The organism is Streptomyces sp. SID12488, assembly GCF_010548275.1.
Taxonomy (GTDB): domain Bacteria; phylum Actinomycetota; class Actinomycetes; order Streptomycetales; family Streptomycetaceae; genus Streptomyces.
Genome location: NZ_JAAGLT010000005.1, coordinates 1 through 57,274 on the forward strand (window position 1 = coordinate 1; position 57,274 = coordinate 57,274).

47 protein-coding genes (1 of these 47 cut by a window edge) are annotated in these 57,274 nt (G+C 71.2%); 24 read left to right on the forward strand and 23 right to left on the reverse strand.

Going from position 1 to position 57,274, the window contains the following annotated elements; translation table 11 throughout:
- The first annotated feature begins 488 nt into the window (after positions 1-488).
- A complete protein-coding gene (locus G3I56_RS09910; RefSeq protein WP_164408543.1) occupies positions 489-938 on the forward strand; it encodes a PTS glucose transporter subunit IIA in 450 nt (149 codons plus the stop codon).
- Positions 939-1,019: 81 nt separating this feature from the next.
- The gene (ptsP, locus tag G3I56_RS09915; RefSeq protein WP_164408544.1) at positions 1,020-2,690 is read left to right on the forward strand and encodes a phosphoenolpyruvate--protein phosphotransferase; all 1,671 of its coding nucleotides are present in this window, start codon (positions 1,020-1,022) and stop codon (positions 2,688-2,690) included.
- Between the two features lie 71 nt (positions 2,691-2,761).
- Here ptsP and G3I56_RS09920 read toward each other — a convergent pair whose 3' ends face one another.
- From G3I56_RS09920 to G3I56_RS09930, 3 genes are all read right to left on the reverse strand, one after another.
- A complete protein-coding gene (locus G3I56_RS09920) occupies positions 2,762-3,655 on the reverse strand; it encodes a hypothetical protein (RefSeq protein ID WP_164408545.1) in 894 nt (297 codons plus the stop codon).
- 33 nt (positions 3,656-3,688) lie between these two features.
- Positions 3,689-4,054, reverse strand: coding sequence for a hypothetical protein (locus tag G3I56_RS09925; protein ID WP_164408546.1), 366 nt, complete (start codon positions 4,052-4,054; stop codon positions 3,689-3,691).
- Between the two features lie 193 nt (positions 4,055-4,247).
- Positions 4,248-6,224 carry an acetoacetate--CoA ligase gene (locus G3I56_RS09930; protein WP_164408547.1) on the reverse strand — a complete coding sequence of 659 codons (1,977 nt, stop codon included), beginning with the start codon at positions 6,222-6,224 and terminating at the stop codon, positions 4,248-4,250.
- A gap of 181 nt (positions 6,225-6,405) precedes the next feature.
- Between G3I56_RS09930 and G3I56_RS09935 the strand changes: the two genes are divergently transcribed.
- Positions 6,406-8,772 (forward strand): TIM-barrel domain-containing protein, encoded by a 2,367-nt coding sequence (locus G3I56_RS09935; protein WP_164408548.1) that lies wholly within the window; start codon positions 6,406-6,408, stop codon positions 8,770-8,772.
- A gap of 6 nt (positions 8,773-8,778) precedes the next feature.
- Here the strand turns inward: G3I56_RS09935 and G3I56_RS09940 are convergent, their stop codons facing one another.
- Positions 8,779-9,312, reverse strand: coding sequence for an NUDIX domain-containing protein (locus tag G3I56_RS09940; protein WP_164408549.1), 534 nt, complete (start codon positions 9,310-9,312; stop codon positions 8,779-8,781).
- Positions 9,313-9,554: 242 nt separating this feature from the next.
- On the opposite strand from G3I56_RS09940, the gene G3I56_RS09945 reads away from it, so the two are divergent.
- The 4 genes from G3I56_RS09945 (at position 9,555) to glpK (ending at position 14,264) form a co-directional block, all read left to right on the forward strand.
- Positions 9,555-9,980, forward strand: coding sequence for a zinc ribbon domain-containing protein (locus tag G3I56_RS09945; RefSeq protein ID WP_164408837.1), 426 nt, complete (start codon positions 9,555-9,557; stop codon positions 9,978-9,980).
- Complete coding sequence (locus G3I56_RS09950) at positions 9,977-11,167, forward strand: lipid-transfer protein (protein ID WP_164408550.1); 1,191 nt, start codon at positions 9,977-9,979, stop codon at positions 11,165-11,167. Before G3I56_RS09945 ends, G3I56_RS09950 begins: the two co-directional genes overlap by 4 nt.
- 803 nt (positions 11,168-11,970) lie before the next feature.
- Entirely contained in the window at positions 11,971-12,696 is a 726-nt protein-coding gene (locus G3I56_RS09955) for an MIP/aquaporin family protein (RefSeq protein ID WP_164408551.1), read from the forward strand.
- A gap of 56 nt (positions 12,697-12,752) precedes the next feature.
- Positions 12,753-14,264, forward strand: a complete 1,512-nt coding sequence (glpK, locus tag G3I56_RS09960; protein ID WP_164408552.1) for a glycerol kinase GlpK — start codon at positions 12,753-12,755, stop codon at positions 14,262-14,264.
- Positions 14,265-14,372: 108 nt separating this feature from the next.
- Here the strand turns inward: glpK and G3I56_RS09965 are convergent, their stop codons facing one another.
- The 4 genes from G3I56_RS09965 to G3I56_RS09980 all read right to left on the reverse strand — a co-directional run bounded on the left by G3I56_RS09965 (position 14,373) and on the right by G3I56_RS09980 (position 19,167).
- Entirely contained in the window at positions 14,373-14,978 is a 606-nt protein-coding gene (locus tag G3I56_RS09965) for an ATP/GTP-binding protein (RefSeq protein WP_164408553.1), read from the reverse strand.
- Positions 14,979-15,274: 296 nt separating this feature from the next.
- On the reverse strand, positions 15,275-15,670 hold the full coding sequence (locus G3I56_RS09970) for a DUF742 domain-containing protein (RefSeq protein ID WP_164408554.1): 396 nt from the start codon (positions 15,668-15,670) through the stop codon (positions 15,275-15,277).
- Positions 15,671-15,679: 9 nt separating this feature from the next.
- Complete coding sequence (locus G3I56_RS09975; protein WP_164408555.1) at positions 15,680-16,120, reverse strand: roadblock/LC7 domain-containing protein; 441 nt, start codon at positions 16,118-16,120, stop codon at positions 15,680-15,682.
- Entirely contained in the window at positions 16,117-19,167 is a 3,051-nt protein-coding gene (locus G3I56_RS09980) for a nitrate- and nitrite sensing domain-containing protein (RefSeq protein ID WP_164408556.1), read from the reverse strand. Before G3I56_RS09980 ends, G3I56_RS09975 begins: the two co-directional genes overlap by 4 nt.
- 420 nt (positions 19,168-19,587) lie before the next feature.
- Here G3I56_RS09980 and G3I56_RS09985 point away from each other — a divergent pair, with 420 nt between their 5' ends.
- From G3I56_RS09985 to G3I56_RS10000, 4 genes are all read left to right on the forward strand, one after another.
- Positions 19,588-20,181 (forward strand): hypothetical protein, encoded by a 594-nt coding sequence (locus tag G3I56_RS09985; protein ID WP_164408838.1) that lies wholly within the window; start codon positions 19,588-19,590, stop codon positions 20,179-20,181.
- Positions 20,182-20,625: 444 nt separating this feature from the next.
- The gene (locus G3I56_RS09990; protein ID WP_164408557.1) at positions 20,626-22,086 is read left to right on the forward strand and encodes an aldehyde dehydrogenase family protein; all 1,461 of its coding nucleotides are present in this window, start codon (positions 20,626-20,628) and stop codon (positions 22,084-22,086) included.
- Between the two features lie 133 nt (positions 22,087-22,219).
- Positions 22,220-23,791, forward strand: a complete 1,572-nt coding sequence (locus G3I56_RS09995) for an amino acid permease (protein WP_164408558.1) — start codon at positions 22,220-22,222, stop codon at positions 23,789-23,791.
- 76 nt (positions 23,792-23,867) lie between these two features.
- Positions 23,868-25,418, forward strand: coding sequence for a GMC family oxidoreductase N-terminal domain-containing protein (locus G3I56_RS10000; RefSeq protein WP_164408839.1), 1,551 nt, complete (start codon positions 23,868-23,870; stop codon positions 25,416-25,418).
- 87 nt (positions 25,419-25,505) lie between these two features.
- On the opposite strand, the gene G3I56_RS10005 is transcribed toward G3I56_RS10000, so the two are convergent.
- From G3I56_RS10005 to G3I56_RS10020, 4 genes are all read right to left on the reverse strand, one after another.
- The gene (locus G3I56_RS10005) at positions 25,506-30,218 is read right to left on the reverse strand and encodes a hypothetical protein (protein ID WP_164408559.1); all 4,713 of its coding nucleotides are present in this window, start codon (positions 30,216-30,218) and stop codon (positions 25,506-25,508) included.
- Between the two features lie 76 nt (positions 30,219-30,294).
- Positions 30,295-31,179, reverse strand: a complete 885-nt coding sequence (locus G3I56_RS10010) for a hypothetical protein (RefSeq protein ID WP_164408560.1) — start codon at positions 31,177-31,179, stop codon at positions 30,295-30,297.
- 136 nt (positions 31,180-31,315) lie between these two features.
- The gene (locus G3I56_RS10015; RefSeq protein WP_164408561.1) at positions 31,316-32,842 is read right to left on the reverse strand and encodes a hypothetical protein; all 1,527 of its coding nucleotides are present in this window, start codon (positions 32,840-32,842) and stop codon (positions 31,316-31,318) included.
- Between the two features lie 80 nt (positions 32,843-32,922).
- Positions 32,923-33,663: a GntR family transcriptional regulator gene (locus tag G3I56_RS10020; RefSeq protein WP_164408562.1), complete on the reverse strand. Its 741-nt coding sequence runs from the start codon at positions 33,661-33,663 to the stop codon at positions 32,923-32,925.
- Between the two features lie 165 nt (positions 33,664-33,828).
- Here G3I56_RS10020 and G3I56_RS10025 point away from each other — a divergent pair, with 165 nt between their 5' ends.
- The 5 genes from G3I56_RS10025 to G3I56_RS10045 are packed head-to-tail and all read left to right on the forward strand — an operon-like array spanning position 33,829 to position 38,254.
- Complete coding sequence (locus G3I56_RS10025; protein WP_164408563.1) at positions 33,829-35,148, forward strand: MFS transporter; 1,320 nt, start codon at positions 33,829-33,831, stop codon at positions 35,146-35,148.
- Positions 35,145-35,966 (forward strand): putative hydro-lyase, encoded by an 822-nt coding sequence (locus tag G3I56_RS10030; protein ID WP_164408564.1) that lies wholly within the window; start codon positions 35,145-35,147, stop codon positions 35,964-35,966. The genes G3I56_RS10025 and G3I56_RS10030 overlap by 4 nt, the downstream gene beginning before the upstream one ends.
- A gap of 25 nt (positions 35,967-35,991) precedes the next feature.
- Positions 35,992-36,744 (forward strand): 5-oxoprolinase subunit PxpA, encoded by a 753-nt coding sequence (locus G3I56_RS10035; RefSeq protein WP_164408565.1) that lies wholly within the window; start codon positions 35,992-35,994, stop codon positions 36,742-36,744.
- Between the two features lie 26 nt (positions 36,745-36,770).
- Positions 36,771-37,388 carry a 5-oxoprolinase subunit PxpB gene (gene pxpB / locus G3I56_RS10040; protein ID WP_164408840.1) on the forward strand — a complete coding sequence of 206 codons (618 nt, stop codon included), beginning with the start codon at positions 36,771-36,773 and terminating at the stop codon, positions 37,386-37,388.
- The gene (locus tag G3I56_RS10045; protein ID WP_164408566.1) at positions 37,385-38,254 is read left to right on the forward strand and encodes a biotin-dependent carboxyltransferase family protein; all 870 of its coding nucleotides are present in this window, start codon (positions 37,385-37,387) and stop codon (positions 38,252-38,254) included. Before pxpB ends, G3I56_RS10045 begins: the two co-directional genes overlap by 4 nt.
- A 244-nt stretch (positions 38,255-38,498) precedes the next feature.
- Here the strand turns inward: G3I56_RS10045 and G3I56_RS10050 are convergent, their stop codons facing one another.
- The 5 genes from G3I56_RS10050 to G3I56_RS10070 all read right to left on the reverse strand — a co-directional run bounded on the left by G3I56_RS10050 (position 38,499) and on the right by G3I56_RS10070 (position 43,929).
- On the reverse strand, positions 38,499-39,356 hold the full coding sequence (locus G3I56_RS10050; RefSeq protein ID WP_164408567.1) for an SGNH/GDSL hydrolase family protein: 858 nt from the start codon (positions 39,354-39,356) through the stop codon (positions 38,499-38,501).
- Entirely contained in the window at positions 39,353-40,555 is a 1,203-nt protein-coding gene (locus G3I56_RS10055) for a glycosyltransferase (protein ID WP_164408568.1), read from the reverse strand. Before G3I56_RS10055 ends, G3I56_RS10050 begins: the two co-directional genes overlap by 4 nt.
- The gene (locus G3I56_RS10060; protein WP_164408569.1) at positions 40,552-41,676 is read right to left on the reverse strand and encodes a glycosyltransferase family 1 protein; all 1,125 of its coding nucleotides are present in this window, start codon (positions 41,674-41,676) and stop codon (positions 40,552-40,554) included. The genes G3I56_RS10055 and G3I56_RS10060 overlap by 4 nt, the downstream gene beginning before the upstream one ends.
- 128 nt (positions 41,677-41,804) lie before the next feature.
- On the reverse strand, positions 41,805-43,235 hold the full coding sequence (locus G3I56_RS10065) for a HEAT repeat domain-containing protein (protein WP_164408570.1): 1,431 nt from the start codon (positions 43,233-43,235) through the stop codon (positions 41,805-41,807).
- A 301-nt stretch (positions 43,236-43,536) separates the two neighbouring features.
- Positions 43,537-43,929: an ankyrin repeat domain-containing protein gene (locus G3I56_RS10070; protein WP_164408571.1), complete on the reverse strand. Its 393-nt coding sequence runs from the start codon at positions 43,927-43,929 to the stop codon at positions 43,537-43,539.
- Between the two features lie 236 nt (positions 43,930-44,165).
- On the opposite strand from G3I56_RS10070, the gene G3I56_RS10075 reads away from it, so the two are divergent.
- Positions 44,166-44,360, forward strand: coding sequence for a hypothetical protein (locus G3I56_RS10075; protein WP_006377407.1), 195 nt, complete (start codon positions 44,166-44,168; stop codon positions 44,358-44,360).
- A 35-nt stretch (positions 44,361-44,395) separates the two neighbouring features.
- A complete protein-coding gene (locus G3I56_RS10080) occupies positions 44,396-45,955 on the forward strand; it encodes a hypothetical protein (RefSeq protein WP_164408572.1) in 1,560 nt (519 codons plus the stop codon).
- 32 nt (positions 45,956-45,987) lie between these two features.
- Here the strand turns inward: G3I56_RS10080 and G3I56_RS10085 are convergent, their stop codons facing one another.
- Positions 45,988-47,487, reverse strand: a complete 1,500-nt coding sequence (locus G3I56_RS10085) for a PLP-dependent aminotransferase family protein (RefSeq protein WP_164408573.1) — start codon at positions 47,485-47,487, stop codon at positions 45,988-45,990.
- A gap of 108 nt (positions 47,488-47,595) precedes the next feature.
- Here G3I56_RS10085 and G3I56_RS10090 point away from each other — a divergent pair, with 108 nt between their 5' ends.
- The 4 genes from G3I56_RS10090 to G3I56_RS10105 all read left to right on the forward strand — a co-directional run bounded on the left by G3I56_RS10090 (position 47,596) and on the right by G3I56_RS10105 (position 51,061).
- On the forward strand, positions 47,596-48,249 hold the full coding sequence (locus G3I56_RS10090; protein ID WP_164408841.1) for a hypothetical protein: 654 nt from the start codon (positions 47,596-47,598) through the stop codon (positions 48,247-48,249).
- Positions 48,246-49,013 carry a glycerophosphodiester phosphodiesterase gene (locus G3I56_RS10095; RefSeq protein WP_164408574.1) on the forward strand — a complete coding sequence of 256 codons (768 nt, stop codon included), beginning with the start codon at positions 48,246-48,248 and terminating at the stop codon, positions 49,011-49,013. Before G3I56_RS10090 ends, G3I56_RS10095 begins: the two co-directional genes overlap by 4 nt.
- Before the next feature lie 43 nt (positions 49,014-49,056).
- On the forward strand, positions 49,057-50,418 hold the full coding sequence (locus G3I56_RS10100) for an MFS transporter (RefSeq protein WP_164408575.1): 1,362 nt from the start codon (positions 49,057-49,059) through the stop codon (positions 50,416-50,418).
- 268 nt (positions 50,419-50,686) lie between these two features.
- The gene (locus G3I56_RS10105) at positions 50,687-51,061 is read left to right on the forward strand and encodes an RNA polymerase-binding protein RbpA (protein ID WP_164314920.1); all 375 of its coding nucleotides are present in this window, start codon (positions 50,687-50,689) and stop codon (positions 51,059-51,061) included.
- Between the two features lie 184 nt (positions 51,062-51,245).
- On the opposite strand, the gene fxsA is transcribed toward G3I56_RS10105, so the two are convergent.
- The 4 genes from fxsA to G3I56_RS10125 all read right to left on the reverse strand — a co-directional run bounded on the left by fxsA (position 51,246) and on the right by G3I56_RS10125 (position 55,391).
- On the reverse strand, positions 51,246-51,830 hold the full coding sequence (gene fxsA / locus G3I56_RS10110; protein WP_164408576.1) for an FxsA family membrane protein: 585 nt from the start codon (positions 51,828-51,830) through the stop codon (positions 51,246-51,248).
- A gap of 90 nt (positions 51,831-51,920) precedes the next feature.
- Positions 51,921-52,715 (reverse strand): polyprenol monophosphomannose synthase, encoded by a 795-nt coding sequence (locus tag G3I56_RS10115; RefSeq protein ID WP_164408577.1) that lies wholly within the window; start codon positions 52,713-52,715, stop codon positions 51,921-51,923.
- Between the two features lie 538 nt (positions 52,716-53,253).
- Positions 53,254-54,870, reverse strand: a complete 1,617-nt coding sequence (locus tag G3I56_RS10120; protein WP_164408578.1) for an amidohydrolase — start codon at positions 54,868-54,870, stop codon at positions 53,254-53,256.
- Between the two features lie 80 nt (positions 54,871-54,950).
- On the reverse strand, positions 54,951-55,391 hold the full coding sequence (locus G3I56_RS10125) for an Lrp/AsnC family transcriptional regulator (protein ID WP_164408579.1): 441 nt from the start codon (positions 55,389-55,391) through the stop codon (positions 54,951-54,953).
- A gap of 267 nt (positions 55,392-55,658) precedes the next feature.
- Here G3I56_RS10125 and G3I56_RS10130 point away from each other — a divergent pair, with 267 nt between their 5' ends.
- Positions 55,659-56,096 carry a hypothetical protein gene (locus tag G3I56_RS10130; RefSeq protein ID WP_164408580.1) on the forward strand — a complete coding sequence of 146 codons (438 nt, stop codon included), beginning with the start codon at positions 55,659-55,661 and terminating at the stop codon, positions 56,094-56,096.
- Between the two features lie 158 nt (positions 56,097-56,254).
- Positions 56,255-56,542: a hypothetical protein gene (locus G3I56_RS10135; RefSeq protein ID WP_239134814.1), complete on the forward strand. Its 288-nt coding sequence runs from the start codon at positions 56,255-56,257 to the stop codon at positions 56,540-56,542.
- Here the strand turns inward: G3I56_RS10135 and G3I56_RS10140 are convergent.
- Positions 56,505-57,274 carry the 3' portion of an acyl-CoA dehydrogenase family protein gene (locus G3I56_RS10140; protein ID WP_164408581.1) on the reverse strand. Its footprint extends 403 nt past the window's final position, so the window shows 770 of its 1,173 coding nt (coding positions 404-1,173); its start codon lies beyond the right edge, outside the window — the gene reads right to left on this strand; its stop codon occupies positions 56,505-56,507. The genes G3I56_RS10135 and G3I56_RS10140 overlap by 38 nt on opposite strands.

Consider the following 57,274-nt stretch of genomic DNA (forward strand, 5'->3'; position numbering starts at 1 on the left):
GTTTACTACTTCAAAGGAACCTCAACCCACAGACAAAGCCTGTGAGCCGGGGTATCAACAAACTTGGCGTTGATTTTTGGCACGCTGTTGAGTTCTCAAGGAACGGACGCTTCCTTCGTACTCACCCAAGAAAATCTCTCAGGCTTTCCTTCGGGCGCTTCCCTTCGGTGTTTCAAACTCTATCAGTGATTCTCCGCCCCCCTGACCACCGTTCCGCAAGCATGCGAAAGGAGACCCCGGGATAGGATCTGACAAGTTGAATGCTGCCAGGCAAGGACGCTTGATCACGTCACTCAGCCCCAGGCAGGAGAACGACTGTACACGGGGCTTCAGAGCGGGCGCAAATCGATTGCGCGGTGCTCCAGGGACGCCAACCGGCGTCTCTCGCACGGAACCGGCACTTCATATGACATACGCTGCTCAACAGTGTGCCGTCCGGGAGCAGGCAGTGACGGCCCGTATGAATCTCCATCCCCGGGAGGCTTCCCTTGACCATCGTGACGTCCCCTCTTGCAGGACGCGCCATCGGACTGGCCGCCGTGCCGGATCCGGTCTTCTCCGGGGCCATGGTCGGCCCCGGCACCGCGATCGACCCCGTGCGTGAGCCCTCCGAGGCCGTCGCCCCCGTAACCGGAGTCATCGTCTCGCTGCACCCGCACGCCTTCGTCGTCGTTGACGACGAAGGTCACGGTGTACTCACTCACCTCGGTATCGACACCGTGCAGCTCAACGGCGAGGGCTTCGAGCTGCTCGTCAACAAGGGCGACACCGTGACGCGTGGGCAGAGCGTCGTGCGCTGGAACCCGGCCGCCGTGGAAGCCGCCGGCAAGTCCCCGGTGTGCCCGATCGTGGCGCTGGAGGCCACGGCCGATTCCCTCTCCGGTCTCATTGAAGACGGCACCGTGAAGGCCGGCGACAGCCTCTTCGGGTGGCAGTGACGTCAGCGCCGTTCCGCGACCGACGGTAAGCAGAAAACCCACCGCGGCGGCGGGACCCGCCGCATTAACGGAGACGGTGAGATGGAGACAACACTGCGAGGCGTCGGCGTGAGCCACGGTGTGGCGATCGGCGAAGTTCGGCACATGGGGACGGCGGTACTCGAACCACCTGCCAAGCAGATCCCGTCGGAGGATGCGGAGCGCGAGCAGGGTCGCGCCCACCAGGCCGTGGACGCTGTGGCGGCGGACCTGAACGCACGCGGCAACCTGGCGGGCGGCGAGGCCCAGGCAGTGCTCGAAGCTCAGGCCATGATGGCCCAGGACCCCGACCTGATAGCGGACGTGGACCGGCGTATCGCAGTCGGGAGTACGGCCGAGCGCGCTGTGTACGACGCGTTCGCCGCGTATCGCGCTCTGCTGGCGGGTGCAGGCGAGTACCTCGCTGGTCGCGTGGCCGACCTCGACGACGTGCGGAATCGTATCGTCGCCCGGCTTCTCGGGGTGCCCATGCCCGGAGTCCCCGACAGCGACGAGCCGTACGTGCTTATTGCCCGGGATCTCGCTCCCGCCGACACCGCGCTGCTGGACCCGACTCTGGTGCTCGGCTTCGTCACGGAAGAAGGTGGGCCGACGAGTCACAGCGCGATCCTGGCGAGGGCTCTCGGTGTCCCCGCTGTGGTGGCGTTGCCGGGGGCGGGTGAGCTCGCCGAGGGCACAGTGATCGCGGTGGACGGCAGCACGGGAGAGATCTTCGTCGAACCCAGTGCGGAGAAGAAGGCGCAGTTGCAGGCAGCAGCTGCCCAGCGCAAGGCGGCGCTGGCCGGCTCGACCGGGCCGGGTGCTACCTCCGACGGTCACAAGGTGCCGTTGCTGGCGAACATCGGCGGGCCCGCGGACGTACCGGCTGCTGTTGAGGCTGGGGCCGAGGGTGTCGGTCTCTTCCGTACCGAGTTCCTTTTTCTTGACGACAGTAAGAACGCGCCGACCGAGGCGAAGCAGGTCGAGGCGTACCGGAAGGTTCTCGAGGCCTTTCCCGAGGGGCGTGTCGTCGTTCGGGTGCTCGACGCGGGCGCGGACAAGCCACTGGACTTCCTGACGCCGGCCGACGAGCCGAACCCGGCTCTCGGTGTGCGCGGACTTCGGAGCCTGCTCGACCACCCCGATGTGCTGCGTACACAGCTGACGGCGCTCGCGAAGGCCGTGGAGGGGCTGCCTGTCCACCTTGAGGTCATGGCTCCGATGGTGGCGGACCGTGCCGATGCCAAGGCGTTCGCGGACGCATGCCGTGCGGCCGGCCTGCGGGCGAAGTTCGGTGCCATGGTGGAGATCCCGTCGGCCGCTCTGCGGGCGCGCTCGATCCTGCAGGAGGTCGAGTTCCTGTCCTTGGGAACCAACGACCTCGCGCAGTACACCTTCGCCGCCGACCGCCAGGTGGGCGCGGTTTCTCGCCTGCAGGATCCGTGGCAGCCCGCTCTGCTCGACCTGGTCGCGCTGTCCGCCGAGGCGGCGAAGGCCGAGGGCAAGAGCTGTGGTGTCTGTGGTGAGGCGGCGTCGGACCCGTTGCTCGCGTGTGTGCTGATCGGTCTGGGCGTCACCTCCCTTTCCATGGGCGCGGCTTCGATTCCTTATGTGCGGGCGTCGCTGGCCAAGTACACGCTGGCGCAGTGTGAGCGGGCCGCCGAGGCGGCCCGGGCTGTGGACAGCGCCGACGAGGCTCGCGACGCTGCTCAGGCAGTGCTGTCGGGCGAGTAGGCAGCCGGTCGGTTTCCGTTCGTCGGGCGAGGGGCGTTCCACTTCGTGTGGGGCGCCCCTCGCCCGCTCGTTCAGTGAGCGTGGCCCGTCGTGGGTTCCTCTCCTCCGAGGTCGGGGGGTGTGCAGTAGTCGACGTCCGGTTCCGGGGAGATGAGGTCGCCCGATTCGGCGTCGGTGCAGTAGGCGTCGAAGACCTCGCCTGCGGTCAGCGGCTCGACACCGTTGCCGCGCAGGTGCCAGCCGTAGATACGGTCGGTGGTGCCGGGGGCGGTGGTGCGCATGACCAGGCCTCCGGGGCTCTGGGTGGCGAGGCCGAGAGCCAGGACCGTGGTGAATTCGAGAGCTTCGGCCTCGTCGAGTTCTGTCGCGCCCTCGCTGTCGTCGTCTGCGTGGAGGACGGCGACGAGTGTTTCGGCTGGTGTTGTGACGCTGCAGACGAGGTGCCTGTTTCCTTGTGGAGCGGTGTCGAGGATGCGGACGAGGAGGTTCGAGGCACGGGCGAAGGCTGCGCGTCCGATGTCCTCACCGCAGGATGCGCAGGCACCGATTCGGGCCAACAGTGTGGCGGCGTACTCCCAGGTCGCCTGTCGGACGGCCTCGTCGACCAGGTGTGGAAGCAGTTCGGCCAGGGGTTGGCCGTCGTACGGAACTGTCGGGCCCGTGGTGGCGAGTTCCGCTGTGAAGCGGGTACGGCTGGCCGGGGCGTCCGGGTCGAGGCCGGTGGAGACGCAGAATTCGGCGTACTCCTCGGGGTCGAAGAGCGCCACGGTGGTGTGGTTGCCCTGGGCGGCGAGGCTCTTCAGGAGAGCTTCCACCTCTCGGAGGTAGGCCGTGTGGTTTTGGAAGGTGAAGGTGCGGTAGCGCCGCATCGCCCGGAAATCGTGCTCGTCGGTGAGCAGGCCGATGGTGCCCGCGATTTCACGGCGCAGAACGCGCCGCATGGTCGAGTGGCCGGTGTTTGCCATGATTCCCCCTACGTGCAGTCGATCAATGCTCACTCACAGTAACTGGAGCCACTGACAGTGGCTTTCGGTCAGGTGGTCACGGTCGAGCCGGCACTGGATCATGCAGGTCACAGCGATGCCGGTGCCGAAGCCGATCCGGCCGATCCAGCCAATGGTGATGGCCGCTGTGACGGTCAGTAGTCCCTTACCGCGCTGGACTGCATGCGCAAGGCCGTGGAGCCCGTGGGACGCGCTCTGGACGGTGTCGGAAGGGAGGGTGACGGAGAGTTCTCCGGAGACGGTGGCATGGCGCCTCTCGGTCAGAGTGAAGGCGGCGGCCGAGAGGGTGTGGAACAGCGTCGCGGAGGCAGCCGTACGGGTTGCCGACAGCGCCCTCGTGATGCCGCCCGGGGCGAACACCGCGGAGAGCGGAAGCAGGAGTGGGCGAGCGGTCTTGATGGTGACGCCGAAGTGGGCCAGGGGACCTGGAAGTCGGCCACCATCACAGTCGCTGCCGGTGTGGGTGATCCAGCGGGGCAGGCCGACCTTGAAGACCGCGTCGTCGTGAGTCCGAGGCCACCTTCGGTGGTTGACCGCTGTTCCGGGGCGCCTGTCAGGCGCGTTTGCGGGCCAGTTCCTCGTAGAAGTGCAGCAGGTCCAGGTTGTCGATGGAGCCCGGGTTGACGGCCTTCTCCATTGGGCTGCCCTGGAGGAGGCGTTTCACCGGGACCTCGATGCGTTTGCCGGTGAGGGTGTGCGGAACTCCGGGGACCTCGATGACCTCGTCGGGCACGTGGCGCGGGGAGAGCTGTTCGCGGATGGTCTGTTTGATGCGGTGCAGGAGGGCCTCGTCGAGAACGGCTCCGGGTGCGAGGTGGACGAAAAGCGGCATCCAGTAACCGCCGTCGGGTTGTTCGACGCCGATGACGAGGGATTCCTTGATCTCGGGGAGTCGTTCGACGGCTTCGTAGATGTCGGCCGACCCCATGCGTACGCCCTGGCGGTTGAGCGTGGAGTCGGAGCGGCCGTGGATGATCACGGAGCCGCGCGAGGTGACGGTGATCCAGTCGCCGTGGCGCCACACTCCGGGATAGGTGTCGAAGTAACTGTCGTGGTACCGGCTGCCGTCGGGGTCGTTCCAGAAGTGGATGGGCATGGACGGCATCGGGTTGGTGACGACGAGTTCGCCGACCTCGTCCACAAGGGGTGCTCCGCTCGGGTCCCAGGACTGGAGGTCGGTGCCCAGTCCTGGCGCTTGGAGCTCGCCGATGTGCACCGGGAGGGTCGGTACGGCTCCTGCGAAGCAGGAGCACACGTCCGTTCCGCCGCTGACCGAGGCGATCCACAGGGCGGCCCCGCTCGCCGCGAATTCGTCGTGCAGCCAGCGGAATCCGTCGGGGGGCAGCGGCGAGCCGGTCGTGGCGACGCACTGCACCTTGGACAGGTCGAAATCCCGGGCCGGGTGCACTCCGGCCTTGTGGCAGGCCATGACGTAGGCCGCCGAGGTGCCGAAAAGGGTCGCCCCCGTGCGTTCGGCGATCCGCCACTGGGCACCCGTGTCCGGGTAGCCGGGGCTGCCGTCGTAGAGGACGATCGTCGTGCCCGTCAGGAGGCCGGAGACGAGGAAGTTCCACATCATCCAGCCGGTCGACGTGTACCAGAAGAAGCGGTCCTCCGGCCCCAGGTCGCAGTGCAGGCCGAGTTGTTTGAGGTGCTCGACGAGGATGCCGCCCTGGGACTGGACGATCGCCTTGGGGAGGCCGGTCGTGCCCGAGGAGTAGAGCACCCACAGGGGGTGGTCGAAGGCGACCTGTTCGTAGGCGGGTGTCACATCGGCGGACGTGAGGGCGGACCATTCCAGGGCGCCCTCGGGGGGCTCGGTGCCCAGCAGTGGGATGTGGACGACCGCGCGCAGGGTGGGCAGTTCGCGGCGGAGTTCGGCGACCGTGTCACGGCGGTCGTGCTCCTTGCCGCCGTAGCGGTAGCCGTCGACGGTGAACAGCACGACCGGTTCGACCTGCTGGAAGCGGTCGAGGACGCTGCGGGCGCCGAAGTCGGGGGCGCAGGACGTCCACACGCCGCCCACGGCGGCCGTGGCGAGCAGAGCGACCACAGCTTGCGGAATGTTCGGGAGATAGCCGCTCACGCGGTCTCCCGGGCGCACTCCGAGCGTACGCAGCTCGGCGGCGAGGGAGCCGACCTGGCGGCGCAGCTCGGACCAGGTCACCGGGCGGGGTTCGTGGGTCTCGTCGACGTGCAGGAGGGCCGGTTCGTCCGCGCGGGTGTCCGCGGCGCGCAGGGCGTGCTCGGCGTAGTTGAGCTTCGCTCCGGGGAACCACTGCGCGCCGGGCATGGAGCGGTCGCCGAGTACGCGCTCGTAGGGCGTGGAGAAGCGCACGTCGAACCACTCGGTGAGGGCTTGCCAGAACGTGTCGAGCTGGTCCACGGACCAGCCGTGCAGTGCGGCGTAACCGCCGTCGGCGGGGGCTCCGTGTTTCTCGGCCGCCCACGCCTGGAACGTGGTGATCCGGGCCCGGGCAATGCGTTCTCGGTCGGGCTGCCAGAGAGGCGTGGGATTCGGGGTGGACATGGGGCGGCTCCCGGACGGTGCTCGTGACACGGCTGACACGGACGATGCCATTTGATCGACTCCGGCACCAGGGTGCGCCGCGCGGGGGTCGTGTCGTGGAGATGAAGATGTGGTCCCTACCAGGGTGAACGGCTGCTGAACTGTGCGCCTGTCGGGTGAAGTCAGTGGCAGGCTGAGCAGCATGGAAGGTCGTGACCTGGTGCGCTCGGTGAAGGCGGTCGGTTCGGCGGGGGTGGCTCAGGGGTTGCGTACCGTACGGGCCGCCTGGCGCCGGAGGCGTGCCGACGCCGCCGGGCTGCCGCGGCGGGGTGCCGAGCGCGCGCGGGTGCCCGGGCCCGTGCGGGACGTCGAGCCGGGGCCCGGTGGTGGTGTCGTCCGGTTCGCGAGGTCCGAGCTGCGGATCCTTGTCGCCGTCAACGGGGCGCTCTTCTGGGGCTGGGACGGGGCCGGTCCCGAGCCGTCGTACGCACTCGCCGGCCGCTGTCCGGAGCCGGATCCCCGTGCCTCGCTGGAGCCGGACACGGAGGGCGGCTGGCGGGTCGTGGCCGAACGGGTGACGGTCGTGGTCTCGCGGCAGGGTGCGGTGGAAGTGCTCACCCCCGGCGGGGTGAGCCTGCGACGGGAGCTGCCGCCTCGCTGGTGGGAGCCCGTGGGCGGTGGCACGAGCCGCTGGACGCAGCGATCAGAGGTGGCCGCGGACGCGCGGTTCTTCGGGCTCGGCGGGCGCGCCTCGGGACCGCGGTTGCGCGATGGAACGTACCGCCTGTGGAACACCGATCCCGGTCGCGCCTTCGGTCCCGGCGACGATCCGTCGCCCATCACCATGCCGGTGCAGTTGGTGGTGGCCGACGCGGCGACCCATCTGGTGTTCCAGGACACCTCGTGGGACGGCACGGTGACACTGCGGGAGGGTGCGGAGGGCGCGGGTTCGGGGCACGACCGGGCCGGAACGTCCGAGCTGCGGATGGACGGCGGGCCGCTGCGCTGCTGGATGATGGTGGGCACCCCCGCGCGCGTGCTGCACACCTGGGCCACGCTCACGGGTGCGCCCGCGCTGCCGCCTTCGTGGGCGCTGGGCCACCACCACGCGCGCGGGGGCCTCGGTGGCGAGCAGGAGGTGCGGCGGATCGTCGCGGGCTACCAGGAGCACGACCTGCCGCTGGACGCGGTCCATCTCGGCATCGGCCACTTCGACGGGCACCAGGTGTTCACCGTCGACGAGGAACGGTTCCCGAAGCTGCCGGCCCTCGCCGAGGATCTGCGGCGCGACGGCATACGTCTGGTGTCGATCGTCGGTCCCGCGGTCAGGGCCGAGCCGGGCGACACCGTGTACGACAACGGGAGCGCCGAGGACGCGTTCGTACGGGATGCTTCGGGGCAACTCGTACGGGGAGTCGCGTGGCCCGGGGACTCGGTCTTTCCCGACTTCACGCACGCGCGTGTGCGTGCCTGGTGGGGCCGGCTGTACGAGGAGCGGCTCGGGCAGGGGTTCGCCGGTTTCTGGCACGACATGGACGAGCCCACGTCATTCACCGCTTTCGGGGAGTCGACCCTGCCGCGTTCCGCCCGCCACGGACTGGAGGGTCGCGGCGGTGATCATCGCGAGGCGCACAACGTGTACGCCCTGTCCATGGCCCAGGCCGCCTACGAGGGACTGCGTGAACTGGCGCCGGAGGAGCGGCCTTTCATATTCTCCCGCTCCGGCTGGGCCGGCATGCAGCGCTACGGAGGGGCGTGGTCCGGGGACGTGGCGACAGGCTGGCCGGGGCTGCGGGCGTCACTGTCGCTGGTCATGGGCCTCGGGCTGTGCGGGGTGCCCTACTCGGGCACTGATGTGGGCGGCTTCGACGGGAGTCCGTCGCCGGAGCTGTACCTGCGGCGGTTCCAACTGGCTGCCTGTCTGCCGCTGTTCCGCACGCACGCGAGTCCGCGGGCGGGGCGCCGGGAGCCCTGGGAGTTCGGAGCGGACGTCCTGGCACACGCGCGCGTGGCACTCGTCGAACGTCGGCGCCTGCGGCCGTATTTCGTGACGCTGGCGCATCTGGCGCGCCTCACGGGGGCGCCCTGTGTGCGGCCGTTGTGGTGGGGGGCGCCCGAGGAGCGCGCTCTGCGTGACTGCGAGGACGCCTTTCTGCTGGGTGACTGTCTTCTGGTGGCGCCGGTGCTCGACCCGGGTCAGGACCGGCGGGCGGTGCGGCTGCCGCGCGGGCGCTGGTACGACACGGTGACGGAGCAGGCGTACGAGGGGCCCTGTCAGGTGCTGGTCGACGCCCCTTTGTCGCGGATTCCGGTTCTCGCGCGCGCGGGCGCCGTCGTGCCCGTGCGGGGCGACGACGGCGGCCTGGAGCTGGAGGTGTGGGCACCCGCCCGCGGAGGTACCGGGGGCGGGCTGGTGGTGCGGGACGCGGGTGACGGGTGGGCGGAGCCGGAGGTCGAGCGTTACGTCACGCGCTGGGAGGGGCGTCGGGTGATCGTCGAGCGGGAGGGGGAGGACGGCGTGAGCGAGTCGCCCCATCCCGTGCGCGTACGAGGACTCGACGGGCGCTGAGCGGGCTCAGTATCGGCCCTCGAACCAGGCGCGTGCGGCCAGCGTGTGCAGCGGGAAGGCGAGCTCCTCAGGCCTGCGCAGGAGGTGCCAGCCGTCGGTCTCGTCCGTGGCCGCGGACTGCGGCAGTTGGTCGGCGGGGCGTTCGGGCAGGGTTCCGAAGAGCAGCAGGTGCCCGTCGGGCGAGCTCAGGGCGTCGACGAGCCGGACGTCGCGGCTCGCGGCCTCGATGCCTGTCTCCTCCCTGAGTTCACGGACAACGGCCTGCCGCCAGTCCTCGCGATGGTCGACGTACCCGCCGGGCAGGGCGGTGCCTCCGCGCGCGGGGGCGATGGTTCGGGTGATGACGACCAGGGCGGCGCCCTTGGTGTCGTACACGGGCTGGAGTGCCACTGCGACGGGCAGCGGGTTGCGGTAGGCCACCGTGCCACAGGCGGGGCAGGTGCGGGGCCAGCCGGAAACGCCCTCTCCGTAGGGCGCTCCGCAGCTCGAACAGTGGGAGCCGGGCGCGGAGTTGTCGGTTGATAGTTGTTTTACGGACACGCGGCGGACTGTATCCGATCATGCAGGCGGAGGCCTTCCGGGGGCACCTCGGGGCCACGCCATGCGGCGAGGGCGGCCGGAACCACCCCCGTGGACTCCGACCGCCCTACCGATACGACGACGCACGCAGGGCGTGTGCGGTTCTGTGCGACGGCTGCCCAATCCGATGGGACCGTGCCACACTTCTGACGTTCCGTCAGATACAGGCCTCTGGAGGGGATGTGGCACGCGTCCGTACACCTGTGGTCGCCGGGTGGTTCACCGAGGACGGGGACGGCTTCCGGCTCCTCGGCACCCGTTGCTCGGCCTGCGCCTCGGTCTTCTTCCCCCGCGAGGACGTCCACTGCCGCAATCCTGGCTGCCCGGGCGGCCGGTTGGACGAGGTTCCGCTGTCCCGGCGCGGGCGCGTCTGGTCGTACACCGACAGCCGATACCGGCCTCCGTCACCGTATGTGACCGATCCGGAACTTCCTTGGGAACCGTACGCGTTGATCGCTGTGGAGCTGGAGTCCGAGCGGATGGTGGTACTGGGACAGGCGGTTCCCGGGGTCACCGTCGCCGATCTGACGGTGGGCATGGAGGTGGAGGTCGTCCCGGGGGTGCTCCACGAGGACGCAGAGACGACCTGGACGACCTGGCACTGGCGGCCGACGGGGGCGATGGGATGACCGGAGAGGTGGCGGTGCTCGGCGTGGGCATGCACCCCTGGGGCAAGTGGGGGCGCGGCTTCACCGAGTACGGCACGGCCGCCGCGCGCGCGGCGCTCGCCGACGCGGGGGTCGACTGGCGCGGCGTCGACTCGGTCGTCGGCGCGGACACCGTGCGCGGCGGCTATCCCGGGTACGTGGCGGGGGCGACGTTCGCCAAGGCGCTGGGCTGGCAGGGCGCGCGGGTGACCAGCGTGTACGCGGCGTGCGCGTCCGGGGCGCAGGCGGTCGCCGTGGCACGCGCGCAGATCCTCGCCGGGCTCGCGGAGGTGGTGCTCGTCGTGGGCGCGGACTCGGCGCCGAAGGGGTTCTTCCGGCCGGCCGGCGGGGACCGGTCCGACGACCCGGACTGGCTGCGGTTCCGGGTCCTGGGGGCGACGAACCCGACGTACTTCGGGCTGTACGCGCGACGGAGGATGACCCTGCACGGCGACACCCTGGAGGACTTCGCGCAGGTCAAGGTGAAGAACGCGGCCCTGGGTGCCCTCAACCCGAACGCGCGCTACCGCAAGCGGGTCACCGCCGAGGAGGTCGCCGCGTCCGCGGTGGTCGCCGATCCGCTTCGGCTGCTCGACATCTGCGCCACCTCGGACGGCGGGGCCGCGCTGGTGCTGACCGGCATGGAGTTCGCGCGCCGGCACGGGGTGGCGGAGCCGGTGCGGATCCGGGCGGTTTCCACGGTGACACCGCGGTACCCCACCACCGTGCTGGACCTGCCGGACATCGCCACGGACTCGGCGGCGACGGTGGAGCCGGCGGGCGGGACCTTCCGGGCGTCGATCGCACGGGCGGCCTACGAGGAGGCGGGCATCGGCCCCGAGGACCTCTCCCTGGCCGAGGTCTACGACCTGTCCACGGCCCTGGAGCTGCAGTGGTACGAGGATCTGGGGCTGTGCGACGAGGGCGAGGGGGCGAAGCTGCTGCGGGAGGGTGCGACGGCCCTGGGCGGGCGCATACCCGTCAACACCAGCGGCGGCCTCGCCTCCTTCGGAGAGGCCGTGCCCGCGCAGGCCATCGCCCAGGTGTGCGAGCTGACATGGCAGTTGCGGGGCGACGCCGGTGACCGGCAGGTCGCGAGGGCCCGTGTGGGCATCACAGCCAACCAGGGCCTGTTCGGGCACGGTTCCTCCGTGGTCGCGGTGCGGTGAGGCGCGGATAGGTGGGCAGGTCGCACGCGCTGGGCGCCCGGCCGGGAATCGCCACGCCGGACGGACGCTCCCCGTTTCGGCTGCCGGCCGGTCGGTAACCAGGGGCGTCGCTGCCGCGCTCCACGTCAACGTGTTCGGCGACGGCGACCCGCCGCGCACGGTCGTCGACCGGCGCAGGCGGTGTGTGGGCGTCGTGCAGCTGGAGGATCCCGTACGAGCGCTCGCCGAGAGCCGGGGTGAGGAGGCATTCGCGCCGAGCCGAGCCGGCCGGACGTCTACCGCTTCGAGCGGCCAACGACGTTGCCGGGTTCGCGGCCGGTGACGAGCTGAGGCGAAGTCCCTCGACGGGGCGAGTCGGGTGCCCATGCGGGCAGGTATCCCCGGGCACGAGATCCGGCGGGGCCCGGGAACGGCCCCCCGCCCAGGCGGGGTGAGGACGGCGGGACGAACGGCGTCGGCGGAGAATCCGGCGCACGGTGACCGTCGCCCCGTCGCCCCGTCGCCCGAGGAGCGAGCGACTCAACCAGTGTCGTCGGCGACCTTGACGCCCACAGGACGCCGGAGAACACTTCCGGTGTCAGTCGGCGTCGCCGCACATTCTCGGCGTATTCAGACAATGCGCCGTGCGGGCCCCTCTGCGCCACGGGTCCTGCCCCTGCGTGCGATTCGGCTGCAGCAGCACGCTCGTCACGGACGCCGGGTGGGCGCGGGAGCTCCCCGCCCTCGGCTGAAGTAGCCATGGGAACGCACTCTGCAAGGTCGTCCGGGGCCGGATCGCCCCGGACGAGGGCCCAGGAGCCGCCATGAGCAATGGGGACATCTTTCTCGGCGAGATCATCGGTACAGCGATTCTGATCCTCCTCGGCGCCGGCGTGGTCGCCGCCGTCGTACTGAACTACTCCAAGGCGAAGGACGCCGGCTGGGTCGTCATCACGTTCGGCTGGGGCTTCGGTGTGCTGGCCGGGGCGTACACCGCCGCACCGCTGTCCGGCGGGCACCTCAACCCCGCGGTGACGATCGGGATCGCCGTCGACACCGGGGAGTGGGGCAAGGTGCCCTTCTACATCGCCGGACAGATGGTCGGCGCCTTCCTCGGCGCGATCCTGTGCTGGCTGGTCTACTTTGCCCAGTTCCAGGCCAATGCGGAGGAGGAGATCGCCCAGCCGACGCTCGGGATCTTCTCCACGACGCCCGCGATCCGCAGTCCCGTCGCGAACCTGGTCACCGAGATCATCGCGACCATGGCGCTGGTTCTGCCGATCCTGGCCTTCGGTCTGACCAAGGGGCTCGGCGAGTCCGGCACGGCGATCCTGATCGTCTCCTTCCTGGTGGTCGGCATCGGTCTGTCGCTCGGCGGTCCCACGGGGTACGCCATCAACCCGGCCCGTGACCTGGGCCCGCGCATCGCCCACGCTCTGCTTCCGATCCCCAACAAGGGGACCTCGGACTGGAGTTACGCGTGGATCCCGGTGGTGGGGCCGCTGATCGGCGGCGCGCTGGCGGGGATCGTCTTCAAGGCAGCCTTCTGACGCGCACACGCCGTTCCGGGCTGCAGACTTCCGGAGCTTCCCACGAAAGGGACGTCATGACGGAGAAGTTCGTCGCCGCGATCGACCAGGGCACCACGTCAAGTCGCTGCATCGTCTTCAACCACGACGGCGCGATCGTCGCCGTCGACCAGCGCGAGCACCGCCAGATCTTCCCCAAGCCCGGGTGGGTGGAACACGACGCCACCGAGATCTGGTCGAAGGTCCAGGCAGTGGTCGCGGGCGCGCTCGCCAAAGCAGGGCTGCGCGCCGACCAGCTCAGCGCGCTCGGCATCACCAACCAGCGCGAGACGACCGTCCTGTGGGACCGCGCCACGGGCAAGCCGGTCCACAACGCGATCGTCTGGCAGGACACGCGTACGGCCGCGCTCTGCCACGAACTCGGCGGCACCGACGGGCAGGACCGTTTCCGCGAACAGACCGGACTGCCCCTGGCCAGCTACTTCTCCGGCCCGAAGGCGGCCTGGCTGCTGGACAACGTGCCGGGGCTGCGTGCCCGCGCCGAGCGCGGCGAGATCGCCTTCGGCACCATCGACTCCTGGCTGATCTGGAACCTGACGGGCGGCACGGACGGCGGACGGCACGTCACGGACGTGACCAACGCCGGCCGCACCATGCTGATGGATCTGGAGACCCTCCAATGGGACGCGTCCATCCTGTCCGCGATGAACGTCCCCGAGAAGATCCTCCCCGAGATCAGGTCCTCGTCCGAGGTGTACGGCACCGCGGTGGGCCAGCTCGCGGGCGTCCCCGTGGCCTCCGCGCTGGGCGACCAGCAGGCCGCGGTGTTCGGCCAGGCCTGCTATGACGTGGGGACGGCCAAGAACACGTACGGCACCGGCAGTTTCCTGCTGCTCAACACCGGCAACCGGCCCGTTCCCTCCAAGAACGGCCTGCTGACCACGATGGGTTACAAGATCGGCGGTGAGGCTCCCGTCTACTGTCTCGAAGGGTCGATCGCGATCACCGGTGCGCTGGTGCAGTGGTTCCGCGACCAGCTCGGCATCATCCGTACCGCCGACGAGATCGAGACGCTCGCGGCGAGCGTCGACGACAACGGCGGGGCGTACATCGTGCCCGCGTTCTCCGGCCTGTTCGCGCCCTACTGGCGCTCGGACGCGCGCGGGGTGGTCACCGGCCTCACGCGGTACGTCACCAAGGGACATCTGGCGCGCGCGGTGCTGGAGGCGACGAGCTGGCAGACGCGGGAGGTCGTGGACGCCATGTTCCAGGACTCCGGGGTGAGCATCACGACCCTGAAGGTGGACGGCGGCATGACGAAGAACAACCTGCTGATGCAGCATCAGGCGGACGTCCTCGGGGTGCCGGTCATCCGTCCCAAGGTCTCCGAGACGACCTGCCTGGGAGCGGCGTACGCGGCCGGGCTGGCGACCGGGGTCTGGAACGACCTCGACGAGCTGAAGTCGCACTGGCAGAAGGACGTCGAGTGGACGCCCGCCATGGAGGCGTCGGTCCGCGACCGCGAGTACCACAACTGGCGCAAGGCCGTGGAGAAGAGCTTTGGCTGGGAGGACGACGGCCGGAGCTAGGGTCAGCGCTCGCAGGCCACCTCCACGCGCGCGCGTGCCATTGGACCGCGGCCCGTACCCCGGTCGGCGGGGGTACGGGCCGTGCGCGTGCGGAACAGTGAGGGGCTGTCAGGTGGTGACGGTCGCCCGGCGGTCGGCCGCGTACGCCATCGCGTGCTGGACGACTCCGATGAGGACCTCCTTGACCGACTCCCGGTTGCGCGCGTCGCACAGCACGAGCGGCACGTTGGGGTCGAGGTCGAGCGCCGCCCGGACGGACTGCGACGGGTAACGAGCCGCTCCGTCGAAGCAGTTGACGCCGACCAGGAAGGGTATGGAGCGGCGCTCGAAGTAGTCGACCGCGGCGAAGCTGTCCTCCAGACGGCGGGTGTCGGCGAGGACGACCGCGCCCAGCGCACCGGTGGCGAGCTCGTCCCACAGGAACCAGAAGCGGTCCTGTCCGGGCGTCCCGAAGAGGTACAGCACCAGGTCCTCGCGCAGCGTGATGCGCCCGAAGTCCATGGCCACGGTGGTGGTGTTCTTGCCCTCCACCCCCTTGATGTCGTCGACCGGGCGGCCCGCCTCGGTGAGCAACTCCTCGGTGCGCAGCGGCTTGATCTCGCTGACCGCGCCGACGAGGGTCGTCTTGCCCGCACCGAATCCGCCGGCCACGAGGATCTTGAGTGTGACGGGCTCGACCGGGGGCTTGCCGCGCTCAGAACGCCCGAAGATCATCGGTCTCTTCTCCTGCTTGTTCGGGGTCGGTCGGCGGTGGGCCGTAGCCCACGCCGCCTGGGGTTTCGATGACGTACATCGCCGGGACGGCGAACCGGCCCGTCTCCACCGCGACATTGTCCCGTACCGATGCCGCCGCGCGGGACGGTGCCGTCGGCGGCGATGCGCGACGCGACAGTGGTGACCGCCGAACCCGTCCGGACGGCCTCGGTGAACTCCCGGGCGTCGGTGCAGGTTCCGCCGCGATCGTCCCGGAACTGCCGGCCTGTCACGTCGCCACCCCGCTTCCGCGCTGCTCAGAGCGCCCGGAGGCCGTCGATGACGTCGCGCAGAATATTCGCGTCCACCAGCTCGGCGGGGGGTACGGGACGCGTCACATGGACCATCTCCTCGTCCACGAGGTCCCCGATGAGGACCCGCACCACACCGATGGGCAGATTGAGTTCGGCAGCGAGTTCGGCGACCGACTGCGGGGCGTCACGACAGAGTTCGACGATTTCCACGTGCTCCGGGGACAGCGTGCGATCCGCTTCCGGGTCGTCCGCGTGCGCCTCCGTGATCACCACCGCGATCAGGTCCAGGCGGTGCTGGGCCGCATGGCTGGTGCGGCCTCGCGTCATGGCGTACGGACGGACGACCGGTCCCGCCTCGTCGTCGAACCAGTGGCTTCTGGGTTGGCCGTCTCCGCTCATGTCATCCCACTACCCGCCTGCGGGCAGATCGGTGCGCGGAGCAGCCGCCAGATGCACACCGACACGCTTCACCAGGAGAGTCATCTCGTAGGCGACCTGGCCCACGTCCGAGTCCGCGTCCGAGAGCACGGCCAGGCAGCTGCCGTCCCCGGCTGCCGTCACGAACAGAAAGGCGTCGTCGAGTTCTACGACCGTCTGACGGACACTGCCGGCGTCGAAGTGACGCCCCACGCCCTTGGCGAGGCTGTGGAATCCGGAGGCGACGGCGGCCAGGTGCTCGCTGTCCTCCCGGCTGAGGTCCTTGGAGACCCCGGTGGGCAGTCCGTCGCCGGAGAGCACGAGCGCTCTGCGGATGCTGGCGACCCGGTCGACGAGGTCGTCGAGGAGCCAGTTGAGCTCCCCCGACGCCTTGTCTCTTGAGGTCTGGCCGGTCGGCTTCGGTGCGGTCATCGACCGTCCCCCTTACTCGTTCCTTGCGCTGTGCCGTCCTGGGCGCTGTCGCCCTCGGCGTTCTCGTCACGACCACGCTGCCAGCCGCGCTGCAGCGAGGCCATGCGGCTGCGGACCTCGTCGGCGTCACGGTCGAAGAGGTCCGCCCCGTCCTGGGGACGTGGCTTCGTCCGTTCGGCGCGCCGCTCCGGGCCGTCCCGCAGCTGCGGAGCCAGGTTGGCCTGACGTACCCGGCGGGGCAGCCCTGCCGTACCGGACGCTGCGGGGTCGGCCGCAGCACCGGGGCGGGACGCGGTCCCGCCGGAGCCACCGCGCCGGTCACGCTGCGGGAGCGCCGGGGCGTCCCGTGACGGTTCACCGAGGCCGTCGCGGCCCGTCTCCGTTCGCCCGCCGATGCCACGGGCGGGCCCGTCGGGACGACTGCTCACGGATCGGTCCCCGAAACGCGAGGCGGACAAATCCGTGCGGTCGGTGAAGCCCCTGGAGCCCGTTGAATCCGTGCGGTCGTCCATGCCACGGCCGACGGTTTCCCCTCTGCCCTCCCAACGCCGCACCGGGGACTCCGTGCGGTCGCCGAAGCCGTCGCCCGGGTCTGTTTCGCGGCGGGTCGCTGTGTCGCCCCGGCGGCGGGCCGGGAGCGGGGCCAGCGTGTCCGGGGTCGTCGAAGCCACTCCCTCCGCCGGCTGTTCGTCCGCCGACGACGGGCTGCGCCGGGGCGGCTGTTCGGTGACCGGACGTCCGTGGGAGCTGACCAGTTTCGGGGTACGGCGGCGTGGCAGCGTGACGGGATCTCCCGAGCGGCCGGCCACACCGTCGGGGGCGGGTGTGCGCCAGCTTCCGGAGGGCTGCTGGCGCTGCTCGCCGGGAAGATCGCTCGTTTCGCCCGTCGCTCCGGGGATCGAGCGGTGCGGCCGGGAAAGTACGCCGTGTTCGCCGGGTTCACTGTCCGCGTCACCGAAGGAACCGGGGTAGTCGTTGAGAGCGTCCAACTCGACCGGCGCCTCCAGCTCGACCGGCCCGTCGATGAGCGACGCGGGCAGGCCGGGGAGGCGCAAGGGCGCCGAGGAGAGCGCGGCCCTGCGGCTCTCCTCGAACTCGGTCTCCTTGGAGGGCCGGGCGCGGTCGAGGCGGAAGCCGATGCCGTTGGTGTCCGGGATGTCGTCCGTGAGGAGTGCGTCGGGGACGAAGACGACAGCCGTGGTGCCGCCGTACGGGGAAGGCTGGAGGGAGACCCGGACGTTCTGCCGCTGGGCGAGCCGACTGACGACGAACAGGCCGAGCCGGTCCGTGTCGGACAGTTCGAACTCGGGTGTCTCGGCGAGCCGCAGGTTGGCGTCGAGCAGCGCTTCCGCCGCCATGCCCAGGCCCCGGTCGTGGATCTCCAGGGTGAAGCCGTTGGCGACTCGCTCACCCAGGACCTGGATGGCCGTGTGCGGGGGCGAGAACACCGTGGCGTTCTCCAGGAGTTCGGCCACGAGGTGGGTCAGGTCGGCGACGGCCAGGCCGGTGACGGCCATCCGCGGCAGCCTGCGGACCTCGATGCGCTCGTAGTCCTCGACCTCGGCGACGGCGGCGCGTACGACGTCCATCAGCTGGACGGGTTTGCGCCACTGCCGGGAGGGGGCGGCTCCGGAGAGGATCACCAGGCCTTCGGCGTGCCGACGCATACGGGTCGTCAGGTGGTCGAGGCGGAACAGGTCGGCGAGTTCGTCGGTGTCCTCGGTCCGGCGTTCCATGGTGTCGAGCAGGGTGAGCTGCTTGTGCAGCAGGACCTGGCTGCGCCGGGCGAGGTTGACGAAGACCTCCGAGACTCCGGAGCGGAGTTCGGCCTGTTTGACGGCGGCCTCGACGGCGGCGCGCTGCAGGGTGTTGAGGGCTTGGCCGACCTCGCCGATCTCGTTCTTGTCGTACTCCAGGCGCGGGACCTCGGTCTCCACGTCGACCTGTTCGCCCGCCGACAGACGGCGCATCACGCTGGGCAGCCGGACGCCGGACGCCTCGTGGGCCTCCAGGCGGAGTTGGCGCAGGTCGCGGATGAGGGCACGGCCGATGCGTACGGACAGGAAGAGCGAGAACAGCAGGGCGACCAGTCCGAGGACACCGGCGACGACGGCCTTGACGATGACGCCCATCACGACCGGACGGATCCGGTCCTGATAACGGTCGCCCGACTCGTCGTTGAGCTTGCGGAGTTCGTCGAGGACATCGCCGGCCGTGGTGTCCCAGCTCTTCGCCGTGACGCCCCGCGGCTTGCCGGACTCGGCGCCGATGGCGGCCTGTTCGGCCACCCGGAGCGGCGCGGTGGAGGCGTTCTTCCAGAACCGCTCGTAGCGTGCGCGGTCCGTCGGCGGGAGCAGCGGCAGGCTGACGTCGTACATGACGGTGCGCTGCGCCACGAGGTCGGAGATGTCGCGGGACTCGTCGCGGGTGAGCTTGCCGACGACCAGTGCCGAGCCCAGCAGGGCGTCCTCGCGGGAGAGGAGTTCGCGGGCGCGGGCGGCGTTGACGAGGGCGCGGGCCTGCTTGTCCATCTCCAGGTTGTCGATGATGTGCAGGTTGGCGAGGAGGACGTAACAGGGGTCGACCAGGTTGTTGTAGAGGTTCAGTGCCTGGGTACGGGTGACGGTGCCTTCCTCGACGCTGCGGCGGAGCGGGCCGATGCCGTCGAACGCCTCCAGGACAGCGGTGAGCCGCTCGCTGTCGCTGTCGCTGATCGAGTTGCGCACGCTGGACTTGTCGGCGTTGTCGCGGATCTTGCCGATGACGTCGTCGGTGGCGGTGCGGCTGCGCCGAAGGGCCGCCAGCGCGTCGGAGGCACGGGGGTCGGCGAGATAGACGAGGGTCTGGCGCCGCTCCTGCTGAAGCACGCGTACCGCGTCCTCGGTGGGGTAGCTGACCTTCTCCACGATCGACGACACATTGAACAACTCGGCCGCCTCACGCCCCGTGAGCACGGTGGCGAAGCCCCAGATCGCGGTGAGGGACACCAGCGGCACGAGAAGCAGCGCCACGATCTTCCGGCGGATGGACTTCCCGCGAAAGCGCATGGCCTCCCCCAGCTCGCCCCCGTCGACGCGGGGGTACACATGTGCGTCAATAATCGGCGTGAGCCTACTACTGACCCACAGAGAACTCGAAGACCTGTCTGAGGGCTGAACTGCCGTGCTCCGGGCGAGACATGGCGAGTTGTCCGATCATTACGGGAGATTGCCTCCTCGAATCCGGCATGACCGCACGACGCCGGCCGTCGGCCAACTTGGCCGTTTGGCTGGATTTTTACGCTTGACGGGAATCTTCGAGACACGTCGATCGTCTTTGTACACAGGAGATGGGTGGCGGAACCGTCAGCAGGGTCCGCATCCCGCGTCCAGGCCGCGTAAAACAGCGTAAGCCGGGCAACCAACTGGGGAGCCGGTGTCACCGACACCGGGACGGGTGGTCTGCTGGGCGGTGGGGAGTGACACGTGATGGGCACGGCGGAACGACGCGAAGCGCTCGGGAACGGCGTTGTGGTTGCGGCACCTTTGGTGGTGCACGGGGGCGCCAGGAGCAACGGCACAGGCCAGGACATGGGCGGCGGGAGCATCGAACCACCCTCCGGCTCCGTCTACGCCTTGACCTCGCCCCAGCAACTCCCCACGCCGGTAAGGGAGAAGGCGCAGCCCGCCTACGAGCAGCTGTGGGTCGAGGAGCCCGCGCGCCGGCGGCGACTGCCGGACCCGGTGCGTACGGCGGCCGTGCGGGCGGTGCTCGTCATCTCCGTCACGCTGATCCAGGCGATGGTGGCCTTCCTGTCCACGCTGGCCGGTTCCTGGCTGGCCTTCCCGATGGTGATCAGTAGCGTGGCGAGCACGGTGTTGGCGACCTGGGCCGCGCTCGACGTGTGGGTGACGCGCCAGGTCTGGCGCCAGCGCAACGGCGTGGTGTCGACCCCGAGCAGCACGGCACGGGCGCTGCGACGCGAGCGCCGCAAGGCCCGACGACTCGCTCGGACCACCGCCCGGACCCAGGAGCGCATACGCAGGCAGGGCGGCGGGTCCGGTCAGCTGTCGCACCCCTGAGGGCCCTGAGCGAGCAGGAGAACCCCGCAGGGGCACCCCTGAACCATAAGAACGAGTCGGGGCGGCCCACAGGGCCGCCCTGTTCCCATTCACCGGCCCGGCGGCCCCGATGAACGCCGCCCTCGCCCATGCCGGCTTCCCCTACGGGTTCCCTCGGCCACCGATGTGGCGGAACCCGCACCACGCCCCCAGCAATAGATCGAACCTTTTTTCGATCAACGCGGGAGGGGCATGACCTTCGACGGCATCGCGGACGCGCCGGAACGGTGGTGTGCTGGGTGCCGGACGAAGGGTTCACAGACGGACTCCCCCGACCGAGGCACGTCGCCGGGCATCCGATCGGAGTGTGTCGAAGATCACATTCGACATGGTCCGTCTTGGGCCGGAAAGGCGCACAACCGGAAGGGCGCCTTCAGCACGGTGCTGACCAGGAGGAACGAGAACATGCCCGAACTCTTCATCGGCGGTACCTGGAGATCCGCGCTCGACGAGCGCACCCGCGAGATCCGCTGCCCCGCCGACGGCTCCCTGGTCGGTGTCGTCGACGAGGCGGGCGGCAAGGACACGGTGGAGGCCATCACCGCCGCCCGCCGCGCCTTCGACGAGGGCCCCTGGCCGGGTACGCCGGCCGCCGAGCGCGGTGACCTGCTGCTGCGTGTCGCCGACCTCATGGTCCGCGACAAGGACGAGCTGGCCCGCGCGGAGTCCCTCGACACCGGGAAACGCCTGGTGGAGAGCGCCTACGACATCGACGACATCGTCAACTGCTTCCGCTACTTCGGCCGGCTCGCGGCGAACGAGACCGGACGCGTCATCGACACCGGCTCACCGAGCGTGGACAGCCGGGTCGTCTACGAGCCGGTCGGTGTCTGCGCGCTGATCACCCCGTGGAACTATCCGCTCCTCCAGACCGCCTGGAAGGTCGCCCCCGCGCTGGCGGCCGGGAACACCTTCGTCCTCAAGCCGAGCGAGCTGACCCCGCACACCGCGATCCACCTGATGCGCCTCCTGGAGGAGGCCGGACTGCCTGCGGGCGTGGCCAATCTCGTCCTCGGCGCCGGTCCTGAGGCGGGCGCGCCGCTCGGCGACCATCCGGACGTCGACCTGCTCTCCTTCACGGGCGGACTCCAGACCGGCCGCCGCCTCATGGCCGCCGCGGCCGGGACCGTGAAGAAGGTCGCGCTCGAACTCGGCGGCAAGAACCCCAACATCGTGTTCGCCGACGCCGACTTCGACACGGCCGTCGACATGGCGCTGACCGCCGTGTTCCTGCACTCCGGGCAGGTCTGCTCGGCCGGGGCCCGGCTGCTGGTGGAGGACTCACTGCACGACCGGTTCGTCGACGAGCTCGTCCGGCGGGCCCGGCTGATCCGGCTCGGCGGCCCGTTCGACGAAGAGGCCCAGACCGGCCCGCTGATCTCCGAGGCACATCGTGCGAAGGTCGAGGCGTATGTCGCCCAGGGCCTGGCCGAGGGCGCGGTACTGCGCTGCGGCGGGGCGCGTCCCGAGGGCCTCGACGAGGGCTTCTACTATCCGCCGACGGTGCTCGACGAGTGCGACGCCCGGATGACGGTCGTACAGGAGGAGTCGTTCGGTCCGGTGCTCACCGTGGAGCGGTTCACGGACGAGGCGGAGGCGGTCCGGCTCGCCAACGACACCGTGTACGGCCTCGCCGGCGGCGTCTTCACCACCGACGAGGCCAAGGCGCGGCGGGTCGCGGCCCGGCTGCGGATCGGCACGGTGTGGATCAACGACTACCACCCGTACGTCCCCCAGGCGGAGTGGGGCGGCTACAAGCAGTCCGGCTTCGGCCGCGAGCTCGGACCTTCGGGGCTCGCCGAGTACCGCGAGGCGAAGCACATCTACCGGAACACCGATCCTTCGCCGCAGGGCTGGTTCGCCTGACCCTCTTTGTGTGCCTTTCGCACGTCATTTATGCGCCATTCCCCTTGTGTACGTCCTGAATGTGCGCCCCCATTGATTCCGGCACCCGCAACGAGCCGCTCCCTCCCACTCCCCAGCCCCCAGGAGTCCGCTCATGGCAACCACCGACCAACCAACAGGCCCAGGGCATACGGACGACGACGAACTCGCCGAGTTCGGATACAAGCCGGAACTCAAGCGCACCCTCGGCAACTTCCACACCTTCGCTGCCGGGATCAGCTACATCTCGATCCTGACCGGCACCTTCCAGCTGTTCTACTTCGGCTACGGCAGCGGTGGCCCCGCCTACTGGTGGTCGTGGCCGATGGTGTTCGTCGGCCAGTTCATGGTGGCGCTCTGCTTCGCGGAGCTGGCCGCCCGCTATCCGGTGGCGGGCTCGGTCTACAACTGGTCGAAGAAGGTCGGCAATCCGCACCTGGGCTGGCTGGCCGGCTGGATGATGCTGATCGCCTCGATCGTGTCGATCGCGGCGGTGGCCCTCGCCTACCAGCTCACGCTGCCGCAGATCTCCAGCGTGTTCCAGATCATCGGGGACGGCACCGGTAAGTACGACGTGGCGACCAACGCGGTGGTCCTGGCCGCTGTCCTGATCCTGTTCACAACCGTGGTGAACGCCTTCGGCGTCAAGCTGATGGCCACGATCAACACGGCGGGTGTCTTCATCGAGCTCGTCGCCACGGTCGTACTGATCGTCCTGTTCGCCGTGCACATCACACGCGGGCCGCAGGTGGTCATGGAGACGAACGGCACGGGCGCGGGCCACGGCGCCGGCTACCTCGGCGCGTTCCTGGTCGCCTCGCTGGCATCGGCGTACGTCATGTACGGCTTCGACACCGCGGCCTCACTCGGTGAGGAGTCCCGCGATCCGTCCCGGAACGCGCCACGGGCCATCATTCGGGCGATCGTCGCCTCCTTCGTCCTCGGCGGCCTGATCCTCCTCCTGGCGCTGATGAGCGTCTCCAGCCTCAAGGGCAAGGAGCTGTCCACGGACGGTCTGCAGTACGTCGTGCTCGACGTGCTCGGGCCGACGGCGGGCAAGGCGATGCTGTGGTGCGTGCTGATCGCGGTCACCGTCTGCGCGCTGGCCGTGCACACGGCGGCGATCCGGCTGGCGTTCGCGATGGCCCGCGACAACAACCTGCCCGCGTCCTCACTGCTCGCGAAGGTCAGCCCGCGCTTCCAGACGCCGGTGCTGCCCGCCGTGATCGTCGGCGTGCTGGCGCTGGGGATCCTGGTGGTCAACATCCGCCAGCCGCAGATCTTCACCGTGGTCACCAGCATCGGCATCATCATGATCTACCTCGCCTATCTGGGCGTCACCGGACCCATGCTGGTGGCACGGCTGCGCGGGAAGTGGCAGCCGGCCGGCGACGGCAAGTTCTCACTGGGCCGCTGGGGCCTGCTCGTCAACATCGGTGCCGTGATCTGGGGCAGCGTCATGACGACCAACCTGATCTGGCCGCGGGCCTCGGTCTACAACGCCACCGCCCCCTTCCACTGGTACCTCCAGTGGGGCGCCGTGCTGTTCGTCGCGGTCATCGCGGGTGGCGGCTTCGCCTACTACTGGTTCGTCCAGCGGCACCGGACGGGTGTGCTCGCCGGACACCGTCTTGAGGAGACCCCGGCCGAGCCGGCCGCTCCCCTCGCCGCCCCGGCGGCCGACTGAAGGAGGTCAACCCCACATGGACCAGCCCCACATGGACCAGTCCCGCTTCGACCAACCGATCATGAACCGATCACTCATGAGCACCGACGAGTTCGACTATGTGGTGGTGGGCGGGGGCACCGCGGGCAACGTGGTGGCCGCCCGCCTCTCGGAGGACCCGTCCGTCACCGTGTGCGTGCTGGAGGCGGGCCCGAGCGACGTCGGCGACGACGACGTCCTCAGACTCGAGCGCTGGATGGGCCTGCTGGAGTCCGGCTACGACTGGGACTACCCGGTCGAACCGCAGTCGAGCGGCAACAGCTTCATGCGGCACGCCCGCGCGAAGGTGCTCGGCGGCTGCTCGTCGCACAACTCCTGCATCGCCTTCTGGGCCCCGGCCGAGGATCTCGACGACTGGGCGGCGGCAGGCTGTACGGGCTGGAGCGCGGCCGACCTCTTCCCGCTCTACCGGCGCCTGGAGACCAACGACGCCCCCGGCGACCACCACGGCCGCACCGGCCCGGTGAAGCTCCGTACGCTGAAGAGCGAGGACCCGTGCGGTGGCGCCCTCCTGGAGGCGTGCGCGCAGGCCGGCATCCCGACCACGCCCTTCAACACCGGTGAGACTGTGATCCGCGGGGCCAACTGGTTCCAGATCAACTCCGACGAGAACAACATCCGGCAGTCGTCCTCCGTCGCCTACCTCCACCCGGTCATGGGCAGGCGGCCGAACCTGGAGGTACGGACAGGGGTGCGGGCGAAGCAGCTCGTGCTGGAGGGGCGCCGGTGCGTGGGCGCCGAGTACCTCGACCCGGATCTCATCCACACGAGGACCGTCCGGGCGCGCCGCGAGGTCATCGTGTCGTGCGGCGCGATCGACACTCCGAAGCTCCTGATGCTGTCCGGCATCGGACCGGCGGAGCAGCTGCACGAGGTCGGCGTCGAGGTGGTCGTGGACGCGGCGGGCGTCGGCGAGAACCTGCAGGACCACCCCGAGGGCGTCATCATGTGGGACGCCGAGCAGCCGATGACCACGACATCCAGTCAGTGGTGGGAGGCGGGCATCTTCTACGACACGGAACCCGGCCTGGACCGGCCCGACCTGATGTTCCACTACGGCTCGGTGCCGTTCGACATGAACACGGCGCGTTGGGGCTATCCGACCTCGGAGAACGCGTTCTGCCTGACTCCCAACGTGACCCGGGCGAAGTCGCGCGGCACGGTGAGGCTGCGTACCCGCGACTACCGGGACAAGCCGATGGTCGATCCGCGGTACTTCACGCACGAGCACGACGCGCGCGTGATGACGTACGGGCTGAAGCTGGCGCGTCGGATCGCCGCCCAGCCCGCGCTGAGCGGCTGGGCGGGGGCGGAACTGGCCCCGGGGCCGGACGTCCGGACGGAGGACGAGCTGCTGGACTACATCCACAAGACCCACAACACCGTCTACCACCCGGCCTGCACGGTGAAGATGGGTGCGGACGATGACGCCTCGGCGCCGCTGGACGCGCGGCTGCGCGTCAAGGGGATCGAGGGGTTGCGGGTTGCCGACGGGTCGGTGATGCCTGATCTGGTGTCGGTGAATCCGTGTATCACGACGATGATGATCGGGGAGAAGTGTGCTGACCTTTTGAAGGAGGATGCGTAGGGGGGGTGCGGGTGGTGGGGAGCTGCGGCGCCGTCGTGGCTTGTCGCGCCCGCGCGGCGGAGCCGCAAATGTCACAGCCCCGCGCCCCTAGGGGGTTGCCCCTGAGGGGGTTGCCTGTGCCGGGCGCTTGAACATCCTGGTCGCCGTGATCTCGCTGTGCACCGCGTCCCCCTCCCCGGCCGGGGCCTGCTGCGGCAGTCCCGGTCGGAGGTGTTCCTCCACGCGGATGTACTTCAGGCCCGCGCGGAGGTCCGCGTCGTTGCGGAGGCGGATGACCAGGGGGAACTCGGCGAGCGCGGTCGTGTCGAACAGACCGGTGGTGTAGAGGAGTTGGACGCCGAGCGCGTCGGACACGGCTCGCTGGAGTTCCAGCAGGTACGTGGCGTTGGCGCGCCCGATGGGGTTGTCGAGGAACAGCGTGCCGGCGTGCCGGTGCTTGTCGCGGCCCCGGTCGTTGCTGCGCAGCGCGGCCATCGTGCAGTACAGGGCGATGGCCGCCGTGAGCAGCTGACCGCCGGAGAACACATCACCCATCTGTCCGACGGGCACACGCTCGGCGCGCAGTACGGCGTCGGGCTTGAGGATCTCGACGGCGATGCCCTTGGGTTCGAGGGCGGCGCCGACTCCCCTCAGGAGCAGGGACATTCCGTCCCGGCGCAGGTCGGAGTTCTTCTTCACGGCCGACCGGGTCGCCTCGTCGATGACCTCGCCGAGCCGCTCGGTGAGTGTCGCCTGGTCGGGCTCCTCGAACCGGATCCGCAGGAACTCCTGGCCTGACCACTCGCCGAGCCCCTCGGGCAGCCGCGACAGCCGCTGCGCGGACCGCAGGGTGGCCAGCGCCGACTCCACCAGCCCGCGCAGCCGGTCCACGATCGAGTCCCGGTTCCGCTCCAGCTGTGCCAACTCGTCGGTCAGGACCCGGAGTCGGGGCGCGAAGGCGTCCGCCCACTTCTGCGCGTGCTCGGGCAGCGCGGACGCGGGCAGTTCACGGATCTGCTGGCGAGCGGGGGTGCGTACCGCCTCGTACCGCGTGGAGTTGGCATGCCGTACGAGGATGTCGCTCGCCTCGCGCACGGCGCCCTCGGCCGCGGACAGGTCGGTGGCGCAGCCACGCAGGGAGCGGCGGGCCTCGGCGGCCGACTGCCGTGCCTCTTCCGGGCTGCCGGGGTAGGGCTCCGGGGCTTCCTGCTCGTCGTCGGAGGCGTGCTCGCGCATCAGGTCGCGGAGCATCGCGGCGATCTCGTCGAACCCGGAGGCCGCGTCCTCGGCCGCCCGGTGGGAGCCGAGCAGTTCGGCGTGCGCGTCCCTGGCCTGGGTCAACGCCTCGCTGCGGGAGGCGAGTTCGGCGGTGGCGGTGCGCAGCAGGGCCTGGGCGTGCTCGGCGTCGCGCGGGACGAGTTCCTCGGCCAGTTCGGTGTGCGCCTCGCCGTCCTCGGGCGCGTGCCGCTCGGCCTCGCCGCGCAGTCGCCCGAGCTGCTCGCTGGCCGTGGACACCCGGGTCTCCAGGAGCTGGACCAGTTCCTCCGCCCGGGCGGAGGCGGCCTGGCGGGACGGTCCGTCCGCCCCCTCGGGCACCTGCAGCAGCTGCTCGGCGCGCGTACGCACCTTGTTGCTCAGCCGGTCCAGCTCCGCGCGACTGGCGCTCTCCTCGCTCTCGGACCGCGCCTGTTCCGCCCGCAGGTCGGCTCCGACGCCGACCTTCTCGTAGAGCTGGGATGCGGCCCGGTAGGCCTCGCGGAGGGCGGGCAGCGACGACTTCGCGGCGTCCTCGTCGGCTTCCGGCAGGTCGTCGGGGGCGCCCGCGATCTCCGCACGCTCGGCGCGCAGAGCGCGGGCCGTGCGGCGTGCGTCGTCGGCGGCGCGCTGGGTGGCGCGCCGGTCCTCGTCAGCGGACCGGGCACGCTCCAGCAGGGCCTGGGCGCGGGCCTCCGACTCGACGGCCTCGTCGGCCAGTTCACGCACCTTGACCTGCCAGCCGGCGCGTTCGCGCAGCCGGTACGCCAGTCCGGCGAGCGCGTCGGCGGCGCGCCGGGCGCGCTGGGCGGCCTCCTGCCGCTCGTCCCGCACGCGGGACGCCTCGCTCATCACCTCGTCGGCCTCGGCCCGTACGGTCCGTGCCTCGGCCAGCTCGGCTTCGGTCTCCTCGGCGAAGGCGCGCGCGTCGTGCGCGGTCCGGGCCAGCTCGACGAGCCGCCCGGCCGGGCAGCCCGTACGCCAGGAGGTGAGCCGCGCGGCCAGTTCCCGGTCCTTCCCGAGCCGCGCCGCGAGCGTGCGGATCTCCTCCTCCCGCTCCCCCGCCCGGGCCCGCAGCGCCTGCCGTTCCTCGTCGGCGGCGTGCTCGTCGTGCATGGCCGGGTTCGGCGGTACGAGGAACACGTCGCCATCGCCCGGTCCGGGGGCCGGAGTAGGGGCCAGCAGGGCAGCTGCCGTACCGACCGCCACGGCCGACCGGGGCAGCAGGGCCGCGTCGGCGAGGGCCTCGCGGGCACGCGCGTGCGTGGCGGGGTCGGTGATGATGACGCCGTCGACGAGTTCGGGGCGGGCGGCCAGCACGCGCGCGTGGTCGGCGGGGTCGACGGCCTGGGCGAGATAGCGCCAGCCGGGCAGCGCGGGGATGCCGTGCTCGCCGAGGAACTCGACGGTGGACAGCACATCGGGGCCGGGCGGCAGCAGTCCGCCGTCACCGAGCGCGCCGAGGATGCGGGCGTCGTCGGCGGCGCCGGTCCGCAGCTCGAAGAGCTGGCGCTCGGCGGAGGTGACACCGCCCTCGAGCAGCTCGCGGAGTTCGTCGGCGAAGCGGTCCAGCTCCTCGGAGGTCAGGGCACCTTCGTCGGCGGCACGGGGGGCGCCCTTCCCACCGTCCCCGGCCATACCCTCGGCACCGCTGCCCTCGCCCTCGCTCGCGCCGTGTTGGTGCGGCAGCGCGGCCCGGCCCCGCTGCCGCACACCGCCGGCGGACGGCAGGTTCAGCAGCTCGGCGAGCCGTTCCTCTCCCGCCAGGGCCTCGGCGGTGCGCCGCTCGGCGTCGTACTCGCGCTCGGCCGCCGTGGCGGCATCCGCCGCGCGGGCCGCCGTCAGCTCGGCTCGGGACTCGGCGGACGCCGCCTCACGCGCGTGCTCGGAAGCCTGCCTGGAGGCCTCACGGGTGGTGTCCCAGGCCTCGACGGCCGCCTTCTCGGCGTCACTCGCGGCCAGCGCGGCCCGTGCCGGATCGGCGTCGGGAGCGCTGTCGTCGAGCCAGCCCGCGCGCACCGCCTCGGCGGTCTCCTGCTCGACCTCGCTGAGCCGCTGCCGCAGATGCCCGACCTCGCTTCGGGCGCGCTGCGCCTCGGTGGCCGCGCCGGTCGAGTCCTGGTGGGCGACCTCGCTGACCTCCTGAAGGGCGGCGGACCGCTCCTCCTCCTCGTTGGCGAGCGCCTCCGCGCCTTCCGCCGCCGACTGCAGCGCCCGTACGAGGTCGACGGCGGCCTTGGCGCGGGCGGCGAGCGCCGGGGCGGCGTCCCGTTCGGCCTCGCGGATCGCGACGGCCACGCGCGCGGAGCGGTCGGCGGCGGCGCGGTGCCGCAGGACGACCTCGGCGGCCTGCCAGGCGGAGTGCATGGTGCGGGCGTCGGCGAGTTCGCGCTTCTGCGCGGCTGCCGTCTTCTCCGCCGCAGCGAGGGCCAGCGAGGCATGCCGGAAGGCGAGTTCGGCGGCGATCAGCGCGCTGCGCTCCCGCCCGCCCTCGGAATGGGTGACGGCGTACGCCGCGGCGGTGACCCGCTGGGCGAGATCACCGGCCCGGACGCGTTCCTTGACGCCCCGCGCGGACAGCCGCCGGGCGAGGTTGCGCGTACGCCGCTCCGCACCCGCGTGGACGTCCCGCGCGCGGGAACGCGTCTGCGCGGCCTCGACGATCCGTCCGAGCAGGTCCACGGACCCGGCGGTGAAGTCCCGTTCGGCGATCAGTTCGGAACGTCGGCCCAGCTTGTTGCCGAAGCCGCCGACCAGGTCGGCGAGCCCGTCGGTGTCCCGGGTGTCGGTGACCGCGCGCAGCAGCAGGTCGGTGAAGTCGGAGTCCTTCTTGACCGCGAAGAGGCCGGCGGCCTCGCCCTCGTCGGCGTTCATCTCCCGCTGGTAGCGGAAGAGTTCGGGGTCGAGACCCAGCTCCCCCAGATGCTCGATCCAGCGGTCGTGGATCTCCTCCCAGTGCACTTCGAGATGCGGGTACGCCTTGCCCGCCTCGGTGATCGCGTCCCGGAAGCCCTTCATCGTCCGGCGCCGCCCCTGGGCACCGGAGGCACCCTCCACCGGCGGCCGTACGGCGGTGGACTCCGCGACGGGAAGGTTGTCGAGGCTCAGCCCCGGGCCGGGCCGGAAGGAGTACCAGGCCTCGGCGAACTTCCGCGGATCGTTGGAGACCTGCCGCCCCCTCCACTCGCTCGCCTTGCCGACCACGACCAGCTCGCCGGTGAGCGTGTGCTGCCACTCCAGGATCACGTGCCCGCAGTCGTCGGCGAGCAGGAACTTCCGCAGCACACCGGAACTGGCACCCCCGAGCGTGTTGCGGTGCCCCGGCAGCATCACGGAGAAGATCAGCTTGAGGAGTACGGACTTGCCGCCGCCGTTCTCCAGGAAGAGCACCCCCGCGGGCGCCGGCCGGCGCGGCGGTCCGACGGGCTCGTCCTCGAAGAACTCCGCCTGGGTGGGCGCGGGGTCGGGCACCGGCTCGCCGACACCCCGCAGGTCAAGCACGGTGTCGGCGTAGCGCGCACCGGCAGGACCGATGGAGTAGAGGCGGATCCGGGACAGCTCGTACATGGCGGGACTCTCGTAGTCGTCAGGGAGTAGTCGGGTTGGGTGCGAAGGGAGTCGGGGCGGTGGTCAGATGTTGGGGTCAGGAGTGGTGGAAGGGCAGTCCGGCGTCCGCCACCAGGTCCAGGTCGTCGGTGTCCTCGGCGGGCAGCAGCGTCGGTGTCCCGTCGGTGACCGGCACAACGCCCAGCTCCAGCAGCTCGGCCATGGCCGCGTTGCCTGCCATGTCCCGGACCTGGAGCTGGTAACGGGCTGTCGTCCGATACGTGCCGCCGTTGTCGTCACCCGTGCGCTGGAGGAAGCCGGAGTCGGTGAGGAAGACGACGGCCTTGCCGACGATGCCGGTCGTCGAACCGGCCGGTCTCCGCGCGTCCTTGGTGGCCCCCGTGGCGCTGCGCCTGATCCAGATCCGCCAGGCGGCCTCGAGTCCCGGGGCGTCGCTGACCGGGTCGGTGTTCTCGCCCTGCGCCTCGGCCCGCTCCTCCAGCCGCCGACAGGCCTGCCGGACGAAGGCCTCGACCCCGTTGACGGTGACGCGCCCGATGTAGCCGTCGTCGGCGAGATCCTCGGGGCGCGGAAACGCCATGGCGGCCACGGCGAGATGGGCGAGCCCGTGCAGAAAGCGGTCCGAGCCGTCGGCGGACGTACGGCGTGCGTAGTCCCCCATCCGCACGGCGAAGACGGAGTCCTCGGCGGCGGTCACCGCCATCCCCGCGCGCGGGGACACCTCCAGCACGACCAGCCCCAGCCCGGCGGCCACGGCATCGGCGAGCCGGGCGAACGCCGAGTCCTCGCGGTACCGCCGCAACAACTCGGCGTACTCCTGGTCCCGCGCGGCCTGAAGCTTGGCCTGCAGCCCGAAGGCCACCAGCCGAGCAGCGTCAGCGGCATCGCCAGGAGTAATAACGGCAGCGACGGCCGGCGCGGCCACGGCCTCCGGCTCACTCCAGTCGACCGGCTCGTTCACAGCTGAAACTCCCTGTTCTTGTAAGCGAGGGGACGCCCGGCTTGCCCAGGGGCGCGGGGCTCTGACATGTGCGGCTCCGCCGCGTGGGCGCGACAAACCACAACGGACCCGCGGCCGTCCGACAACCTCAGCCACATCACGCCGCCTCCGACCTCCCCGCCGCCATCCCCACCACATCCAGCAAGGCCATCCCCACAATCAGATCCGCGCCCCCGAACTCCGGATCGTCCAGCTCCGTCCCGTCATCGACAGCGAACAGCAGCTTCTCCTCGCCCTGCCGATAAGCCGTACCGACCGGCGGACTGGCCGCGTGCACGGCCAACAGGGCCACCAGATACGGAAGTTCCGTATCCCGAAGTCGCGCCTCGGCCAGCAGCCCCGACAACCGCCGAGGCGCATCCGCGGGCAGGTCCAGCAGCTCCATCGCCGACGCCAACTGCTCCTCGCTGAACCGGCTGTCGTCCGGGGTGGCGATCAGATCCGGCTCCGGCATCTCGACCCCGAGATGCTCCCGCTCCACCGGCGGCGTCAGCAGTATGTCCACGAGGTCACCGACCCGGACCGACACCGGCGTACGAAGCCCCGTCCCGCGCGCGAAGAACGCGTCCGTGACCCGCACCGCCGCCTCGAGGGGCAACGGCAGCACGGGGGCGACCAGATGGCCGTACAGATCGATCCCGGACGACGTCATCGGGGTCGCGAAAGCCTGCCGGTCCTGTTCCGCGCGGAACAGCGGCCCCGCCTCCAGCAGCCTGGACTGGAGCAGCGTGTGCCGCCGGATGCAGTCCTTCACGATGTCGACGAGTTCGGCGGCGCGCCGCTTCTGCTCCGGGTCCTCGGACTCGTCACGGGCCTTGCGGATGTTGGTCAGGATCGCGTTCTCATGGCGGTACCGGTCGGCGACATGGTCGAGCGCCTCGGCGATCATGTCGGGGACGGTCTGGAGCCAGTCCACCGCGCGCACGTTGCGCCGGGTCGCGTCCAGGGCCCGGCGCAGGACCTCCGAGTACTGCACGGTCCGGTAGCGGGCCTGCTCCGCGGCGAGCTGGGCGTCGGCCAGCCGGCCCCGGCTGATCAGCACCTCCAGCTTGACCTCGGCGGCGATCTGGGCGCTGGTGACGTCGGTGTCGAGGGCGCCGACGAGTACGTTGACCGCCTCGTCCGTCGTGCGGAGGTAGACGCTTCCGCCGTACCCCGGGACCTCTTCGATCAGCTTGAAGTCGTAGTCACGGCGTACATACGTACCGTCCGGTGCGAACGTGCCGTATACGGCCCGGAAGCCGCGGTCGACGCTGCCGACGTTGATCAGGTTCTCCAGGACCCAGCGGGCGACGCGCTCGTGCTCGGTGACGGGCCGTTGCGGGGCCTGGGCGGCGATGCGCGGGATGAGGCGGGCGACGATCTGGTCGTGGTCGGCGCCGGTGTCGAAGTCCATGTTCAGGGTGACCAGGTCGATGGCCGAGAGGGCCACCTCCGCCATGCCGTACACCGAGTACTCGCCGGCGAGATTCGCCTTGCGCGCGTCCAGGTCGTGGAGCGGGGCGGTGCAGGCGAGTGCGCGCAGGCGCCGCGCCAGTCCCTCGTCGGCGGCCGGGCCCGGAGCGGGGCGCGGCCCCGCGCTGAGCTGGGGCGGAACGCTGTCCGTCGATGCTGGCGAAGTCACGCTGCACAGACTAGGTCCTCGGTCTGACAACGGCCCAAACGACTCAGAAGCGACCCGCTGTCACCCCGCCACCGTGCCGTTCACGCCGTGGGGAAGACCGCAGGTCCCGACCCACCCGCCACCGGTTGCCCGTCCTCGCCCACCCGGCGCCGGTAGACCTCGACAACCCGTTTGAGCGAGTCGTCGAGATAGACCGAGAGCAGCCCCTCGGCCCGCTCCCGGTCACCCGTCTGGAGGGCCTGCAGTATCTGCTGGTTGCGCGCGAGATAGGGCTCGTGCAGGCGTCGCGGGTCGTCCACGACGTGGAAGGCGAGGCGCAGTTCGGCGAAGACGCTGCGCATCAGCTCATCGGTGCGGGCGCTGCCGGCCAGCGCGACAAGTTCGCCGTGGAAGTGGATGTTGGCCGTGCCCAGCCCTTTCCAGTCACCGTCGCGCGCCGCCCGCTGCCCCTCCTCGACGGCCGCGGCGAGGTTCTCCAGGGCGTACGGCGGCTCACCGAGGCCTCGGACCACGGCGCACTCGACGAGGGCGCGGGTGCGGTAGATGTCCTCGACGTCCTCGACCGTGAGGACCCGTACGAAGACACCTCTGTTGAGCTCGTGGATCAGCAGGCGCTCGTGCGTGAGCAGCCGGAACGCCTCGCGCAGCGTGTTGCGGGAGACGCCGAGGGCCCCGCCGATGCTGTCCTCGGAGAGCCGGGTCCCGGGCGGGAAGTACCCGTCGGCGATACGGCTCCTGAGGATGTCCGACACCCGCTCGGCGGTACTGGTGCGCCCAAGGAGCGCTCGGTCGTCGGCCAGTCCCGTCAGCTGCTCTGCCATGCCCGGAATTCAATCGTAGATACAAGAACGAAACAACACGGGTATTGAAGGATCGTTCAACGATCCTCTACCTTGCTGAACAGACGCCCCGGATCCACGCGGTGTCGACCGCTCCCGCACCGCTCATTCCTCAAGCACTCTCCGTCCCTCATCTGCGAGGTGCACATGAGCACGACCCCTCCACCGCAGGCCCTGGCCGCCGAACCCCGCCCCGGAGCGAATGAACCCGCTGTCGACGACGGCGCGTTCGCCTGGCTGCGGGCGCTGGGCCCGCGCGGTCGCCGTGCCTTCGGCGGCGCGTTCGGCGGCTACGCCCTGGACTCGTACGACTACTTCACGCTGCCCCTGACCATGGTGGCGCTGTCCGCGTACTTCGGTCTGGACAGCGGCCAGACCGGTCTGTTCACCACGGTCACCCTGGTCGTCTCCGCGGTGGGCGGCGCCGGCGCGGGGGTACTCGCGGACCGGATCGGCCGGGTCAAAGCACTGATGATCACGGTGATCACGTACGCGGTCTTCACCGTCGCCTGCGGCTTCGCGCCCAACTACGAGACGCTGCTGGTGTTCCGCGCCCTCCAGGGCCTCGGTTTCGGCGGTGAGTGGGCCGTCGGCGCGATCCTGGTGGCCGAGTACGCGAGCCCGAAGCACCGCGGCCGTACGCTCGGCGCGATCCAGAGTTCCTGGGCCGTGGGCTGGGGCCTGGCCGTGGTCGTCTACACCGTGGTCTTCTCGTTCCTCGACGACGACCTGGCCTGGCGCGTGATGTTCTGGACCGGCGCTCTGCCCGCGCTGCTGGTCATCTGGGTGCGACGCTCGGTACAGGACGCGCCCCGGGCGGTCGCCGAGCGCGAGAAGAACCCGAAGAAGGGCTCGTTCGCGGCGATCTTCAAGCCCGGCACGCCCGAGGCACCCGGACTGCTGCGCATCACGGTCTTCGCGGGCCTGCTGTCCACCGGCGTCCAGGGCGGCTACTACACCCTCGCCACCTGGGTGCCGACCTACCTCAAGACGGAACGCGGACTGTCGGTCGTCGGCACCGGTTCGTATCTCGCCTTCCTGATCTCCGGAGCCTTCATCGGCTATCTGACCGGCGGATACCTCACCGACCGGATCGGCCGCAAGCGCAACATCTGGTTGTTCGCGGTCCTCTCGGCGCTGTGCATCCTGGCCTACGCGAACATCCCCGACGGCGCCAACACCCTTCTCCTGGTGCTCGGTTTCCCGCTCGGGTTCTGTATGTCGGCGATCTTCAGCGGCTTCGGCTCCTATCTGAGCGAGCTGTACCCGACCGCCGTGCGCGGCACGGGACAGGGCTTCACCTACAACACCGGCCGCGCCGTCGGCGCCGTCTTCCCCACCACGGTCGGCTTCCTGGCCGACAGTTGGGGTGTGGGTGGCGCGCTGGTCTTCGGCGCGATCGGATACGGCATCGCCGCCCTGGCACTGCTCGGCCTGCCGGAGACCCGCGGAAAGGAACTCCAGTGAACCGTACGGAAGACCGCCCCCTCTCCCTCGTCGACGAGCACGCGCACGCGTGGAGCCCGAAATCCGCGCGAGCCCGGTTCCGCGCGGGTCTGACGGGCCCCACGGCGGGCGTCGCGGCCGGCCACACCCAGGTCAACCTGATCTCGGTGCCCGCCGACTGGGCGTACGACATGCTGCTGTTCTGTCAGCGCAACCAGAAGCCCTGCCCGGTACTCGACGTCACCGACGCCGGTTCCTGGACCACCGTCCTCGCCGAGGGCGCGGACCTGCGCACCGACCTGCCGCGCTACCGGGTCTGGCGGGACGGCGAGCTGGCGGAGGAGCCCACGGACGTGCTCGCCCACTGGCGCGACGACCTCGTGACGTTCCTCATCGGCTGCAGCTTCACCTTCGAGTGGGCGCTCGCCGAGGCGGGCGTCCCGATCCGGCACATCGAGCAGGGCCGCAACGTCCCGATGTACGTGACCGACCGTCAGTGCCGTCCCGCCGGGCGGCTGCACGGCCCCATGGTCGTGTCCATGCGTCCGGTGCCGCCGCAGCATCTGGCGGCCGCCATCCGGGAGAGCAGCCTGCTCCCGGCGGTGCACGGCAGCCCCGTACACTGCGGCGATCCGTCGGGGCTCGGCATCGACGACCTCGGCCGGCCGGACTTCGGCGAACCGGTGGACCTCGCGCCGGACGACATCCCGGTGTTCTGGGCCTGCGGGGTGACCCCGCAGGCCGCGGTGATGGCGTCCCGTCCGCCCTTCGCCATCACGCACGCGCCGGGCCAGATGTTCCTCACCGACACCCGCGACGAGCAGTACCGCGTCGCCTGACCGGAGCGTGACAGGAGTCCGGAACATGATCGACCTCAACGCCGACCTCGGCGAGGGCTTCGGCCGCTGGCGGCTCACCGACGACGAACAACTGCTGTCCGTCGTCACCAGCGCCAACGTGGCCTGCGGCTTCCACGCCGGGGACCCGGTCACCATGCGGCGGGTGTGCGATCTGGCGGCCGAGCGCGGCGTACGGATCGGCGCCCAGGTCTCCTACCGCGACCTGGCCGGCTTCGGGCGGCGCACGATGGACGTGCCGCCCGACGAACTGGCGGCCGAGGTGGCCTACCAGATCGGCGCCCTGGAGGTCTTCGCGCGTGCGGCGGGCACGCGCGTGTCGTACGTCAAGCCGCACGGCGCGCTGTACAACCGCGTCGTGCACGACGCGGAGCAGGCGGGGGCGGTCATCGCCGGCGTGCTGCTGGCCGACAAGGGTCTGCCGGTGCTCGGGCTGCCCGGTTCGCGCCTGCTGGAACTTGCCGAGGGGGCGGGCCTGCCGGCCGTCCCCGAGGCGTTCGCCGACCGCGCGTACACCGAGGAGGGCACTCTCGTGCCGCGCGGCCAGGAAGGGGCGTTGGTGACCGATCCGGAGGCCGTAGTGGCACGTTCGGTGACCCTCGCCCGGGCCGGCGTGGTCGCGTCGCTCTCCGGGACGCCCCTCGCGATCCGCGCCCGCTCCCTGTGCGTCCACGGCGACACGCCCGGCGCGGTGGACCTGGCCCGTCGGGTCCGTGAGCGCCTGGAGGCGTCGGGCGTCCGCGTGGAGGCCTTCGTATGAGCGGGACGAGTGGTACGACACACCGGATGAGGGCGCTGCCCGTCGGCGACGACGCGCTGCTTGTCGAGGTCTCCTCCGGCGAACAGGCCCAGGCCCTGCACGCCGAACTTCTGCGCCGCCGCGCGGAAGGCACCCTGTCCGTACGGGAGATCGTCCCCGCCGCCCGTACGGTCCTCCTCGACGGCCTTGACGACCCCGCCCGGCTGGCTTCCGAACTGACCGCCTCCGAAGTGCCTCCGGCGCTCCCCCTGACCCAGGAGATCATCGAACTCCCGGTCCGCTACGACGGCCCGGACCTGGCCGACGTCGCCGCCCTGTGGGACGTGTCCGAGGAGGCGGTGGCACGGATCCACGCGGCCACCGAGTTCCGGGTCGCCTTCTGCGGCTTCGCGCCCGGCTTCGGCTACCTCACCGGTCTCCCCGCACGCTACGACGTACCGCGCAGGGCCACCCCGCGGACGTCCGTCCCGGCCGGTGCCGTGGGACTCGCGGGCCCGTACACGGGTGTGTACCCGCGTTCCTCGCCGGGCGGCTGGCAGCTGATCGGGACGACGGGCGCGGTCCTGTGGGACCACACGCGCGTGCCGGCCGCGCTGCTGTCGCCGGGTACCCGGGTCCGCTTCGTCCCGGTGGGCCGCCCATGACGGATCGTGCGCTCGCCGTCGTACGGGCAGGGGCGCTGACCACCGTGCAGGACCTGGGGCGTCCCGGGTACGCCCATCTCGGGGTGCCCCGCTCCGGCGCCCTGGACGCGCCCACGGCAGGGCTCGTCAACCGGCTGGTCGGCAACCCGTCCGGGGCGGCCGTTCTGGAGACCACCCTCAACGGCTGCGCCCTGCGCCCCCGTTGCCCGGTCACCGTCGCGGTCGGCGGCGCCCCCTGCACGGTCACCGTGGACGGCCGCCCGGTGGCCTGGGGCGCTCCGGTCCAGGTGCCGGGCGGCGCGCTGCTGGACGTCGGAACCGCCCTGACCGGAGTACGCGCCTACGTGGCCGTCTCCGGCGGAGTCGCCGTCGAGCCCGTGCTCGGCAGCCGCTCCACCGACCTGCTGTCCGGCCTGGGCCCGCCGCCCCTCACGGACGGCGCGGTGCTGCCCCTGGGGCAGGTGATCGGCGGGCACGCGCGCGTGGACGTCGTTCCGCAGCCCGCGCCCCCTGCCGAACTCGTGCTCCGGGTGACCGTCGGGCCACGCGACGACTGGTTCACTCCGGCGGCGCTACGGACCTTCACCACGTCCACGTACCGGGTGTCCTCCGCGAGCAACCGCATCGGGCTGCGGACGGAAGGCCCCTCCCTGGAGCGGGCCTTCGCCGGTGAACTCCCCAGTGAGGGCATGGTCCTGGGCGCGGTCCAGGTGCCCCCGGACGGCAGGCCGGTGGTCTTCCTCGCCGACCATCCCACCACCGGCGGCTACCCGGTGATCGCCGTCGTCCGCACCGCTGACCTCCACGCCGCAGCCCAGGCGGCGCCGGGCACACCGGTCAGATTCGTGCGCGCACACCGTCGCTGAGCCACCCGGGGCCGGTCGGGCGGATCATGTCGGAGACGCGGCGCTGCGGTGCCATCAGCCGCCCCGTGACGGGTTCCCGTCTGCGGCGGGCGACGCGGTTGCCGACTCCCCCGCCACGTCGCCCGGCGCGGCAACGGCTGATGTCGGTGTCCCCTCCTCCTTGCAGCCGGACGCGCGCCGAATCCGCGCGCCCGTGCCTGTCAGGCGCCGTAGCCGTCCTCCGCGCCCGATCCACCGGCCAGGCCTACGCCACGTCCGGCTCGGCCCGGTGCTCCGTCACCGTCAGCGCGGCCAGGGCCGCCGCGACGGCATGGGAGGCCCCCAGGTCGAGGCGGGCGCTGGTGCCCCGCGCGCGGTGGCGGACCTCCTGGGCGGCGAGCCGCAGGAGCTGCGGCAGCAGGTCGGTGCACCGCCGGGCCACCCAGCCCGTGCCCGCGGTGGCCAGCCAGCGCAGGCCGGCCGACCGGGTGGGCGCGGGTTGTTCCGGCTCGGGCGACGGACCCGCACCGCCCGTGACGCCCGCCTCCACGAGCAGCGCGTGGAAGCGGACCGCGAGCTGCCGGTGGCCCTGCTCGCCGGGGTGCAGCCGGTCCGCGCTCCACATCTCACGCCCGCTGAGCCACTCCCCCTCAGCCGCGTGCAGATGCACGGCCCCGTAGCGCTCGGAGAGCGCGTGGACGACCGTGTTGACCGCCCGCTGCCGCCGGGCCAGCGGGTTCGCCAGGACACCGGGCAGCCCCAGCATCGCCCCGGGGTCGGGCAGACACGCCGTGAGCAGGAGCGCGCCCCGCTCGGTGAAGGCCGCGTACACCTCGTCCAGCCGGGCGGCCACCGCGTGGATGTCGAACGTGCGGCGCAGGGTGTCGTTCACCCCGATGACGACGGACACGACGTCCGGCTCCAGGTCGAGTCCGGCCGACGTCTGCCGTTCCCGTACGTCGCGTGTCTGTGCCCCGCTGACCGCGAGGTTGGTGAACTCCACCGGCGTGTCGCCGAACCCGTCGGCGAGCAGCGCGGCCCAGCCGCGCCACTCGCCGTCCACGGGATCGCCCACGCCCTCGGTCAGCGAGTCGCCGAGCGCCACGAACCGCAGCGGTCTCATCCGACACCCTCCGGTACGACGGGCAGTACGGGCGTGTCACCGGCGGACCGCACCACCGCGTCGTGCGCCGCGAGGAACGCCTCGACCGCGGCCGGCCAGCCGAAACACTCCGCACGCGCGCGTGCCTTCTCCCGGCGCTCGTGCTCGGGCCGCCCCAGCAGCAGCCGTACGGCGTCCGCGAAGGCCTCTCCGTCGTCGGCCGCGACGGCTCCGGCGGACCCGATCACCTCGGGCAGCGCGGAGGACGCGCTGACGACCACGGGTGTGCCGCAGGCCATCGCCTCCAGCGCGGCGAGCCCGAACGTCTCCGCGGGCCCGGGCGACAGGCACACGTCGGCGGACGCCTGGAGTGCGCCCAGCAGTGCCCGGTCGGTGACGTGGCCGAGGAAGGTGACCGGCAGCCCGCGCTCCCGCGCCCGCTGCTCCAGGCGGGCCCGCAACGGCCCGTCCCCGGCCACCACCAGCCTCGCCCGCTGTCCGCGCCGCAGGAGGGCCTCCAGGGCGTCCAGCGCCGTACCGGGCCGCTTCTCGACGGACAGCCGGGAGCACATCACCAGAAGCAGTTCGTCCCCGCGCGCGTGCGCGGCCCGCACCGCCGGGTCGCGCAGCGACGGATGCCGCCGCACCAGGTCGACGCCCAGGGGAGCCCGTACGACATTGCGCGCCCCGATCCGCACGAACTCCCGCTCGGCGAACTCCGTGGTGCACACCACGCGCGCGTAGGTGTGTGCCGTACGGACGTTGAGGGCGTCGGCGGTGCGCCGGGAGAGGTTCTCCGACAGGCCCCAGGTGCGCAGGACACCGTCGGCGGTCTCATGGGAGACCATCACCGCGGGGACGCGGGCCCGGCGCGCCCACCTGCCCGTCCATCTGAGGGTCGTCCGGTCGGACACCTCCAGACGGTCCGGCGCGAGTTCCTCCAGGAGGGCGGCGACGCGCCGCTTGTCCGTGAGGACGCGGTAGCCGCCGGTGCCGGGCAGCAGCGGGCCGGGCAGGGTGATCACCCGCCCCTGCTCGGTGTCGCGGTCACTCGCTCGCTCACCGGGCACGATCAGCACGGGGTCGTGCCCGGCGGCCCGGTATCCGGTGCCCAGTTCGCGCAGCGCGGTGCGCAGGCCGCCCGAGGCGGGGGCGACGAAGTTCGCCAGCCGGACGATGCGCAGCGGTCCGCCCGCGCCGCGTGGTGCCTCGGCGTTCATGCGGCCACCGCCGTCCGCGCGGTGAGGATGTCGGCGTAGTGCCCGACCAGCTGGTCGCCGACAGCCGCCCAGGTACGGCCCTCGACGGCCGCCCGGGCGGCGGCGCCGTAGACGGTCCGCAGGCCCGGGTCACGGGCCAGGGACCACACCGCGTCCCGGACGGCGGCAGCGTCGCGCGGCGGGACCAGCAGGCCGGTGCGCCCGTGGGCGACCAGATCCAGCGGGCCACCGGCGGCGGGCGCGACGACGGGCACGCCGCTCGCCATGGCCTCCTGCACGGTCTGGCAGAAGGTCTCGAACGGGCCGGTGTGCGCGAAGACGTCCAGCGAGGCGAAGATCCGCGCGAGTTCGTCACCGGTGCGGCGGCCCAGGAAGACCGCTCCCGGAAGCTGCTCTCGCAGTCCGGGCTCGCTGGGTCCGTCGCCCACGACGACGACCCGAACACCGTCCAGCGCACAGACACCGGCGAGGAGTTCGACCTGCTTCTCGGGGGCGAGCCGGCCGACGTAGCCGACGATCAGCTCGCCGTTCGGGGCGAGTTCGCGGCGGATGGCCTCGTCGCGCAGTTCGGGGCGGAAGCGCGCGGTGTCCACTCCGCGCTGCCAAAGCTTCACCCGGGGGACGCCGTGCGACTCCAGGTCGTACAGGGCCGCGCTGGAGGGCGCGAGGGTGAGGTCGGCGGCGGCGTGGACGGAGCGGATGCGCCGCCAGGCGGCGGCCTCGCCCGCGTGAACGTACGTACGGGCGTATCCGGCCAGGTCGGTCTGGTAGACGGCCACGGCGGGGATGCCGAGCCGGGCGGCGGCGGCCATGCCGCGTACGCCGAGGACGAAGGGGCTGGCCAGGTGGACGATGTCCGCGCGGTGCTCGGTGATCGCGGCGGCGACGCGTCGGCTGGGGAGGGCGACGCGGACCTGGGGGTAGCCGGGGAGCGGCAGGGAGGGGACACGGACGACGGGGCACGGCGCCGAGGCGTCGGGCCCGTTCCCGGCGGCGGTGGCCGGGGCGACGACGAGGGGAACGTGACCGCGATCGACGAGGTGCCGGGCGGTCTGGAGCGCGCAGTGGGCCACGCCGTTCACATCGGGGGGAAAGGATTCGGTCACGATGACTACACGCATAGGGGTGTTGTCGCCGTGCTGGACGTGCTCGCGTCAACGTCGATCTTTCCGGACGGGGAACGTCCCATGAGCGTTGCGCACCGCCCCCTCCCGGGTCGGCGCGCGTCCACGCGCTCCTGATCTCCGGGTCATCCCCCGTTCATACGGCGGGTGCTGTCGGGCCCGATCCGGCTTCGTACGGCTGTCTGGACCTCGGCCTCCTCGGCCGGGTCGGCGGCGAGTCGGCGCAGCTGGTCGACGACCCTGGCGTCACCGGTCTCGGCGTGCCGGGCGGCGACCTCGCGGGTGGTCTCCTCGCAGTCCCACAGGCATTCGACGGCGAAGCCGACGGCGAAGGAGGGGTCGGTGGCGGCGAGGGCCCGGGCGGCCCGGCCCCGCAGGTGGGACGAGGCGGTCTCGCGGTAGACGTGGCGCAGAACAGGGGCCGCGCAGACGATACCGAGCCGCCCCGCGCCGTCCACGAGGGTCCACAGGGTCGGCGCGTCGGGCCCTTCGCCCCGTACGGCCTCCCTCAGTGCGCCGAGGACGAGGTCGCTGTCCCGGGTGCCGCCCAGACAGGCGAGCATCCGTCCGGCGGCGGCGCCCAGGGGGTCGGGCCGGTGGACCCACCCGCGCGCGCGGTCGACGGCGGCGATACTGCGCATACGTTCGAATGCGTCGACGGCGGCCTCCACGACGGCCGTCGTGCCGTCGGCGACCGCGCCCTCGACCAAATCGAGGGCATCGGGATCATTGCTGTCCGCGAGATAGCGCAGGGCCGTACAGCGGGCGCCGTCGCCACCGCTGCGGGCCGCCGCCAGGATCTGGGGCCGGTCCTCCGGACCTGCCACGGCCGTCAGACAGCGCGCGGCGGGCACATGAAGGACGGCACCGCGGTCGATGCCCTGCTGGGCCCACTCGAAGACGGCCTGCACGCTCCAGCCCGGGCGGGGCCCGGACGGTCGCATCTGGCGTTGCCAGCGGTCGAAACAGCCGGTCTCCTGGGCGGCACGCACCCGCGTGGAGACCGATTCGCGCGGATCGTCGGCCCACAGCCGCCAGGGCCGGGGCTCGAAGGCGTCCCGCACGACGGCGGCGAGTTCCGCCTCGCCCTCCGCGTCGGTGCCGAAGCGGGCGAGTACGGGGGCGGCGAGGGCGCGCAGCCCCGCGTCGTCGTCCCTGAGCGCCAGTTCGTCCAGCGCCCAGGCCCAGCTGGTGCCGGTGGCGGCATACCTGCGCAGCACCTCGAGTGCGTCCCGCCTGCCGTAGGAGGCGAGGTGCCCGAGGACCGCGAGGGCGAGCCCGGTGCGTGACTCGTCGGTGTCGAGGATGTCCTCGGCGTCGAAGAGATGGGCCTCGATCTCGTCGAGCTCGCCGTGGAGATCGACATAGAGACGGGCGTAGTAGAGGGAGCGGTTCTCCACCTGCCAGTCGTGGCGGGGGTCGTGGAGCACGCAGTGGTTCAGTGCCGCGAGCGCGTCGGCCCGCGGTGCGGTGAGCGCGTGCAGCGTGCCGTCGCCGCGGCCCCTCTGGAGCAGGCCGAGCAGCGTTCCGCTGGGCGCTATGACCGGATCGAACATGGGAAACAGCCTCACATCAAGCGTCGACGCAACCGGGATCCTGCTTTACCTGGCCACGTGACAACACGTCGGGGCGCCCGCCGTTTCCTGCTTGCTGTAGACCATCTTCCTCTGCCTCTCGTAGGTGGGCCCATGCGGACCGCATCACGGCCCGCGCGGTGCGGCAACATCTGCCCAGCCATCACGTCCATGAATCACGACGTCATGATGACCCGGCTGTTCAAGCTGCCGCGACCGTATTTCCGGCGGCCCCGTTCCGCCTCCCCCGTTTTCCTTGTCCTAGCTGGTCAGCGCGTACGACTCAGTGTGCGCCGAACAGCTCCAGCAGTTCCGTCTTGCCGAACATCCGAGCGGTGTCGAGGGCCGAGGGCATGCCCGCGGCCGGGTTGGCGCCACCCTCCAGGAGTGCCTGGATGACATCCTGCGCACCCTTGAAAACGGCCCCGGCGAGTGGTGTCTGACCCCGGTCGTTGACCCGGTCCCCGTCGGCACCGCGGGCGAGGAGCGCCCGGACCGCGTCGGCGTGGCCGTGGTAGGCGGCGAGCATCACCAGGGAGTCGCCGCGGTCGTTGGTGAGGTCGGCCGGTACGCCCGCGTCGACGTACGCCACGAGTGCCTCGGTCTGCCCCTGCCGGGCCAGATCGAAGATCTTCGTCGCCAGCTCCACGACCTCGGGGTCGGGGGCTTCACTCATCGGCCGGACCACCTCTCGTTACAACCGTACGGGTGAATCGCCAGAGTACTGGCTTAACAGGCGCATGACCCGACACCTCAGCAGCAAAGATCAGCACGCCCGGATCACACCAAACAGGTACGCCATGCGGGTGAAATACGCCGAAATTCATCCGATTGCACCTTTTATCGTATGGATACATGCTGTGATCCTGGAAGAACTCATGGTGACTGTCCCCACCACACCAGGAGATCCTCATGATCCTCTCCATGTCCGGCGTCGTTCTGCTCGGCATCATCGTCTTCCTCTTCTTCAAGAAGGACGGCCTCAAGGGGTCGCACGCCTTCGTCGCCGCGCTGTTCGGCTTCTACCTCGCGAGCACCGCCATCGCACCGAGCATCAAGGCCGGCGGCGAGAGCCTGGCGAGCCTGCTCGGCGGAATCAAGTTCTGACGCCCGTCCCGCCCACACCCACCCAGGAGACAGCAGTGGCCCGGCGCCCCCTCCCCCGCATCCTGAGCAACGGCAGCGCACAGATCGCCCGGAGCCGGGAGCTGGCCCGGACCGCTGCGGACAGCGCCACCGACGTCCTCCACCCGCTGATCACGATCAGCCGGGGTCTTCGCCGACTGGCCGCGGCCGGACGGCGCAAGTGGGCGGACACGCCCAAGGACAGGCGCGGGCCACTGCTGTTCCTGGTGGCCTCGGTGGTCCTGGTCGTGGCCCTCGTGCCGTACGGCCCGCTGCTCGCCGTCATCTCGGTGATGGCGGCAGCGGCCTGGCACGGCCGCGACCGCGCCCCGGCGGAGCCCGACGGCCCCGACGAGTCCCAGACCCAGCGCCTCCAGTCCCTGTACGACGCGCTGGTCCCCTACTTCTCCACCCCCGACGACCCCACTCCTCTCTACGCCCACGGCGGCGACTGGGAGAAGACCTTCCCCGCATACGAGTTCGACGGCACCGGCCGCGTCTCGCACCTGGTGGTGCGCTACCCGGCGTACTTCACCGACGGCGAGGCCGGCTCCCGCGCGCGGATCGAGCAGTTGCTGCACGCCAAGTCGGGCCGGGGCCGCGAGTACCACTTCGCGTGGGACGAGGAGGGCAACCAGCTCACGGTGACCGTCCTGTCGCCGCTGCCCACCGACATCGCCGCGCAGCGCTTCGTCACGTCCCCGGGCGAGACGGTGCTCGGCTTCACGGACCCCACCCAGGTACAGCGCACTCTCCCCCTCGGCCACGGCGAGGAGCAGCGCGATGTCCCGCCGGTCGTCTGGCGCACGGGTCCTCGCTCCACCGAACCGCACCTCCTGGTGATGGGCGAGCCGGGCAGCGGTACCACGACCCTCCTGCGTTCGATCGCCCTCCAGGCCCTGCAGTACGGCGATGTCCTGATCGTCGACGGCAGCGGCACCGGCGAGTACGCGTGCCTGACCGGCCGGGACGGCGTACTGGCTGTCGAGTGTGCCGCGTCCGGCGCCGTGGCGAGCCTCGAATGGGCCGGCCACGAAACGGAACGCCGGCTGATCGCGGCCAACCACGCCCGCCAGGCCGGTCAGCCGCTGCCCGACGACACCCGCCGCCCGCTCTGGCTCCTCCTCGACCGCCCCGGAGCCCTCGCTCATCTGGCCGCCGCCGACGGCCGCCCCGACCCCCAGTCCCTGCTCCAGGTCCCCCTGCGGCACGGCCGGGCGGCGAACGTCACGGTCGTGGTGGCGGAACAGTTCGACAGCGCGGACACCCTGAGCGACGCCGTACGGCAGCACACGCGCGCGCGTGTCGTCCTCGGCCACGCGTCCTCCACCCAACTGGAGGCGGTCCTTGGCGCGCCACCGCACACGACACCGGTCCCGGTCATGCCCCCGGGCCGCGGCTACGCCCGCCTGGGCGCCGGCCCTGTCCACCGTCTCCAGGTTCCGGCCACCCCGGACCCCCACGACGACGCGACGAGCGACGCCCAGCGCCAGGCGGTGCTGGAACTGCTGCCGCCGCGATCGGCTCAGACGCTCGTGAAACAGGAACAAGAGCAGGAACAGGAGCCGGTGGCCTAGTCACGCCCCCTCGGCCCGGCCCCGCCCACCGCTCAGGCCACGAAAGTGCGGGGGGAATCGGCGCCCCCCGACCCCCCACTCGCCACGATCCGCGCCGCGGCGGCCAGCCGGACGGCGGCCTCGTCGGCCACCGCTCCCCCCACGGTGAACGGCAACCGCACATACCCCTCGAATGCACCGTCGACCCCGAACCGCGGTCCCGAGGGCACCCGCACACCCACCCGCTCCCCCGCCTCGGCGATCCGTGACCCCGACAGCCCCCCCGTACGGACCCACAGCGTGAGCCCGCCCCTGGGCACCGTGAACTCCCAGTCCGGCAGCTCCCGTCGTACCGCCGCGACCAGCGCGTCCCGGTTGCCCCGGGCCTGTTCGCGCCGCAGCTCGACCGCCTGCTCCCAACCGCCGGTGCTCAGCAACCAGTTGATGGCCAGCTGTTCGAGTACGGGCGTGCCCAGGTCCGCGTATGCACGCGCGGCGACGAGGCTGCGGATCACGTCCGGAGCCGCCCTCACCCAGCCGATGCGCATCCCGGCCCAGAAGGCCTTGCTGGCGGAACCCACGGTGATGACCGTCGACCCGGCCGGGTCGAAGCCGCACACCTGGCGAGGCATCTCGACATCCGGGTCCAGCCACAGCTCGGTCATCGTCTCGTCGGCGACGAGCACCGTCCCCGCCGAGCGGGCCGCCTCGACGAGTTGTCGTCGCTGGTCCTCGTCGGCGAGCGCGCCGGTGGGGTTGTGGAAGTCGGCGACGACGTAGGCGATCCGGGGCGCGGCCTCGCGCAGCACCTGGCGCCAGCGGTCCAGGTCCCAGCCGGCGAGCCCCTCGGCCATCGCGACGGGCACCAGCCGGGCCCCTGCCTCCCGCATCAGCTGAAGGATGTTGGCGTACGAGGGCGACTCCACGGCGATGCGCTCGCCCCGCCCGGCGAACAGGTGGCAGATGGCGTCTATGGCACCCATCGCGCCGGTCGTCACCATGATCTGTTCGGGCATGGTGGGGATCCCGCGCGCGGTGTACCGCTCGGCGATCATCGCGCGCAGCGCGGGCAGGCCGGCCGGGTAGTCGCCGTGCGTGTGCGCGTACGGGGGCAGTTCCTCCAGGGCGCCCTGGACGGCGCGGGTGAGCCACGGCTCGGGCGCGGGCAGGGCCGCCGTACCGAGGTCGATCACCGAGCCGAGCGCCTCGGGAGGCAGCGGCTCGAGCCCGCGCGCGGGAAGTGGGTTGCCCGCGGGTACGGCGGTCCAGCTGCCCGCGCCGCGCCGCGATTCCAGGAAGCCCTCGGCGCGCAGCGCCTCGTATGCGGCGGCGACCGTGGTGCGGCTGACGGAGAGGGCGAGGGCCAGTTCGCGTTCGGCGGGAAGGCGGGCGGCGACCGGCACCCGGCCTTCGAGGACCAGCAGGCGGATGCCGTCGGCGAGTGAGCGGTAGGCGGGCGGGCGGCGGGTGCCGGGGCCTGCCGGGCGGTCCTGCTGGGAGGTGAGCAGCCGGGCGAGCTGCGCGGTACCCACCGCCGATGTCCACTGCACCATGCAGATCAGTCCACCTTCCCCGAATTGGCCATGGATGGGATCAGATCCCAAGCCACAGGGTGTCATGTGCCAGGCCACTACCACCACAGGGGGCAGCTCGTGAGTTCGTTGTCAGCGCCGGACCGGCTCGGCCGACGGTTGATCCAGCTCTACGCCGGACTCACGCTGTACGGCGCCAGCTCGGCCCTGCTCGTCGAGTCGGGCCTCGGCCTGGAGCCGTGGGGCGTGCTGCACCAGGGCCTGGCCGAGCTGACCGGGCTGACCATCGGCGTCGTGTCGATCTTCGTGGGCGCCGCCGTACTGCTCCTGTGGATCCCGCTGCGTCAGCGCCCTGGCCTCGGCACGGTCTCGAACGTCTTCGTCGTCGGCCTCGCCATGGACGGCACCCTCGCCCTGGTCCCCGACGCGCACGCTCTCGCCGCCCGCGTCCCGCTCCTGGTGGCGGGCATCGTCCTCAACGGTGTGGCCACCGGCCTGTACATAGCGGCGAGCTTCGGCCCGGGCCCACGCGACGGCCTGATGACCGGCCTGCACCGGATCACCGGCCGCTCGATCCGGCTCGTCCGTACGGCGATCGAGGTGGCGGTGGTCGCGACGGGCTTCGTCCTGGGCGGCACCGTGGGGATCGGTACGGTCCTGTACGCGGTGGCGATCGGACCGCTGGCACAGCTGTTCCTGCGCGTGTTCGCCGTCCCCGCGGCATCGGACGGCAGCACGGCCGTTGCCGCCGGTCAACCGGAAGAGGCGATACTGCGACCGTGACCACGCGGATACGTCATCCCTACCTCGACCATCCCGGCCCGATCCCCTTCGCCCACCGGGGCGGGGCGGCGGACGGGCTGGAGAACACGATGTTCCAGTTCCGGCGGGCGGTCGAGACGGGCTACCGCTACCTGGAGACCGACGTGCACCGCACGGCGGACGGAAAACTCGTCGCCTTCCACGACTCGACGCTGGACCGGGTGACGGACGGCGGCGGCCTGATCGCGGACCTCCCCTGGTCCGACATACAGCACGCGCGCGTGGCGGGCAGTGAGCCGGTACCCCTCTTCGAGGACCTGCTCGAAGCGTTTCCCGAGGCGCGCTGGAATGTCGACGTCAAGGCCGAACCCGCGCTGCGGCCACTCCTGGACCTGATCGAGCGCACCGACTGCTGGGACCGGATCTGCGTCGGCTCCTTCTCCGAGGCCCGTGTGGTGCGCGCCCAGCGGCTCGCCGGTCCGCGCCTGGCGACCTCGTACGGCACCCGCGGCGTCCTCAACCTCCGACTGCGCTCCTGGCGCCTGCCCGTGGGGGTGCGCCGGTCCGCGGTCGCCGCGCAGGTGCCGGAGTCCCAGTCGGGCATACCGGTGGTCGACCGGAGCTTCGTGCGCACCGCCCACGCGCGCGGGCTGCATGTCCACGTGTGGACGGTCAACGATGCCGATCGCATGCACCGGCTCCTGGACCTGGGAGTGGATGGCATCATGACCGATCACATCGACACGTTGCGCAAGGTTCTGGAGGACCGGGGCACCTGGTTCTGACTCCCCCGCGCGCACCACCTTCACGGGGAAGCAGGGGGCACGGGTGGGCATCGACACCGCACGGAACGAGGCGGCCGACGAGGCCGCCGGGCGCCGCCGTGAACAGCGCGGCTGGTACTTCTACGACTGGGCGTGCTCCGTCTACTCGACGAGTGTGCTCACCGTGTTCCTGGGCCCCTATCTGACGTCGGTCGCCGAAGAGGCGTCGGACGCGGACGGGTTCGTGCACCCGCTGGGCATACCGGTCCGCGCCGGGTCGTTCTTCGCGTACTCGGTGTCCCTGTCGGTCATCGTGGCCGTCGTGGTCATGCCCCTGGTGGGCGCCGCCGCCGACCGCACCGGCCGCAAGAAGCCCCTCCTGGGAGCCGCCGCCTACGTGGGCGCCACGGCGACGGCCGCCATGTTCTTCCTGGACGGCGACCGGTATCTCCTCGGCGGGCTGCTGCTGATCGTCGCCAACGCGGCCCAGTCAGTGTCGATGATGCTCTACAACTCCTACCTCCCCCAGATCGCCACGGTCGAGGAGCGTGACGCGGTCTCCTCGCGCGGCTGGGCGTTCGGCTACGCGGCGGGCTCCCTGGTCCTCGTCGTCAACCTGGTGCTGTACACGGCCCATGACTCCTTCGGCCTGTCGGAGGGCATGGCCGTCCGCATCTGTCTGGCCTCGGCGGGCCTGTGGTGGGGTGCCTTCACCCTCGTACCGCTGCGCAGGCTCCGTGACCACCGGGCCGCCCCGGAGGAGGTCGCCGCGAAGAAGGCCACCTCTCCGGGCCTGCGACAACTCGCGGCGACGGTCCGCGACATGCGCCGCCACCCGCTCACCCTCGCCTTCCTGCTCGCCTACCTCGTCTACAACGACGGCATCCAGACCGTGATCTCCCAGGCCTCGGTGTACGGCTCGGAAGAGCTCGGCCTCGGCCAGTCCACCCTCATCGTGGCGGTGCTGCTGGTGCAGGTGCTCGCGGTGGCGGGGGCGCTGGGGATGGGCCGACTGGCCCGCGTGTACGGGGCCAAGAGGACGATTCTCGGATCCCTGGTGGCGTGGACGGTGACACTGGCGGCGGGGTACTTCCTGCCGGCCGGCGCGCCGGTGTGGTTCTTCGTGCTGGCCGCCGGGATCGGCCTGGTCCTCGGCGGCAGCCAGGCACTGTCCCGGTCGCTGTTCTCGCATCTGGTGCCGCCCGGCAAAGAAGCCGAGTACTTCTCGGCGTACGAGATGAGCGACCGCGGAATGAGCTGGCTCGGCCCGCTTCTGTTCGGGATCACCTACCAGCTGACCGGAAGCTACCGGGACGCGATCATCTCGCTCGTGGCCTTCTTCGTCATCGGGTTCGTGCTGCTCGCCCGGGTTCCGGTAGGGCGGGCGATCCGCGACGCGGGCAATCCCGTTCCCGAAAGGATTTAGCACCGACGGCAAAAAAGCGGTAGTGTACGCCGTTGGCCTGCCAGGCGTACCGTTACTGCGCGTCAAAGATGACTAAACGCTGCGTGATATCTGCTTGCAGATGTGACAAACCGGGCACTGGTGGGTACAACAAGGGACAGCTACGACGGCGACGCATAACCCCGAAACGGGACACGGGACGGGAATCTTTACCGCCGACCGGACGTTGACCGGATGACGACGACAGCGACACCTGTCCTGTGGGCGACAAGCCCGGGAGGCACGATTCATGAGTGAGCGAGCTCTTCGCGGTACGCGCCTCGTGGTGACAAGCTACGAGACGGACCGCGGCATCGACCTGGCCCCGCGCCAGGCCGTGGAGTACGCATGCGAGAAGGGCCATCGTTTTGAGATGCCCTTCTCGGTCGAGGCGGAGATCCCGTCCGAGTGGGAGTGCAAGGTCTGCGGGGCCCAGGCACTCCTCGTGGACGGCGACGGCCCTGAGGAAAAGAAGGCCAAGCCCGCGCGTACACATTGGGACATGCTGATGGAGCGGCGCACCCGAGAGGAACTCGAAGAGGTCCTCGAGGAGCGACTGGCCGTACTCCGCTCCGGAGCGATGAACATCGCGGTACATCCGCGGGACAGCCGCAAGTCCGCGTAGTCCCTCCGGGGGCTGGGCGGCATACAACGCACGCGTGACACCGCGGGTGCCGTACGTGAATTCGGCGTACGGTGCCTGCGGTTTTGCGTTTTCCGGCGTCGGGACCGCAGCCGAGGTGGTGAAAACGTGACAGGCCCGCGCCGAGAAGGCGCGGGCCTGTCACGTTCACGTTCGTAGCCGGGCGTCAGCCGGCCAGCGGCGGTCGTCGCTCCCCCGCGGTCCCGCCCGCCCCGTGGTCCTGGATGACTTCGCCCTGGACCACCTTTCCGTCCGGTCGGCGGATCCTGGCCTGCTGGAAGGCGTCGCCCAGGGTGCCCGGGTTCGACTCCCTCAGTTTGCGTTCGAAGGTGCGTTCCGCATAGCGGCTGATCGCCTTCTGGAGCGGGGGGATCAGCAGGAGCAGGCCCACCGCGTCCGAGATCAGGCCGGGCAGCATCAGCAGCAGACCGCCGAGCATCAGCAGGCCGTTGCCCTCGCTGCCACCAGGGCGGGCCGCGCCTGCCGCAGGTGTGCCGCCCTGCTGCTGTTGCAGCGTCTGAGTGAGGTTGCGGAAGGCCCGGCGGCCCGCTCGCTTGATGACCACGGAGCCGAGCACGAACCCGGCCACCAGGAGCACGAAGACCGCGAAGCCGCTGGCCGCGCCGGCGACCACGGACAGCAGCCAGATCTCCAGCACCAGCCAGGCGGCGATGCCCAGCGGCAGGAACGTACGCAGCCGGGAACGCCGCAGCCGGGCGGGGTGAGTGGGGGTCGGTGCGCCATTCGTCATGCGTCCAGTGTGCCTGGAGCGGGCTCAGCACAGGATAAAAGGACGATCAACAGGACCTGTGACCTCGTACGGGCATACCCGGACGGACCGCTACGGCTTCCTGGTCCTGCCGCGGGCCCGGTTCACTCGCTCCGCCACGCCCCACGTCGTGACCCGCCACAGCGCCTCGACCAGGATGTCGCGGCTCATCTTGGAGTCGCCGTGCTCGCGCTCGACGAAGGTGATGGGCACCTCGACCACGTGGTAGCCGGCCCGGATCGCCCGGCGGGCCAGGTCGACCTGGAAGCAGTAGCCCTGCGAGGCGACCTCGTCGAGGCCGAGGCCTTCGAGGGTCTCGCGGCGGAAGGCACGGTAGCCGCCGGTGACGTCCCGGATGGGTACGTCGAGCAGGACCCGGGAGTAGAGGCTGCCGCCGCGGGAGATGAACTCGCGGGACTTGGGCCAGTTGACCACCCGGCCGCCGGGCACCCAGCGGGAGCCGAGGACCAGGTCGGCGCCCTTGAGGGCGGTCAGCAGGCGGGGCAGTTCCTCGGGCTGGTGGGAGCCGTCGGCGTCCATCTCGATCAGGACGCCGTAGCCGTTGTCCATGCCCCACTGGAAGCCCGCGAGGTAGGCGGCGCCGAGGCCCTCCTTGCCCTTGCGGTGCAGCACCTGGACCTGGTCGTCGCCGGCGGCCAGCTCGTCGGCGAGCTTGCCGGTGCCGTCGGGGCTGTTGTCGTCCGCCACCAGGACATGGACGTCGGGGACCGCCTCGCGCACCCGGCCGACGATCTTCTTGATGTTCTCCGCCTCGTTGTAGGTCGGAATGATCGCCAAGGCCGTGCCGAGCGGGCCGAACCGCCGTCCCTGGGCTTCCGCCGCGAGGGTCCCGTCGCCGTCGTTCACTGCTGCCCCTTCAAGTCCGTACGCAGAGGTCCACCATAGTGGCCGCAGCCTGCGCCGACGTGTCAGCACGTGCGTACGGGGGTGTCTATTCGGCAAGAGCCCGGTAAGGGGGTCCGCTTCGTCACCTTGCGCACGCTGCGGATCGGGGCCCGGCGCCCTTCGGGCCGACCTGGGACCCGCTGGCTGCGGGTCGACCGAAAGCCGTTGTCTACTGGACGTCCGGGCCCCACCCGGGTCACACCTGGCCGACCGGGTGGAACGTTCCGTCGCCGTGGCACGGGCGCTGAGCCTGGCTGCCAGTGGTGGTGCGCCGGTGCGGCACACCATCCCTGACCCAGCGGCGCTGCGGCGACTGCGCGGAGGTTCCCCGGTCGGGCGTCCGGTGGTGGACCCGGCAGAACCTACCGGCCAGCTGCCGTCGGCTGTCAACAGCTGCCTGAGCTGCGGTTCTTTCATCGATCGCCTGGTCAGCGCCGAGGACGCGCAGGTCGTGCGGCGGCGTGTCGGCCACCGATCGGTACCGCGCCACCCCGGGAGATCACTCGCCCGGCCGTACGAACACCGTCCGTCCGCCCACCACTGTGCGCAGGCAGACGGGAAGGTCGGCGCCCGGGGTGAGATCGGGCAGGCCCGGGGTACCGGAGCGTGGGTCGGTGGACCAGCGGGCGACCCGGTCGTCGGGGGCCTGGACCACGAGGGCGTCGGTGCGCCAGAGGGCGTAGTCCGCGGGCGCGCCCGGCACCAGGACGCCCGCGTCGTCGCGGCCGACGGCCCGCCAGCCGCCACGGGTGTGGGCGGTGAACGCCGCGCGGACCGAGATGCGGTGTTCGGGGGTCCGGTGGAAGGCGGCGGCGCGGACCGTGCCCCAGGGGTCGAGCGGGGTGACCGGACTGTCCGAGCCCAGGGCGAGCGGGACACCGGCCTTCAGGAGGGCCGCGAAGGGGTTCAGGGCCCGCGCACGGCCGGTGCCCAGGCGCTGGGCGTACATTCCGTCCTCGCCGCCCCACAGGGCGTCGAAGGCGGGCTGCACGGAGGCGGTGAGGCCCAGCTCGGCGAAGGCGGCGATGGTCTCGGGGGTGAGCATCTCGGCGTGCTCGACGCGGTGCCGGGCGGCTCGGACGCGGGCCAGGCCGACCTTCTCGGCGGCTGCGCGCACGCCCTCGACCACGGAGGTCACGGCGGCGTCCCCGATGGCGTGGAAGCCCGCCTGGAGGCCCGCCTCGGTGCAGGCGACGACATGGGCGGCCACTGCGGCGGTGTCCAGGTAGGCGGTACCCGTACGACCGGCCCGGTCGCTGTACGGCTCGTGCAGGCAGGCGGTGTGCGAGCCGAGGGCGCCGTCGACGAACAGGTCGCCGGCGGCGCCGATCGCGCCGAGGGCGCGGGCTTTCTCGATCCCCTCTTCGCCCTGTTCGGCCCAGTAGCCGACCACGCGCGGGCCAGGCTCCTCGGCGGCGAGGCGCAGCAGGCCGGTGAAGTCGTCCTCCGAGGAGATCTCCGGTCCCGCGCACTCGTGGAGGGAGCCGATGCCGAGCGAGGCGGCGCGTGCAAGGGCGGCCCGCTGGGCCTCGGTGCGCTGTACCGGGGTGACCGCGCCCAGGGCGGCGGCGCGGACCGTGTGGTGGGCGTCGCCGGTCAGCGGGGCATCGGAGCGGCCGGTGTCGCCCCGTACCAGGTCGAGCAGTGCCGTCGTCACGACCGCCGAGTGGACGTCGATGCGGCTGAGGTAGAGCGGGCGACCGCCGGTGGCCTCGTCCAGCTCGGCGCGGGTCGGCGGACGGCCGCCGGGCCAGCGGGCGGCGTCCCAGCCGTGCCCGAGGAGAACTCGGTCGGCGGGGCGGGCGGCGGCGAACGCGCGTACGAGGGTGAGGGCCGCGTCCAGGGAGGGGGCGTCGGAGAGGTCGAGGCCGGTGAGGGCGAGGCCGGTGGCGGTGGTGTGCACGTGTGCGTCGGTGAACGCCGGGGTGACCAGGGCGCCGTCGAGGTCGATCACCTCGTCCGCCGCGCCCGTGAAGGCGTCTGCGGCGCCTTCCGAGCCGACCCAGGCGATGTGTCCGCGCTCGACGAGCATCGCGGTCGCGAAGGGGTCGGCGGGGCTGTGGACTTCGCCGCCTCGGAGGAGGACGGTGTCGGACGGTGCCGGGCGTTCGCTCATGAGGACAGTTTCTCGCGGGCGCCCGGCGGACCCGTACCTGGGGCGCCCCTGCCGGGCACCCCGAACACGGCCGGGCGACCTCAGATCTTCGGCGGTCTCGCCTCGTACGGTGTCGACAGGACCACCGTCGTGCGGGTCGAGACGCCCGCGAGGGTGCGCACCCTGGCCAGCAGCTCCTCCAGCTCGTGGGGGGTGGCGACGCGGACCTTGAGGATGTAGTTCTCCTCGCCCGCCACGCTGTGGCACGCCTCGAGCTCCGGGACGTCCCGGAGGCGTTCCGCGATGTCGTCCGGGGCGCTGGGGTCGAAGGGTTTCACCGAGATGAAGGCCGTCATGGGCAACCCCACGGCCCCCGGGTCGACGACCGCGGCATAGCCGCGGATGACGCCACGCTGTTCCAGCCGGCGCACCCGCTGATGCACTGCAGATGTGGACAGGCCCGTGGCCTTGCCCAGGTCGGTGTAACTCATCCGCCCGTCCTTGACGAGCAGCTGCACGATCTGTCGGTCCAGCTCCTCCATGGCGCAGAACCTACAGTGCGGTTGATCTCCTCCGATACCTGAGCGGTGCAGGTCATGCCCTGTTCGTGATGTGGCCGAGGTGCGCTGTGGGCCGGACGAGGGACAAAAGCATCGCCACGGGCACCTGCGGTCGGCATGTGACGAACGCCACAGTCCTCGAACATGCTCCGTGATGGTCTCGTGATTACGGCTGAGACCGGGCGGGAAGTGCTTGCTGTGGCCGAGGCCGCAGTTGCCTTGTCGGCCCAGCCCGAGGGGGAGTTACCCATGCAGAGTCTTAAGCGCCCTGGTCGCACCGCGCCCAAGAGGCCCCAGTCGGTCGTCGAACTCGAGCCGGAGGGCGTCGAACCCGACGCGCTCGACATCGAGGAACTCGACGACTACGACACCTTCGAGATGTTCCGGGTGATCTGCCCGGACTGCACACAGCCCATCGCGCTGCTCTCGGACGAGGAGATCCTGCCGGAGCACGCGCTGTGCGCGTCGCCGTGGAACCCGTTCGGTCTCACGGTCTGCGCCGGAACGGGTCGCGCGGCGGCCGACGCCCGCTCCGCGGACGAGTCCGCGGAGCCCCAGGAGCAGCACACCGCCCTGCTGTTGACGCTCCCTCAGGGGCTCGACTGGCGGACCCAGCCCTTCTCGCACGTCGGCGGCCCGGCCTCACGCCCGATGCGGGTTCCCGTGCTGCGGCGCCACGCCGCCTGAGCGCGCCCGCTCGAATCTCCCGATCTCCCGGATGTTCCCGCACCACGGCACCCGCAGGCCTGTCGTGGTGCGGGTCCAGTGCGCTCGTGTGCCGTCGCGAACGCAGGGCCGAATCCGGCGCGCGGTGACCTGATCGACCGTCACCGCGTTGCCCTGGCATGACGACCCCCATGTACGCGGCGCCGGGGCGCCCACGCCGGCTCTACGACTCCAGCTCGGCAGAATCGGTTCAGCGGGCTCTGCCGAACCAGGGCCGGCCGAACCCCTCGACACCGCACGACCCGCCCATCTACCGCGCCCTGCTGCGCACCTGGGCCGACGGTGGCCGCACCCTGCCGGGGCGCTACGACCCGGAGTGGGTCCGGCTCGCCGCGCCGCCGCTCGGGCTCGGGATCGTGATCGACCCGTTCAGCGCGTCTCCGGACCCGCCAGGTGACGGGCGATGACCATCCGCTGGATCTGGTTGGTGCCCTCGACGATCTGCAGGACCTTGGCCTCACGCATGTAGCGCTCCACGGGGAAGTCCGCCGTGTAGCCGTAGCCGCCGAGCACCTGGACCGCGTCCGTCGTGACCTTCATCGCCGTGTCGGTGCACAGGAGTTTGGCCATGGCGGCCTGTTTGGAGAACGGCCGGCCGGCGTCGCGCAGCCGTGCCGCCGCGAGGTAAAGCGCCCGGCCCGCCTCGATCTGCGTGGCCATGTCGGCGAGCATGAAGCGCAGCCCCTGGAAGTCGGAGATCGGCCGCCCGAACTGCCGGCGTCCACTCGCGTAGGCCACCGCCTCGTCAAGTGCCGCCTGGGCCAGGCCGATCGCGCAGGCGGCGATGCCGAGGCGTCCGGAGTCGAGTGCGGAAAGTGCGATCGCGAAGCCCTGCCCCTCCTCGCCGATGCGCCGGCCGCCGTCCAGCCGGACCCCGTCGAAGTTGATCTGCGCGGTGGGCGAGCCCTTGAGGCCCATCTTCCGTTCCGGCGCGGCGGCGCTCAGTCCGGCCGCGTCGCCGGGGGCGAGAAAAGCGGTGATTCCGCGCGGGCCCTCCTCGCCGGTACGTGCCATGACCGTGTAGAAGTCGGCGATGCCGCCGTGCGTGATCCAGGCCTTGGTACCGGTGAGCACCCAGTGGTCGCCGTCCCTGACCGCCTTCGTGCTCAGGGAGGCGGCGTCGGAGCCGGACGCGGGTT

Excerpts from the sequence above, each read along its gene's own strand:
- G3I56_RS10050 (WP_164408567.1), bottom strand. The coding sequence starts at position 39,356 with ATGAGACCGCTGCGGTTCGTGGCGCTCGGCGACTCGCTGACCGAGGGC.
- glpK (WP_164408552.1), top strand. The coding sequence starts at position 12,753 with ATGACGGAGAAGTTCGTCGCCGCGATCGACCAGGGCACCACGTCAAGT.
- G3I56_RS09935 (WP_164408548.1), top strand. The coding sequence starts at position 6,406 with ATGGAAGGTCGTGACCTGGTGCGCTCGGTGAAGGCGGTCGGTTCGGCG.
- G3I56_RS10045 (WP_164408566.1), top strand. The coding sequence starts at position 37,385 with ATGACGGATCGTGCGCTCGCCGTCGTACGGGCAGGGGCGCTGACCACC.
- G3I56_RS10075 (WP_006377407.1), top strand. The coding sequence starts at position 44,166 with ATGATCCTCTCCATGTCCGGCGTCGTTCTGCTCGGCATCATCGTCTTC.
- G3I56_RS10065 (WP_164408570.1), bottom strand. The coding sequence starts at position 43,235 with ATGTTCGATCCGGTCATAGCGCCCAGCGGAACGCTGCTCGGCCTGCTC.
- G3I56_RS10005 (WP_164408559.1), bottom strand. The coding sequence starts at position 30,218 with ATGTACGAGCTGTCCCGGATCCGCCTCTACTCCATCGGTCCTGCCGGT.
- G3I56_RS10055 (WP_164408568.1), bottom strand. The coding sequence starts at position 40,555 with ATGAACGCCGAGGCACCACGCGGCGCGGGCGGACCGCTGCGCATCGTC.
- pxpB (WP_164408840.1), top strand. The coding sequence starts at position 36,771 with ATGAGGGCGCTGCCCGTCGGCGACGACGCGCTGCTTGTCGAGGTCTCC.
- G3I56_RS09965 (WP_164408553.1), bottom strand. The coding sequence starts at position 14,978 with ATGATCTTCGGGCGTTCTGAGCGCGGCAAGCCCCCGGTCGAGCCCGTC.
- G3I56_RS10120 (WP_164408578.1), bottom strand. The coding sequence starts at position 54,870 with ATGAGCGAACGCCCGGCACCGTCCGACACCGTCCTCCTCCGAGGCGGC.
- fxsA (WP_164408576.1), bottom strand. The coding sequence starts at position 51,830 with ATGACGAATGGCGCACCGACCCCCACTCACCCCGCCCGGCTGCGGCGT.
- G3I56_RS10035 (WP_164408565.1), top strand. The coding sequence starts at position 35,992 with ATGATCGACCTCAACGCCGACCTCGGCGAGGGCTTCGGCCGCTGGCGG.
- G3I56_RS10000 (WP_164408839.1), top strand. The coding sequence starts at position 23,868 with ATGAGCACCGACGAGTTCGACTATGTGGTGGTGGGCGGGGGCACCGCG.
- G3I56_RS09975 (WP_164408555.1), bottom strand. The coding sequence starts at position 16,120 with ATGACCGCACCGAAGCCGACCGGCCAGACCTCAAGAGACAAGGCGTCG.
- G3I56_RS10125 (WP_164408579.1), bottom strand. The coding sequence starts at position 55,391 with ATGGAGGAGCTGGACCGACAGATCGTGCAGCTGCTCGTCAAGGACGGG.
- G3I56_RS09920 (WP_164408545.1), bottom strand. The coding sequence starts at position 3,655 with ATGGCAAACACCGGCCACTCGACCATGCGGCGCGTTCTGCGCCGTGAA.
- ptsP (WP_164408544.1), top strand. The coding sequence starts at position 1,020 with ATGGAGACAACACTGCGAGGCGTCGGCGTGAGCCACGGTGTGGCGATC.
- G3I56_RS09995 (WP_164408558.1), top strand. The coding sequence starts at position 22,220 with ATGGCAACCACCGACCAACCAACAGGCCCAGGGCATACGGACGACGAC.
- G3I56_RS09985 (WP_164408838.1), top strand. The coding sequence starts at position 19,588 with ATGGGCACGGCGGAACGACGCGAAGCGCTCGGGAACGGCGTTGTGGTT.
- G3I56_RS09990 (WP_164408557.1), top strand. The coding sequence starts at position 20,626 with ATGCCCGAACTCTTCATCGGCGGTACCTGGAGATCCGCGCTCGACGAG.
- G3I56_RS10070 (WP_164408571.1), bottom strand. The coding sequence starts at position 43,929 with ATGAGTGAAGCCCCCGACCCCGAGGTCGTGGAGCTGGCGACGAAGATC.
- G3I56_RS10025 (WP_164408563.1), top strand. The coding sequence starts at position 33,829 with ATGAGCACGACCCCTCCACCGCAGGCCCTGGCCGCCGAACCCCGCCCC.
- G3I56_RS10105 (WP_164314920.1), top strand. The coding sequence starts at position 50,687 with ATGAGTGAGCGAGCTCTTCGCGGTACGCGCCTCGTGGTGACAAGCTAC.
- G3I56_RS10085 (WP_164408573.1), bottom strand. The coding sequence starts at position 47,487 with ATGGTGCAGTGGACATCGGCGGTGGGTACCGCGCAGCTCGCCCGGCTG.
- G3I56_RS10130 (WP_164408580.1), top strand. The coding sequence starts at position 55,659 with ATGCAGAGTCTTAAGCGCCCTGGTCGCACCGCGCCCAAGAGGCCCCAG.
- G3I56_RS09950 (WP_164408550.1), top strand. The coding sequence starts at position 9,977 with ATGACCGGAGAGGTGGCGGTGCTCGGCGTGGGCATGCACCCCTGGGGC.
- G3I56_RS10135 (WP_239134814.1), top strand. The coding sequence starts at position 56,255 with ATGACGACCCCCATGTACGCGGCGCCGGGGCGCCCACGCCGGCTCTAC.
- G3I56_RS09980 (WP_164408556.1), bottom strand. The coding sequence starts at position 19,167 with ATGCGCTTTCGCGGGAAGTCCATCCGCCGGAAGATCGTGGCGCTGCTT.
- G3I56_RS09970 (WP_164408554.1), bottom strand. The coding sequence starts at position 15,670 with ATGAGCGGAGACGGCCAACCCAGAAGCCACTGGTTCGACGACGAGGCG.
- G3I56_RS10020 (WP_164408562.1), bottom strand. The coding sequence starts at position 33,663 with ATGGCAGAGCAGCTGACGGGACTGGCCGACGACCGAGCGCTCCTTGGG.
- G3I56_RS10060 (WP_164408569.1), bottom strand. The coding sequence starts at position 41,676 with ATGCGTGTAGTCATCGTGACCGAATCCTTTCCCCCCGATGTGAACGGC.
- G3I56_RS09930 (WP_164408547.1), bottom strand. The coding sequence starts at position 6,224 with ATGTCCACCCCGAATCCCACGCCTCTCTGGCAGCCCGACCGAGAACGC.
- G3I56_RS09955 (WP_164408551.1), top strand. The coding sequence starts at position 11,971 with ATGAGCAATGGGGACATCTTTCTCGGCGAGATCATCGGTACAGCGATT.